Origin of the sequence: Miniimonas arenae, assembly GCF_006351005.1 — a bacterium.
Classification (GTDB): domain Bacteria; phylum Actinomycetota; class Actinomycetes; order Actinomycetales; family Beutenbergiaceae; genus Miniimonas; species Miniimonas arenae.
The window spans coordinates 1-57671 of sequence record NZ_VENP01000009.1 but is presented as its reverse complement, the minus strand read 5'-3'; the positions used below and the strand labels follow the sequence as shown (position 1 = coordinate 57671).

The window sequence follows — 57671 nt, the reverse complement described above, 5'->3', positions numbered from 1 at the left end:
ACCCCGCGATTCCTCCCGCCCCACGACGCGAACCCAGCGATCTGTAGCGACTCCAGGCGCCCAACCGGCACGAAACGCTGGCACCACCAGAGACGGCGCCACAGATCGCTGGCACCACCACGCGTGTGCGGTGGCCATGGCGACGGCGGTGGCCACGTGGCACGCGCCAGGAGCAGCAGTGGCGCGCCTGACGTGGACACGGCGCGCCCCGCGGCCACGTGGAGCGCGCCTGCGGCGCTCGCAGCCGCCTCAGACGAGTGACGTCACCCGCGACGGCGGAGCGAGCGGATCGAGACCTGCGCGCGCAGCCGCTGCCACCGGCTCAGCTGGCCGAGCAGTCCCGTGCGGACCTCGCCCGCGGCGCGCCAGGCCTCGGCGCCCTGCTCGGGCGTCGGCTCGGAGGGCCCGAACTGCGCGGCGTCGGCGCGGGCGGCGACGACGTCGAGCGCATGGGCCGTCGCCGCGGCGCGCGCGGCCGGACCGTCGGCGGGCGGACGCGGGACAGTCCAGGGGTCCGCGGGTGCGGCCCACGGATCCGCTGGTGCGGCCCACGGATCCGCTGGTGCCGCCCAGGGATCCGCGGGTGCCGCGCCCGGTCCCCACGCGGTGCCGACCCCCGGATCGCTGCCAGCACCCGCAGCGGTCCCAGCACCCGCAGCGGTCCCGGCACCCGCAGCGGTCCCGGCACCCGCAGCGGTCCCGGCACCCACGGCACCGGCCGCACCGGCCCTGGCCCCACGACGCACAGAGGCCCCACGACCCGCCCCCGCCTCGACCCACGCCTCCTCCTGCGCGGCAGCAGTGGCGAGCGCGAACGCGCCGAGGTCGGCGGCGGCCTCGCGGCGCGTCGCGGTGGGAGGGGGCGCGCGCCGCACGTCGGTCGCGAGCGCCACCACCTCAGCCCAGGCTCCGGCCGCCCGGCGGCGCGGGTCGGGATCGCTGCGGCGGGCCCGGGCGCGGGCCGCCTTGGCCGCCACGACCACGAGGAACGGCACCGCGAGCAGCAGCAGACCGCCTGCGGTCGCGCCGGCGACCGCCCACACCCAGCCCGCGCCCGCGTCCTCGGGCTCGGGGTCGGGCCGGTCCTGCGGACGCACGTCGTTCGGCTCCGCCGTCGGCGCCTGCGTGGGCGGCGGCTGCGTGGGCCGCGGCTGCGTCACGAGCGGCTGGTTCTCCGGGTCGGTGACCACCTCGGAGGTGTCGGGGGTGCGCGACTTGTCCGGGGTCGGGTAGAAGGGCACCCAGCCCACGCCGTCGAACGCGATCTCGACCCACGCGTCCACGTCCCTGCCGTGCACCGGGTAGGACCCGTCCGGCCCGGCCTCGCCGTCGACGGGCACGTCGAACCCCATGACGACCCGCGCGGGCAGGCCCAGCTCGCGCGCCATGAGCGCCATGGCAGACGCGTACTGCTCGCCGTTGCCGACCATGAGGTCGGACTCCAGGAGCGTGGTCATGCGGTCCGCGCCGTGCCCGGCGGGCGTGCCCTCGGTCAGGCCGTCGGAGTAGTAGCTCGAGCCCGCGAGGCGCTGCTCGAGCGCGCGGGCCATCACGATCGGCGTGTCCGCGGCGCCGACCCACTCGCGCGCCACGAGCCCGACCACCTCGGGCACGCCGGTCACCGGCCCGAGGTCCACGTCCGCCACGCCGACGTCGGCGAGCGCGGCGTCCTCGACCGCCGGCTCGACGGCGGCCTCGATCCGGTAGGTGTCACCCTCGCTGAGGCCGTCGACCAGCACGGCGCTCGTCGTGGCGTCGTTGTAGCGCAGCGCGTCGCGCAGCTCCGGCGTCGCGTCGAAGCTCCGCATCGAACCCACGGTGGGCAGCCACACACCGGTCAGCCCGCGCACGGTGACGTCCAGCGCGACCGGGTCGCCGACCACCGCGCGCTCGCCGGCCACGCGCCGGAAGTCGCCCGAGGACTGCCCGCCGGTGCCGCTGCTCACCGACGTCGTCCACACCACCCCGTCGTAGGAGTCCATCACCGCGGTACGCAGCCGCGTCCCGGCCACGTCGGCGGCGGTGTCGCCGGAGATCTCGAGCTCGACGTCGTCGTCGGCCTTCACGAACTTGCGGAACGTCGCGAGCGGGCTCTCGTAGGTGGCGGGGTCGAACGGCGGGACCACCTGGTCGCGCACCACGAGCCGGTCCAGCGGCGCGAGCGCCCACGGCGTCGCGAGGCCCGCGACGATCGGGATCACCAGCAGCACCGCGAGGGACACCGGCCGCTGCATCCGAGCGCCGCGCAGCAGCCCGGCCGCGACGATCCCGACGGCGCCGATCGCCACCCCGAGCACCGCCGGCAGCACGGCCCGCGCGTCCCCGAGCACGAGCGCGGCCGGGAGCACGACGGGCGGGACGAGCCCTGCCGCGGGCGCCCACGCGCGTCCCCGCAGGCCCAGCACGACGACGAGCGCGGTGCCCGCGAAGCTCAGCAGCCACGGCGCGACGAGCACGCCCGGTACCTCCCCGATCGGCGGGGTCAGCGTCAGCGCGTCCTTCCAGGACGTCACGATCCCGCCGAGCAGCGCCATCAGCGAGGCGCCCAGCGAGCCGCCGGCTCGCCAGGGAGGCGCGACGGCGATCATCCCCCCGCCGAGGTAGCCCACCACGAGCGCGGCGAGGGTGAGCGCCGCGCCCCACCGGCGCCATGTGGTCAGCAGAGCGAACGCCGCCCCGAGCACGGCGCCGATGCCGCCCACCCGGACGAGGACCGGTGGGTCGACGACGGGCAGCAGCGGCAGCAGCGCGGCCGGCACGGCGAGCACGAGCAGCGCCACGGCGACCACCCGGGGCCAGCCGCGCGCCCCGTCCGCGAGCCGCGCGTCCGGGGCGTCCGCGCGCCCATGATCGGCGCGTCCGGCGTCCGCGGGACCGCTACCCGGGCGCCCACCGTCCGGCCGCAGGCCGCCGGGCCGCGGCGCGTCCGGGCCGCCGGGCCGCCCGACCGGGCGCACCGCCCGTGCGCTCCCCGTCCTGCCGACGCGCGCCGTGCCCCCCGTGATCCCCGACGGCCCGGTCATGGCAGCGCCCCGCGGACGAGGCCGGGCAGGGAAGCGAGGTCGCCGCACCGCGCGAGAGTCTGGTGCCCGTCGGTGGCGACCTCGACCTCGGCGCCCACGTCGCACGAGACGGCGACGACGACGGCGTCCACCGGCAGCGCGTTCAGCGCCGCCCGGACCTGCGCGGCGCGCGTGCGCGCCCCCATCACGAGCACGACCATCGACGCGTCCGGGACCTCCCGGGCCACCCACGCCGTGGCGGCCGCGACGTCGAACCCGTCCGACGTCGCCTCGACGGCGGAGAACGCGTCGAGCGCGGCCACGGACGTCGCCACCGGGATCGCACGCCCCGCGTGGGCGATGACGTCGCGCTCCTCGCGGACCGCCTGGACCACCCACGACGCCGCGACGGAGACCGCGAGCTCGAGGTCCTCCTCACCCGCGTACCCGGCCGACCCGGTCGCGAGCACGACGGCGGTGCGGGTGCGCCGCACGTCCTCGTCCTGACGCACCATCACCTGGCCGAGCCGCGCCGTCGAGCGCCAGTGGATGCGCCGGACGTCGTCACCGGGGACGTACTCGCGCAGCGCGTGGAACTCGAGGCTGACCTCCGCGAGCGACGGCGTGGCGCCGCCCTCGAGGTCGCGCAGCAGGCCGCTCGCGGTCTGGCCGAGCGCGATCGTGCGCGGGTGCACGATGACCTCGATCGGGGGTGTCCAGGTCCGTCGGCGACGCACGAGCCCGGCGGCGTCGGAGCGCACCGTCGCGGCCGGCCCCACCGTGAGCACGGCGCGCCGCGTGGTCGGGATCCGGAACACGTTCTCGTCGACCGCACCGGGGCCGAGCGCGGGCACGGGGAACGTCGCCAGGCTGCCGCCGACGGGCAGCTCCAGCTGCGCGGGCAGCAGCCGGCGCCGCGCGGCGTTGCGCACGAGCACCCGGCCCAGCACGCGCTCGCCCTGGGTGACGCGTCGAGCGGCCAGGTCCAGCTCGACGTCGTACGTCGACGCGCCCCACGCCTGGACGCCCGCGACGAGCAGCGCGACGAGCGCGAAGGCGCCGAGCGCCAGCAGCTCGGCCCAGTCCGCGAGCAGCCCGGCGACCAGCGCCGCGACCCCGACGACGAGCACGCTCCAGCCGATCGGCGTGACCGAGCCGCCCCCCGCGCGGATGCGCGCGAGCCGCGCGAGCCACGCGGGCGTCGCCCGGCGTGGTGCGGGCGCGCCCGGTCGACGGTGCGCGCGCCTCCCGCCGGCCATCTCAGAGGCCCGGGTTGGGGGGCGGCTGCGCGGCCAGGACGTCCGCGACGACCTGCTCGGCGTCGGTGCCGGTGAGCTCGGCGTCGGGATCCAGCACGAGGCGGTGGGAGAGCACCGGGAGGGCGAGTTCCTTGACGTCGTCGGGCACCACGTAGTTGCGCCCCTGCGAGGCCGCCCACACCTTGGCGAGCCGCACGAGCGCGAGCCCGCCGCGCACCGAGGAGCCGAGCCGGCAGCGCGGGTCCGCGCGGGTCGCCTCGACGAGGCCGTTGGCGTAGCGCAGCACCGCCCGGTCCACGTAGACGGTCGACGCCGCACGCGACATGGCGGCGACGTCCGCCGTGCCGACCACGGGGGTGAGCCGCGAGGTGCGGTCGCGCTCGGCCGAGCCGGCGAGGATGTCCAGGGCGGCCTCGGTGTCGGGGTAGCCGAGCGAGAGCTTGACGAGGAACCGGTCGAGCTGAGCCTCCGGCAGGCGGTACGTGCCGGCCTGCTCGATGGGGTTCTGGGTCGCGATGACCATGAAGACGTCGGGCACGGGGTGGGTCACGCCGTCGACCGTGATGTGGCCCTCCTCCATCACCTCCAGCAGCGCGGACTGCGTCTTCGGGGACGCGCGGTTGATCTCGTCCGCGAGCACGATCGACGCGAACACCGGACCGCGGTGGAACTCGAACGTGCCGTGCGCCTGGTCGTACACCGACACGCCCGTGACGTCGGAGGGCAGCAGGTCGGGGGTGAACTGGACCCGGCTCGTGCTCCCGTCGACCGACGCCGCGAGCGCCCGTGCGAGGGACGTCTTGCCCGTTCCGGGGGCGTCCTCGAGCAGGACGTGACCCCGCGCGAGGAGCGCGCCGACCACGAGGCGCACCGCGTGCTCCTTGCCCAGGAGGGCGTGGCCGACGTTGAGCACCATCGAGTCGAAGGTCGCCGCGAACGCGGTGGCCTCCTGCTCGGGCATGGGGGGCGTGGTCACCGGGCGTCCTCCTGGACTGTCTGCGCTGCGTGCGCTGCGTGCTCTGAGTGCTCTGAGTGCGGTGCGTGTGCTGCGGGCTGGGTCGGCGGTCGCCGGCCGCGCGTGCTCATGGTGTCGCACTCGCGGTCGGGGTCGCCTCGGGCGTCGGCTCCGGCACGCGCACGGTGACCTCGGCCGGCGCCGAGGCGCCCTGGGCGTTCTCGACGACGACGCGCACCACGTGGTCACCGGGCGTGAGCGGCAGCAGCGAGGTCCACGTGAGGTCCCCGACGCCGACGACGCCGCGGTCGCCGTCGAGGCGCACCTCGGTCCCCGTGATCCCCGACCCGCCGTCGTTGACCCGCCAGGTCGCGGTGACCCGGCCGTTCGAGCCGAGCTCCGCCCGCAGCTCGTAGACCTGCGGCCGGGTCACGGCCGTGACGGGGCCGGCGCTCGCCGCGGGCCCGGTGGCACCGACCGAGCTGATCGCCGTCACCGACGCGGTGACCTGCGTCCCGCCCGCGAGGGAGCCGATCGTGTACGAGGTCCCGGCCACCTCCGTGCTGCGCGCGACGCCCGACTGGACCCAGTCGAGCCGGTAGCGGTCCACCGTGATGCCCTGGCCACCGGCGTCGCCGGGCGGGGTCCACGAGACGGTGACCGACCCCTGGCCGGGCTCGGCGCCGCCGCCGACGTCGAGCCGCACGCCGCCGGGCGCGCCGGGCGCCGTCCACACGCGCGCCGTCGCCGGCGGACCCCACGCCGACCAGCCCACACCGTTCTGGGCGCGCACCCGGATCTGGTAGGTCGCTCCGAGCTGGGCGCCGGCCATCGACCACGACGTCGAGGCCGCCGTCGCGTTCTGCGTGCCCCCGGGTCCGGTGACCTCCACCTCGTAGAGCGTGACCGCGTCGCCGTTGCCGTTCGCGGCCGGCCACGACGCCTGGAGCGCCGTGCTGCCGTCCGGGCGGTACTCGTTCGGCACCGTCGGCAGGCCGGGCGGGAGCGGCACGCCGGCCGGGATCCCGCGAGCGGGCGCGCTCACCGGCCCGGGGCCCTTGGCGTTCACGGCCTGCACGGTGGCGGTGTACTCGGTGCCGTTGGCGAGTCCGTCGATCGTGCGCGAGAGCAGGGTGCCGGCCACCTCGACGCGGATGCCGCCGGGCTCGAGCTGGACCACGTAGGAGCTCACCGGCGACCCGCGCGTGACGGCGGCGGCCCAGCTCACGGTCAGCGCGCCGTCGCCCCGCACCACCTGAACCGACGCGGGCGCGTCCGGGATGACGTCGGGGCGCACCGGGGCGGACGGCGCCCCCGGCGGGGACGCGCCGACCTCGTTGAGCGCGATCACGGTGAAGGTGTAGTCGGTGTTGTTGACGAGCCCGGTGATCTGGCACACCGTGCTGGGGCAGGCGGTGACCGTCCCGCCCGGCTGCGTGGTGACCTGGTACTCGTAGATCGGCGAGCCGTTCATGGCCGGCGGCGACCACGTGAGGTCCACGACCGTGTCGCCGGGCACCGCGCTCGGAGCCGGCGGCGGGTCGGGCGGGCCGACCACCGTGACCGTGAGCGTCCCCTCGGCGATCCGGGCCGCGTCCCCCGTCGCGTCCATCGCCTGGAAGCGGATCGTCATCACCTGCGCGCGGCCGGCCTCGGGGGTCACGACGACGGACTCCCCGCTCGTGGCCACGTCGCCGCTCCCGGCGACGAGGGTCGCGCCGACCAGGCGCAGCGGGGTCTCGGGGAAGGGGTTGTAGGCGCCGGCGAGCACGTCGACCGAGCGCGACTGGCCCGCCCGGGCGTCCGGGACGGACCGGTCCAGGACGCGCGGCAGCGGATGCCGCGTCGGCACCACCCGCAGCTCGACCCGGGCCAGCACGGGCTCGCTGCCGCCGTAGGAGACGGCCAGCCCGACCGAGCCGCGCGTGCCGACCGGCGCGTCGGCGGCGGCCGAGGCGGTGAGGCGCGACCCGGTGAGGGTGACGTCGAAGCCCAGCGGGGTCTCGCCGTCGAGCGCGTAGGAGTAGCGCTGCGGCGTCCCCGTGCCGTCGGCGACGGAGGAGGTCAGGTTGAGCAGGTCGACGGAGACGGCCGCGTCGCCGGCACCCACCTCGAGCGTCGTCGCGGTGAACGTGGGCGGGTAGGCCTCGGCCGCGAGCACCGTGACGGGGAACGTGAGGAGCGAGACGCGGGTGGTGGGATCGTCCAGCGGTCCGTCCGCGACCTCGGCCGACACGGACGCCGGACCCGCGTAGCCCGCCTGGGGCGTGAACGTGAGGGTGTCGGCGTCGACGACCAGCGCCGCGCCCGGCTCGGCGCGGGTGGCCTGCACCGTCGTGGAGTCGGCGACCTGCGGCTCCTTGCCGGGCGCGACGCGGACCTGGTCGGACAGGTCGAACGTCAGCGTCTCCCCCGACACCACCGACAGCGCCGGCGCCCGCGAGCGCAGCACCGGCGGGAAGTCGCCGAGCGCGGGCACCGTGATGAACGCGATGCCGGCGGTGTCCGGAGCGCTCGCGCTGGTGAGCAGGTACGGCACGGTGCGCGTCGTCGGGCCCAGCGTGACGACGACGTCGCCGTTCCCGGCGACCCGCGCGACGCCGTCGTACCCGGCCGGGAGCGACACGGTGAGATCCGAGACGGGGCCGGAGGGGTTGCGGGCCACGCTCAGCACGTCGACGTCCGCCTCGGTGAGGCCGATGGTGTCCGCGGGTCGCACCACGACGTCGGCCGCGACCGGCGGCAGGAGCGCCGCGTCAGCACGGACCTCGACGACGAGCAGCGCCTGCGCGAAGCCACCGGTCGCGGTGGTGACGGTGTACAGGACGTTGACCACCCCCTCGGCCGAGCCGGCGACGACGTCGATCGCCCCGTCCTGGACCGTCGCGGTGATCCCGTCCCCGTCCGGCTCGAGGGCGTCGCCCAGGACGAGCGCCTCGCCCGAGGCGTCGGAGTCGTTCTCGAGCACCGGGACCCGCACGGTCTGGCCCGGGCGGAGCGAGACGAGGTCGTCGACGGCCGTGACGGTGTTCGTCGGGTCGGGCCGCGGCACCACGGCCACCCGGATCTGCGCCCGGGCGCGCTGCCCGGTCCAGTCCTCGACGGCGTACTGGAACGTGTCGGTGCCCGTCTCCCCCGGCAGCGCCTCGTACTCCAGCCAGGTGCTGCCGACGTCGGTAATCCGCCCGAGCGTCGGCGCCGTCGCCGGACCCTGCAGCATCACGCCGTCGCCGTCCTCGTCAATCCCCACGAGCGGCACGTCGATGCGCACGCTCTCGCCCGCGAACACCCGCACCTCGAGGTCGCGCGGACGCGCGGGCGCCTTGGCGTCGGCGTCCGCCCCGTGCACCGAGAGCTGCACGCGCGCACCGACCCGGTTGCCGCTCGCGTCGACGACCTCGACCTTGCCCTGGTAGGTGCCGGGCTCCTCCGGCGCCTGGTAGCGCACGACGTCGCCCGTCACGTAGAGCGTGCCCGCCGCCGGCTGCTCGACGATCTGCGGCACGAGACTGAGCGCCTCCCCGTCGGGGTCGCGGGCGCCGTCGAGCACGCGCAGCGTGACCACGCCGCCGGTGCGCACGTCCGCGGCGGTGTCGTCAACCACGGGCGGCCCGACCTGGGCAGGCGCCGGGAGGGGCACGACGGCGATCGTCCCCGTCGTCGCCGTCACCCCGTCGGTCAGGGTGTAGGTGAGCTCGACCGGCTTGTCGAAGGACCGCATCCGGCGCACCGTGACGAGCTGGTGGTCGTGCACGGAGGCCTCGACCACGCCGTCGGACGGGCCGGTGACGTCGAGGACGAACCCGGGGACGCCGGGTGGCAGCACGTCGTTGGCGAGCGGGTCGAGCGTGCCCTCGCCGGTGGCCGGCAGGTAGAGCACGTCGCGGGTCGCGACGAGGGCCGACGGCGCGTCCTCCTGCGCGACGACGTCGATCCGCGCGAGCCCGCGCGCCTCCTGGCCGGCGGAGACCACGACGAACGGCACGACGTAGCTGCCGGGCGCCTGCGCCGTCACGGTGAACGTGCCCGCGGCGAGGTCGGCGTCGACGGTGAGGCCCGCCGTCGTGCCCACGCTCGCGAGCCGCGCGGGCTCGGCACCGCGCGACAGCACGGCCCCGAGCGGGTCGAGCGTGACTGGGGTGCCCGCCACGGTGGCGGCGTGCACCGGGCCGAGGCGCGGGGGCGCGGACGCGGCGGCGACGACGTCGACGGCGAGCGTCGCCTCGACGGGCGTCGCGCCGTCGCTGACCATCGCGGTCACCGTCTGGCGACCGAGGGCCGAGCCCTGGGGGCGCACCGTGAGCAGACCGTCGGGGTCGATCGAGACGTTCGCGTCGCCGTCGGACGTCGCGCTCAGGAGCTGCAGGTCGTCGCCGTCCGGGTCGAGGAGGTCACCGAGCAGGTCGTAGCGCGCCTCGCCGCCCTGCTCCACGGTGAGCGTCTCGGTGCGCACCTGGACGGGCGCGCCCTGCTCGTCGGGCCCGCGGACGGTCACGGTGACTTCCGCCTCGGCGGGCGTGGTCGTGGCGCGGCCGTCGCTCACGGTGTAGCGGAAGGTCTGCTGCCCGGTCGCGCCGGGCGCGAGGGTGACCTGAAGGGCCCGGCCGTCGTACACGGGCACGACGGTGCCGAAGTCCTCGGGCAGCACCGTGAGGCTCGCGACGGCGAGCACGCCGCACGCGCGCGAGGAGTCGTTGTCCAGCACCGGCAGGATCGCGGTGGCGCCGGCCCGCACGCCGAACTGGTCGGCGGTCGCGAGCGGGTCGGACTCCTCCTCGGTGCAGGCGGTGCGCTCGTTCGTGACGACCTGCTCCTGCTCCTCGTTCACCTGCCCGGAGTCGGAGTCGAGCACGGTGTCCCACGCGGGCTCGCGCCGCTCGGACGACTCCTGCGGGACCCAGAGGAAGCCGCCGGTCGCGTCGTTGAGCACGACGCGACCGCGGTTGACCCGGAACACGGGCGCGACCTGCGGGTCCATCCCGTCCAGGTCGCTCACCGCGGGTCCGTCGCCGCAGTCGACGGCGTAGCTCCCGGTCGCGGACGCCCACGCCGCGTGCAGGCACGCACCCACCCGCACCGGGACGGCGGGCGTGCCGGAGCCGCCGGTCGGGGTCTCGGTGACGTCCCCGCCGGAGAGGTCCACCTGGACGAGGGACGTGCGGGTGGCGAGCGCGACGACGTCGGCCGCGTCGCCGGAGCGCTGGAGCACGCCCGCCGCCGGCACCGGGACGGCGCCGTCCGGCGTGGACAGCACGGCGCCGTCGGTCGCGACGAGGTCCTCCCCCACGACGGTCGCGGTGCTCCACGACCCACCGGGGGCCCGGTCACGGTCCCGGACGTGGCTGGTGACGACCTCCTCGCCGTCGACGTGCGCCTCGACCTCCTCGCCGTCGGCCGTGAGGCCGCGCGCCACGCCGTCGACACCGAGCGCCACGGCGCCGCCGAGCCCGACGGTGAGGTCGGGCTCGTCGGCGTCGACCCGGAGCGTCGCGAGCGTCTCCAGCGGACGCAGCCACGCGTTGCCGGTGGAGGGGTCGGTGACCAGGACCGTGCGGTCCTGCAGGTCGACCTCGGCGTCGGGCGGCACGTCGACGCGCGAGGTGGTCACGACCATCGTGGGGTCCACGACGCTGATCCGACCGGGCTCGAGGAGCAGCACGTCGGTGCCCTGCTGCAGCACGTCCAGGCGCGGGCTGGTGGCGAGCAGGCCGCCGGTGAGGGAGTCGATCGTGACGTTGTACCGGCCGAGGACGAGCCGGCTGCCGTTCGTGACCCACACCCCGCCGTCGTCCACCTGCACCTGGGTGGTCGTGAGGCCGGGGTAGGCGAGCGCGCCGACGGCGAGCAGCACCGGCACCGCCACGGCCGCGGTGCGCCGCGCGGCGCGCGGGTCGACAGGCCCGCTGCCACCGCGGTGCTGACCACGGTTGCCGGCCCGTCCCCGGCCCTGGCCCGCACGGGCGTCGCGCCCCGCGTCGGCCCGGCCGCCCGACCGGCCGCCCCGCGGGCGCACGGCGTCCCACCACCGGGCCAGCGGGCCGCGTCCCGGCGTCCCGTGCGCGGCGTCAGTCCTGGACACAGACGTTCCCCGGGTTCATCGAGGCGGCGCCGTCCGCGCGCACGATCACGACGTCGACGCACACCGGGGCACTCGCCTCGGCGGGCACGAGGGCGCGCGGCTCCGTGACGATCGTGCGCTCGCCGGTGGTGCCGGGGCCGCTGAGCGACCACGCGTAGGTGTCGCCCGTGCGCGGCGAGGGGTTCACCCACGTCACCTCGACGCCGCCGGGCACCCGGGTGGCCGTGAGGTCGGTGGGCGTCGGCGCGGTGGTGCCGAGCGCGAGCGTGGACGTCGCCTGGGCCGTGGGCGTGGGGTCGGCTCTGGAGCCCAGCCGGGAGAGCAGCCACACCGCGGCCACGGTGCCGACCAGCACGAGCACGACGGCGAGCATCACCCGGGCGCTTCGGCCCTCCCCCGCGCCGCGTCCGTCGCCGTGGCCTCCGCGCGGGTCCGCCTCCGGGACGTCCGCGATCTCGATCGGCCGGACCCGGGTGGGGTCCCAGGGCTGCAGCGGCCCGGCCTGCCGGGCCGCCTCGCCGGGGTTGATCGAGGTGCCGGTCTGGTCGACCCAGGCGGCGCCGCGCTGGGGGACCTCGGGCAGGTCGAGCTCGGTCACGGGCAGCGACAGCTCGAGCTCGACCTGCTGCAGCGCACGACCGAGGTCCGCGGCCGAGCGGTAGCGCGCGGCCGCGGGGCCGAGCGCGCGGTGCAGCACCGACTCGAGGCTCTGCGGCACGTCGGGTCGGCCGACCGGCGGCGGGTTGCCGCGCTCGATGCGCGCCATGAGCTCGTACGGGTCGTTGTCCGCGCCGGGCACCTCGAACGGCGAGCGCTGCGCGAGCAGGGCGTAGAGCGTCGCGCCGAGGGAGTAGATGTCCGAGCGCTCGTCGGCGGTGCCGCGCACGAGCACCTCGGGCGCCGCCCAGGGCACGGAGACGCCCGCGGCCGAGCCCGCCCCGACGGCGCCGGCGATCCCGAAGTCCGCGAGCGCGGGCCAGCCGAAGTCGGTCACGAGCACGTTGGCGGGCTTGATGTCGCGGTGCAGCACGCCCGCGCGGTGCGCGGTCTCCACGGCCGACGCGAGCCGGATGCCGATCCGCAGCACCTCGGGCACGCCGAGTCGCTGGCGGCGGTACACCGAGCCGAGGCCCGGCCGCGCGCAGTACTCCATGACGATGTAGGGCCGCCCGTCGGCGGAGACCCCGGCCGAGTGCACGGTGACGATCGAGGGGTGGCGCGAGAGCTCGGCGAGGTAGTCGGCCTCGGCCTCGAGCGCGGCGGAGAGCGCCTCGGTGTCGGCCCCGCCCTCGGGTGCGGCGAGGACCTTGACGGCGACGACGCGGCGGGGCGAGCGCTGCTGGTAGGTGTAGACGTCGGCGTGCCCGCCGTGGCCCACGAGCGCCATCGGGGTGTACCCGTCGATCGCCGGCGGGCCCGACGTGCGGGCCGTCATGCCTGCACCTCGACGGTCAGGTGCACCCCGTCCCCGAGGTCGATCACGCTGCCGACGTCCACGGTGGTCGGGACGCCGGGGCGCGGGCGCACGGGCGGGCGGTAGCGGTGCTTGACCTGCAGGCCGTTCGTCGACTCCAGGTCGGTCACGAGGACGTTCCCGTCGACGACCTCGACCCGGGCGTGGGTGCGCGAGATGTCGCCGTTCGGGCTGGGCACGACGAGCAGGCGCGGCGGGGTCCGGCCAGGACCGGTCGCGGCGTGGTGAGGCGCCCGGCCCACGAGCACCGACCGGTCCAGCGGGACGCGCTCGCCGGTCACCAGGCGCAGTGCGAACTGGCGGGGCGCGAGCGAGGCCGGGTCGTAGGCGAGCGCGGGCAGGCCGGCGGCGAGCAGCGTGTCGTCGTCGGGGCCCTCCTCGGCGCCGGGCGCCGGCGCCGCGAAGGGCGAGGCGGGGTGCCCAGCCTGCCCTGACTGCCCGATCTGCTCGGGCTGCCCGGACTGCTCGGCTCGGGTCACCGCCGTCGCGACCCGGGTCCCCGGCATGGCGCCCGCGGCGTCGGCGGCGCCTGCCGCACCCTGGGCGGTGAGGACCAGGGGGAGCCCGTCGGTGCTCGGGGCCCGCTGCGACCGTCGGCCCTCGGGGCCCGTCACGGGGCCGGCCTCAGCGCCGGCTCCAGAGCCCGTCGCCGCACCGTCCAGCGCGCCGGCCCGCTTGCTGCGCCACGAGCCGGCGATCCGGCCGTCCGGTCGCGGGACCGGCGGACGCCCGCCTGTGCGGTCGGGCCGACCGTGCTGGTCACGGTCGACGAGGTCGCCGTCGCCGGTCGCGGCAGGGGCGACGGCGGGTGACGGGTCGGTCGCCGCCTCCGGCGTGACCTGCGGCTCCCGGCGACGGCTCGCATCGAGCTCGGAATCGGACGCGGCGGCCGGCGCGTGCGGCACGCGGACCGGCGCGGGCGTGGACAGCGGTGCGGGCCCCGGCGCGAAGACCGACGGCGAGCCGTGCCCCGGCGCGAGGGACGCCACCTCGGCGGCCTCCCGCCCCGCCGCGGACGGAGTCGGGCCGTCACCGGCAGCCGGTCCGAGCATCGCGCCCTGGGCGCGGACGACGCCCGCCACGAGCGGCAGGCCGGCCCCCGCGGCCGGCGCCGAACCGCCGTACAACGTCACCGTCGCGTGCACGGGGACCTGCCGCTCGAGCCAGGTGTCGGTCCCGCGACCGGTCAGCGTGACCATGTCCTCGCCGTCGCCCACGACGGCGCCGACGTCGCCGCGCAGGACGAGCGTGCGCTGGTCACCGTGCGCGACAGCGACGGCGAAGTCACCGACCGCGACGAAGCCGCGGGCGAGAATCGCGCCGAGGACGCCGGTGTGACGGGTGGCGGAGGCCGCGAGGTCCCAGATCTCGGCGACGAGCTCCTCGGGGGCGCGCGGAGTCAGGAGGGCGACCACGCCCCCCCGCGCGACCACGAAGCCGCTCCCCTGCAGGTACCGCACGGTGAATCGTAACCCGCGCCATCCCGGGCCCGAGGTCGGGCCTTCGCCGCGACACGGGCCGTCGCGAGGACGTGTCGGAGCCGGGCACGGGCGACGCCCGGGGACGGTCAGCCGGGCAGATCCGCGGTCGGGCCGCCGGGCAGGAGAGTGGCCAGGTCGTACCCGACGACCTCCTCCAGCTGGGCGTAGGTGCACGAGGACGGCTCCCGGTCGGGCCGCCAGCGCAGCAGCTGGGTGGTGTGCCGGAACCGGCTGCCCTCCATGTGGTCGTAGGACACCTCGAGCACGCGCTCCGGGCGCAGCGGGATGAACGACAGGTCCTTCGTGCCGGACCAGCGCGACTGCGCGCCCGGCCTGCGGCCCTCGGCCTGCGCGGCGGGGTCGGCCCAGTCGCCCCAGGGGTGCGCCGCGAGACCGGCCTCGTCGTCGGCGTGGACCACGAGGGGGGCGAGCTCCTCGACGAGCGCCGCACGTCGCGCCATCGGGAACGACGCCGACACCCCGACGAAGCACAGGGGGCCGCCCGCGTCGCCGTCGGACCGACTGCCGCCGCCGTCGTGCTCACCGCTGTGCTCGCCGTCGTACAGCCCGAGCAGCAGCGAGCCCACGAGCGGGCGCTCGGGGGTGGAGTCCTTGTGCTCGCGGTAGCCCGCGAGCACGACGTCGGCGGTGCGCGCGTGCTTGATCTTGAGCATCGTGCGCTTGCCCGGGGCGTAGGGCTCCCCGAGCGGCTTGGCGACCACGCCGTCCAGGCCCGCGCCCTCGAACTCGGCGAACCAGCGCCGCGCGACGTCGGCGTCGGTGGTGCGCGGCGTCGCGTGCACCCGCGGCCCGGTGAGGCGCAGGCCGTCGAGCACGTCGAGCCGCTCGCGCAGCGGACGGTCCACGAGCGCCTCGTCGCCCAGCGCGAGCACGTCGAAGACGACGAGCATCGCCGGGGCGTGCTCCGCGAGCATCCGGACGCGTGACGCGGCCGGGTGGATGCGCTGCCCGAGCAGCTCGAAGTCCAGGCGCGAACCGCGCGCGAGCACGATCTCGCCGTCGACCACGACGCGTGCCGGGAGCTCGGCGCGGACGGCGGCGACGACGTCGGGGAAGTACCGCGTCATGGAGCGGCCGCTGCGGGAGAGGATCTCCACGCCGTCGGACGCCGCGTCGGATCCCTCGGACCCGCCGTCGGCGCCGCTGGACGCGGCGTCCACGAGCACGATCGCGCGGAACCCGTCCCACTTCGGCTCGTAGGACCAGGGCCCGCCCGCGGCGTCGGCGTCGGGCACCTCGGGGACGGACCGCGCGAGCATCGGCGCGATCGGCGGGGACAGCGGCAGCACCATGTCAGTCCGACTCCACGCCGGCGTCCGGGTCATCGGTCAGCGCGACGCCGAGCTGCTCGGCCGCGGAGCCGAGCACCCGGGCCACGGCGAGCGTGTCGGCGAGCGGCATGACCGCGGACTCGGTGCGTCCCGCGCGCACGCAGCGCGCGACCTCGTCGAACTCGTAGGAGTAGCCCGCGCCCCGGTGCGGCGCGCCGATCTCCTCGGCGTCCTGCCCGTACCGGTGCAGCACGAGGCGGTCGGGGTGGTGGAACCGCGGCGGCAGGTCGAGCCAGCCGTCCGTGCCGTAGATCCGGGCGTCGCCGGGCGTGGGCGCGCGGAACGACGTCTGCAGCGTGGCGGTGCGGCCCTCGCCGAAGTCGACGAGCAGGCCGGCCTCGGCGTCGACCCCGGTGGGCAGCAGCGATCCCCGCGCGACCACCTCCTGCGGCTCCCCGAGCACCATCTGCGCGACGTTGACCACGTAGACGCCGAGGTCGAGCAGCGTCCCGCCGCCGAGTGCGAGGTCGAACAGCCGGTCGTCGGGGTGGAACTCGCGGCGCACGCCGAGGTCGGCGGCGACGGCGCGGACCTCGCCGATCGCGCCGTCGGCGATGAGCTCGCGGGCACGCACGACGGCGGGCAGGAACCTCGTCCACACGGCCTCCATCGCGAACACCTCGCTCGCGCGGGCCTCGGCGACCACCCGCTCGGCGCCCGGGAACGTGGCCGTGAACGCCTTCTCGACGAGCACCGCCTTGCGCGCCCGGATCGTCGCGATCGCCTGTGCGGCGTGCTGCGCGTGCGGGGTGGCGAGGTAGACGGCGTCGACGTCCGGGTCGGCGAGCAGCTCGCCGTAGGAGCCGTACGCCGTCGCGTCGGGGGCGTGCTCGGCGGTGAAGGACTGCGCCCGCTCGAGGCTGCGGCTCGCGACGGCGGCGAGCACGCCGTCGGCCACGTGCCGGAAGTCCTTCGCCACGTTGGTCGCGATCCGCCCCGGCCCGAGGATGCCCCAGCGCAGGGGCTGCTGTGCGCTCATGCGCCCATCCTGCCCCTGCCCCCCGACGCCGCGCCGGTGCGGTCCTGCTCAGGCGGCGAGGACCGCCGCGACGCGCGGGTGCACGACGACCTCGACCGGCCACGAGAGCGCCACCGTCGCGGACCACGCGTCGCCGCCGAACCGGCTCGGCAGCGCGACGGGGCCGCGCGCCACGAGGCGCCGCACCGCCGCACGCAGCGCAGCGCGCGCGCTCGGGTCGCGCACGAGCACGTGGGCGCGTCCCCCGGCCACCCCCGCAAGCACGACGGCGTCGCTCGCCGCCTCCGCCAGGCCCACCTCCGCGGGGTCCAGCTCCGCGCCGACCCGCACGTCGCGGACCAGCCGCAGCACGCGTGCGGCGACCGGAGCGGCGCCGTGACCCGTCAGCCAGACGGACGCGACGCCGTCGCGCACGGCCTCCTGGACGGCGGCGACGACGCGGTGGAAGGGCTCGGAGGCGTCGATCTCGACGGTCGACGGATCCGGCGACAGAGCGGGCACGGGCGCAGGGGCGGCGAGCGCCGCGGGACGCGGCGCGGAGGACGGAAGGGTACTGACGAGGGTCACGGGAGGCTCCGGCGAGGGGACGAGTCGGGGGTCGCGGCGCCCGGACTCGCTTCGCCGGAACTACCGCACGAACGCGAGGCCGGGCCGGGGCATACACCCCGGCATCGGCGGGCAGCACGCGGCGGGCGGCATCGCCGCTGCGCTCGGGTGCTGGGTGCTCGTCACGGGAAGGACGCTAGCGGCCAGCGGGAGGGGCGATCGGGACCTTCGGGGTCGTCTCACATGTCGGACGCGTCGCCGTCGCAGACAGGTCGCCGTCCGAAGACAGCACGAGGCCCCCGGACCGATCGGTCCGGGGGCCTCGCAGCTGTCGTCCTCCCAGCGGCGCAGGAGGGGACGGTGGTGCAGCCGCGCGCTGCCGCGCGGGGTCTCTGTGCCTTGCTCGGCCTCGCTCCGGGACTCAGGCCTTGGCGTAGGTGAGGCAGTTGGCGGTGCCGCCGCCGGGGCCGATGCGCACGGCCTCCGCGGTGCACTCCAGGTTCGCGTTGTGGATGCAGTCTGTGCGCTGGCAGGCGCCGACCTGGGCGACGACGCGGTCGAGGCCGCCGCGGGTGCCGATGTCGATGAACGTGGCGCAGTCGGCGTCGCGGTCGACGGTGACGGCGAAGGCGGTACAGCCGTCGTGGTTGTAGGAGCAGCCGGCCACGGCGCACTCGACGACGTGGGGCATCTCGTTGATCGTGGACATGGTGTTCCTCTTCCGTCCGACGCGTGTCGGAATTGGCATGACCATAAACCCGGCATCCGCAATATCGCAACGTTGGTAAGGCATGCCTTTGCGCAGGTCAGAGGTCTAATGGAGGTACTCGGCTGGCTATTTACGGCACGGCATCCGCACCGATTCCGATGCGTCACTCACGTGTGTCGTAATTCGATCGCAGCTGGCCGTGCGGGGTGAGCGACCGGGCGAAGGTTGCGGACCGCCGCGTCCGGTGCACCCACGCCGCAGCACCCTGCGCGCTGCCGCCGCGCCCCACGTGGACACCGCGAGCGCCGCGTCCACCCACGCCGCGCCCCACCACCCCCCAGCCGCGCGACGCCTACGCTGCGGCCGTGGAAGGACAGCTGCCGGACCGCGCCGGCGTCACGGAGTCGGCGGGCGTGGCCGGCTGGGCCCCCACCGGCCGCGCCGTGATCGCGGGCGTCACCGTGGTGTGGGCGCCGACCGCCGCCGTCGACCCGGTCCGCTCGAGCGCATACTCCTGGCTCACCGCGTCCGAGCGAGCCAGACTCGAGGGGATCTCCGACGTCGCGGCCGACGAGACGCTGCTCGGTCGCTACCTGGTCCGGGTGCTCGCCGCCGAGGCGATGGAGTGCGCAGCGGACGCCGTCGTCATCACGGCGACGTGCCCGGCCTGCGGTCGCGAGCACGGCCGGCCGCAGGTCGTGGTGCCGCTCGCCGGCCTGCGGGCGCACCCGACCTTCCCCGCGCCCGAGGTGAGCGTGGCGCACGCCGGTGGGCTCGTCGTCGCCGCCTGCTCCCCCACCGCGCGCGGCCCCGTCGACGGCAACACCACCGACAGCTCGCGGCCGCGGGCGATCGGTGTCGACACCGAACCCGCCCCGCCCGACGCCACCCGCCACGAGGTCGCGACGCTGCGCGCCTGGACGCAGCGCGAGGCGGTCGCCAAGGCCGAGGGCACGGGGATCGTCGTCGAGCACGGGCCCGGCGTCGTCGCCCGCTACGTGCTGCACGACGTGCCGACGCCCGGCGCGGTGACGAGCCTCGCCGTCGCCGGCGCGGGGTCGACCAGCCCAGCGTGATGCCGACTGCGGGGCAGCCGTGGCCAGGTCGCGCCGGCATGGTCCGTGACGCCACAGCGACTGTCCGTCACGCCGCAGCGACTCACTCGGTTCGCACGGCCGCGCCGCATGGCGTCATCGCAGGTCAGCGCGATGGGACGCGCGGCCAATCGGGACTCAGTCGCTGTCGCGTGACGCAGAGTCGCTGTGGCGGAAGACGTCGGCGCTGGCCCCGCAGCTAGGGCAGCTGCGGCAGCGCGGGCGTCCGCAGCCAGGCGTCGAACAGCCCGCCGAGGTCGCGCCCGGTCTCCCGCGCCACGTACGCCTCGAAGTCCTCGGTGGTCGCCGTCCCGTGCCGGTGCGCCTGCGTCCACGAGCGCACGACGGCGAAGAACACCTCCTCGCCGAGGGTGCGCCGCAGCGCGTGCACGGTGAGCGCGCCGCGCTTGTACACGCGGTCGTCGAACATCCGGGCCGCACCCGGGTCGGCGACGAGGAGGTCCTGCGGCTGGGCCTTGACCTTCGCGTAGTAGGCGAGGGCACGCGCGTGGGCGGTCGGACCGCCCGACGCCTCGGACCAGATCCACTCGGCGTAGCAGGCGAACCCCTCGTTGAGCCAGATGTCCTGCCACCGCGCGACGCCGACCGAGTTGCCGAACCACTGGTGGGCGAGCTCGTGTGCGATGAGGCGGTCCGAGCCGCCGTTGCCGTCGGCGTGGTTGGCGCCGAAGGTCGCCATGCCCTGGGCCTCGATCGGGATCTCCAGGACGTCGTCCGTCACGACGACCACGTACTTGGCCAGCGGGTAGGGCCCGAAGGCGTCGACGAACGTCCGCATCATCGAGGGCACCCGCTGCGCGATGTCGTGCCGCACGCGGGAGCGCAGTCGCTGCGGGTAGTAGAGCGACCCCGGCACGCCGTCGAGGTCGAGGTGCTCCTCGTCGTAGCGGCCGATCTGCACGGTGGCGAGATAGGGCGCGGCGGGGATGTCCTGGTAGTAGCGCCAGGTCCGCCGGCCGGCGCGCTCGGTGTGCCCGCCCGGCACACCGTTCGTGACGACCCGGTACTCGCGCTCGCACGACACGGAGATCCGGTAGCGGGACTTCTGCGCCGGGTGATCGTTGCACGGGAACCACGTGGGAGCACCGGTCGGCTGCGAGGCGACGAGGGCGCCGTCGGTGAGCTCCTCCCAGCCGATCCGGCCCCAGCGCGTGCGTCGCGGAACCGGCTTGCCGCCGTAGTCGACCTCGACCGTGAACCGGGTACCGGCCGGGATCGCTTCCGGAAGCACCAGCTTGACCTTGGTCGCCGTCTCGAGGTGCCGCACACGCTTGCCGTTGACCCGGACCTCGCTCGCCTTGAGCCCCACGAGATCGAGCTCGAGCCGCACGAGGTGCTCGGTCGCCACGACCGAGAGCACGGCGACGCCGACGAGCCGGTTCGTCCGGACGCGGTAGTCCAGCTCGAGGTCGTAGAGCTCGACGTGGTAGCCGGGGTTGCCGCTGTCGGGGGCGTACGCGTCGGCGACGATCCCCGCGGGGTGCGAGGCGGGGTCGTGCGGACCGGTGTGGAACTCGTTCTTGCGGGCGACGCGTGACTTCGGCATCGGTACGTCTGGTCCGTTCGGCTGGCGGTCGGGCTGGAGCGGTCAGGAGGTCGGGTGGTGCGGGACTCGCCGAGCCTAAGCGGTGCGTGTGACGGCCGCGTGTCACCAGCCGCGTCGGTGGCCGCCTGACGCAGCCTGACGCAGCCCGACGCAGCCGAGCCCCTCACACCTCCTGGTACGCCCGCACGCGCACCGAGCGCCACGGCCCGATCGGGTTCCCGCTCCATCGGCTCCCGACCGGCACGGTCTCCCCGCGCATGACGAGCGAGGCGGGCCCGACGGTCGCGTGGGCCCCGATCGACGCCGCCGGCAGGATCACGCTGTGCGGCCCGAGCGTCGCGCCCTCGCCGAGCGTCACGGTGTCGACGCTCATGACGCGGTCGTGGAAGAGGTGCGTCTGCACCACGCAGCCGCGGTTCACGGTCGCGCCGTCGCCGAGCACCACGAGGTCCGGCTCGGGGAACCAGTAGGACTCGCACCACACGCCGCGTCCGATCCGCACCCCGAGCGAGCGCAGCCAGAGCGCGAGCGCCGGCGTCCCGCTGGCCGAGTTCGCGAACCACGGCGCGGCGAGCATCTCGGTGAACGTGTCGGCCACCTCGGTACGCCAGACGAACGAGGACCACAGCGGGTGCTCACCGGACCGGATCGGGCCGACGAGGAGCCACTTCGCCGCCGTCGTGACGAGCGCGGCTACCACGGCCGCGAGCGTGAGGACCACGCCCGAGGCCAGGGCGGCCCACCAGAACCCCCACCAGCCGGACAGCGCGGCGAGGGTCAGCAGCACCGCGAGGCCCAGCCCGCACGTGAGCAGGACCGGGACGACGCGGCACGCCTCCCACAGCGCACGCCGCACGCGCAGCGAGGGGTCGGGGGCGTACGTGAGGCGCTCGTCGACGGCGGCTGCCACCCGGCGCAACCGGACCGGCGGCGACCCGAGCCACGACGAGCCCGCCTTGGCCTTCGCGGGCGCGATCGACAGCACGGCAACCAGGCCGTCCTTCGGCACCGTGTGGCCCGCACCCGCCATCCCGGAGTTGCCGAGGAACGCGCGCTTGCCGATCCGCGCGGGGGCGATGCGCAGCCAGCCGCGGCGCAGCTCGTAGGAGGCGACCATGGTGTCGTCGGCGAGGAACGCGCCGTCGGCGACGGTGGTCATCGAGGGGATGAGCAGCACGGTCGACGCCTCGACGTGTCGGCCCACCTTGGCGCCGAGCAGGCGCAGCCACAGGGGCGTCGCGAGGCTGGAGTAGATCGGGAACAGGATCGTGCGCGCGAGGTCGAGCAGCCGCTCGGTCGTCCACGCCTGCCAGGCGACGCGCGAGTGCACCGGGTGGTCGCCCGCCACCAGCCCGATCGCGAGCAGTCGCACCGCCCCGACGACGAGCACCGCGAACACCGCGCCCGCGAGCAGCGTGGCGGGCACGAGCCACCGCACGGCGGCGACGGCGAGCTCGCCCCACGTCTGCGCCTCCCGCGCGCCGTGGACGACGAGGAGTCCCCCCGAGCCGAGCGAGACCAGCGGCAGGAGCGCGAGCCCGACGGCGGACACCGCGTACGCCCAGCGCCAGCCCTGGTGCGAGGGCGGGGAGTGCCGCGGCCAGTCGTCGCCGGTGTCGGCGAGCCGCATCGCGGGCGACCCGCCCCACGTCGTCCCCGCGCGCACCTTGCCGAAGACGGCCGACCCGGGCGCCACGTGGGCGCCCTTGCCGATCCGGGCGCCGGGCGCGAGCGTGCTGCGGGCGCCGACGGTCGCGCCGCGGCCCACCTCGATGCTCCCGATCCGGACGGTCTCGCCGTCGACCCAGTAGCCGGCGAGGTCGACCTCGGGCTCGATCGACGCGCCGTCGCCCACCTCGAGCATGCCCGTGACCGGCGGAAGCGTGTGCAGCACGACGTGCCTGCCGACCTTCGCGCCCAACGCTCGCGCGTACATCACCACCCAGGGCGCGCCGGCGAGGCTCACGGCGTCGACCTGGTGGGCGATCTGCTCGGCGAGCCAGAGCCGCATGTGCACCTGCCCCCCGCGTGGGTGGTCCCCCGCACGCACCCCGGCGAGCAGCAGCCGCGCCGACACCGCGGCCACCGCCATCCGGCCCCACGGCGTGCCGAGCACGAGCAGCGCGGGCACGAGCACCCACCACGACGTGACCGGCAGCAGGTCGGGGCCCAGCGCGTCCGGCCCGGCGAGCACCACGAGGTTGCTCGCGAGCAGGACCCACATGAGCCACCGCACGCCCTGGAGCACGAGCAGCGGGACGGCCGTCAGCGTCTGCAGGACCTGGGTGCGCCGCGGCGTGGGCGCGGGCCGGGTGAACGAGGCGGGCTCGCCGTCGTGCTCCGCGTCGAGCTCGCCGACCATGGCGGCCATCGCGCCGAACCGCGGCCGGTCGTACAGGTCGGCCACGGTGACCTCGGGCAGCCGGGTGCGCAGGCGCGAGACGAGCTGCGCCGCCGCGAGCGAGCCGCCGCCGAGGTCGAAGAAGTCGGCGTCCACGCTCGGCACGGGCAGGCCGAGCACCGCCTCCCACTGCTCGGCGAGCCACGCGTGCTCCGCGGGCACACCTGCGGCGCCGCCCTCTGCGCCGGCGCCGACGCCGGGCAGCGGCCAGGGCAGCGCGTCCTTGTCGACCTTGCCGGAGGTGCGCGTCGGGAGATCGGGAACGACGGCGAGCAGCGGCACGAGCGCGGAGGGGAGCTCCGCGGCAAGCGCGGCCCGCGCGGCCTGCCGCTCGAACGCGTCGGTGACGGCGAGGTAGCCCACGAGCAGCGGGGTCCCGGCCGCCGAGCGCCGCACGGCCGCGGCGGCGCCCGTCACCCCGGGCAGACGCTGAAGCGCGTTCTCGACCTCACCGAGCTCGATGCGCCGACCGCCGATCTTCACCTGATCGTCGGCGCGGCCGACGAAGAGCAGCCCCTCGGGCTCGTAACGCACGAGGTCGCCCGAGCGGTAGGCGCGCTCCCAGCCCAGCGCCGGCAGCGGCGCGTACTTCTCGGCGTCCTTCGCGGGGTCGAGGTAGCGCGCGAGCCCGACGCCGCCGATCACCAGCTCGCCGACCTCGCCGTCGCCGACGAGCGCGCCCTCGCGGTTCACGACGGCGAGCGACCAGCCCGCGAGCGGCAGCCCGATCCGTACGGGGCCGGCTCCGTCGAGCGGCGCGGCGCACGCGACGACGGTCGCCTCGGTGGGCCCGTAGGTGTTCCAGACCTCACGGCCCTCCCCGACCAGACGCGCGGCGAGCTCGGGCGGGCACGCCTCGCCGCCGAAGATGAGCAGGCGCACGTTCTCGATGGACTCGGCGGGCCACAGCGCCGCGAGGGTGGGCACCGTGGAGACGGCGGTGATGCCGCGCCGCTCGAGCCACGGCCCGAGGTCCTCGCCGGACCGGACGAGCGCGCGCGGGGCGGGCACGAGGCACGCGCCGCTGCGCCACGCGAGCCACATCTCCTCGCAGCTCGCGTCGAACGCCACCGAGAGACCGGCCAGCACCCGGTCGCCCGGTCCGAGCGGGTCGCCCGCGAGGAAGAGGTCGGCCTCGGCGTCCACGAACGCGGCCGCGCTGCGGTGGCTCACCGCGACGCCCTTGGGCGTGCCGGTCGAGCCGGAGGTGAAGATGATCCACGCGTCGTCGTCGACGGTGGGCTCGCCGTCGTCCGCGCGCGCTGCGTGCTGGATCGCGCCCGCGCTCGTCCCCGCGACGGCGCCGGTCAGCGCGTGCGTGCCGCGCACCAGGCGCAGGGTGCCGGGCCGCTCGACGACGCCCACGACGTCGGCCTCGCGGAACACGAGCGTCGCGCGCTCCTCCGGGTCGTCGGCGTCGACGGGCACGTAGGCCGCACCCGCCGCGATCACGGCGAGGATCTCGACGTACAGCGAACGGTCCCCCGAGGGCAGCCGGACACCGACGCGGTCGCCGCGCCGCACCCCCGCCGCGCGCAGCTCCTGCGCCCGGGCGAGCACGACGTCGAGCAGCTCGGTGTAGGTGAGATAGGAGGCGCGCGCATCCTCGGTGGCCGGCTCGCCGACCTCGCCCGACATCCCCGGCGGGAGCACGGCCGGGACGCCGTCCGGGCCGGTACGGCCCGCGGCAGCGCCACTCCCGGCGCCGACGAACCCCCCGCCGTCGTCGAGTGCGGGGGCGTCGGGGTGCTCCGCCGCGGTCGCGCGGAGCACGTCGAGCAGGGTTCGCGGGGCGGGCGCGAGCGGTGTCGCGTCGAGCAGCGCCGTTCCGGCCGTGGCCGGGGGTTCCTGGGTCACCGTTCTCCTCGTGTCGGGGCGATTGTGCCGGAGCCAGGTGAACGAACGGCGTCGCGACCGGCCGTCGGACCGCACGCGGCGCGACGCCCCGGCCGGTCGTCGGTACCCTCGCTGTCCATGGCGCTCCCTCCGGCGACGACCTACGGACCCGACCTGCTCGGCGGCGACTTCCGCAGCGCGAGCCTCCCCCTGCGCCCCGACGCCCGCGGCGCACAGGACCTCGAGGCGACCCTCGTCCGGCTCGGCGACCCCACGCACCGCCGCGCCGTGCTGTACGTGCACGGGTTCTCGGACTACTTCTTCCAGGCCGAGCACGCCCGACGGATCGCCGAGGGCGGCGCGCTGGACTTCTACGCGCTCGACCTGCGCCGGTACGGCCGGTCGCTGCGCCCGGGCCATTTGCCCGGCGACGTGCGCGACCTCGCCGAGTACGACGAGGAGCTGCTCGCCGCCCTCGCCGTGATCCGCGCGGAGGGGCACGAGCAGGTGGTCCTCCTCGGGCACTCCACCGGCGGCCTCGTGACGTCCCTGTTCGTCCAGCGGAACGCGGGCGCCGTCGACGCGCTCGTCCTCAACAGCCCCTGGTTCGACGTCAACGACACCGCGCTGCGCCGCCTCACGAGCACGCCGCTGGCCGCCGCGGTCTCCAGCCGAGCACCCGAGCGGGTCGTCGCCAGCCTCGGCAGCGACTACGGCCGGTCGATCCACGCGAGCACGGGCGGGGCGTGGGACTTCGACCTCACGCTCAAGCCCGTCGAGGGGTTCCCCGTGCGGGCCGGCTGGCTCCTCGCGATCCGCCGCGCCCACCACGAGGTCGCGCGCGGACTCCGCCTCGACCTCCCGGTGCTCCTGTGCACGTCGAGCCGCAGCGGCGGCGTCGCCGGGCGACGGCCGAGCCCCGCGGAGCTGCGCTCCACGGACACGGTGCTCGACGTGCGCCACATGTGGCGCGTGGTGCCGCACCTCGCTCGCGACGTCACGCTGCGCACGGTGCCGGGCGGCCTGCACGACCTCGCCCTCTCCGCACCCCGACCCCGTGCCGAGTACGAGGACACCGTGCTGCGCTGGATCGCGTCGCGCCTCGACGACGGTCCGGGCACCACGTGAGCGACCCCGTGGTCCCGCCGCGGCCGGACGCTCGCCAGGTTCCAGCGCCCGACGGCGAGCCCGCCCCTCCCGTCGTCCCACCTCGGCCGGACGCCCCACACAGCACCGCGCCCGACGGCGAGCCCGCCCCTCCCGTCGTCCCACCTCGGCCGGACGCCCCGCACAGCACCGCGCCCGACGGCGAGCCCGACGCCTCGGACCTCGGGCCCGGGCCCGCCGCGCCCCCGCGCGGAGCAGTCGCGACCGCCGCCGCGGAGGCGCGCGCGCTCGTCTCGACGGCCGGCCGGATCCTGCTGCACTACGGACTGCCCCTGCTCGCCGTCGCGACCGTGGGGCTCGCGCTGCGCGAGCGGATCGCGATCTACCTCGCGCCGACCCTCGCGGGCGTGGACGCCGTGCTGGGCATCCTCGTCTTCGCGCTCGCCCCGGCCGTCGCGTTCGGCACGGTCGCCGCGATGCTGCTGCTGGTGGGCCGACGGGCCGACCGCACGGCGTCCGCGGGCGGCCTCGGTGTGCTCGGCAGCGCCCTCCTCATCTACCTGCTCATCTACGAGCAGGACGGTTCGCTGCGTGCGCAGCGACTGGAGTACCTCGACCAGGCGTTCAGCACGGCCCTGTGGAGCCTGGACGACCCCGGTGACGCCGGTGACAGAATCCCGGACAGTCTGTCGGTCACGGTCCTGGTGATCGTGGCCGTCGCGTTCCTGCTCCGGGTCGGCGGTGCGTGGCTGCTCGATCGCTGGAAGAACGCGCGCGAGTCGAGCGGGCAGCCGGCCGGGCTCCCGGCCCGCGTGCTGGCCGGCGTGCTGCGGGTCCTCGTGGCGTACGCCGAGATCGTCTGGATCGTGCTCGCCGTCGTCTCGCTCTCGGCGATCCAGGACGAGTTCGGCACCTGGTGGTCCGAGCGCGCCGTCGTGCACGCCGTGTCGGCGTGGTGGACCGGGCTGGGCCTGCCCGACGTCACGGGTGTGGTCGGCGCGCTCGCCACCGCGGGCGGGGTGCTCGTCGGCGCCGTCGTCGCCGGGCTGGTCGTGCCCCTCGTGTGGCTCGCGCTCGCCGCGATCGTCTACGGCTCCCGCTTCGGCGACGTCGCCGGCGTCGCCGAGCGCGCCGCGCGACTGACGTCCGCCGCGCAGCAGCGCGTCACGAGCGTGGTCCGCCTGCGCCGCGGTACCGGACGCGGCACGGACCTCGCGCGTCTGGAGCGCTCATGGGCCCGCTTGACCGAGCCCGAGGGCCGCTGGGACGCGCTCGGCGGAGCGGGCGGACTCGTCCTCGCCCTCGGACCTGTCCCGGTGCTCGTGTACTGCGTCGCGTTCCTGCTGGTGCAGCAGGTCCAGTACCCGATCTGGTGGCTCGCGGAGCTCCTGCCGCTGACACGCCGCTCCGACTGGGGGCCGGTCTCGGTGCTGGTCGAGGCGTGCATCACGGTCGTGACCCTGACGCTCACGGTGGCGGTCGTCGCCGCGGCGGCGGACCGAGCCCTTCGGCTCGCGGGGCTCGGGACGGCGCTCCAGCGAGGCCTCACCCAGGGGCGGCCACCGAGCCTCGGCCAGACGCTCGAGAACGCGCAGGTCGAGGTCGTCCAGCCGATCGGTGTCCCGCCGGCTCAGCTCTCCGGGACGGGGAACGACCAGTAGGGGTTCGAGGGATACCGCGGGACCACGTCGACCGTGACCGGACGCACGCCGTCAGCCATCACGACGATCTGCTCGAACGAACCCAGCTCGCTCGGCAGGTACATGAGGGAACCCTCGGAGGTGAGTCCCGAGGGGAGGTAGGACGGCTGGGAGTAGGCGTTGCCGTCGTCGGCGTGCACGAGGAGGTCGGCCGAGCCGCTGATCTCGCCCTCGGGGTAGGACCCGTCGTCCTCCTCGGGTGGCAGACCGACGATGGCGATCGTGACGATCCACGCGGTGAAGCCGTCCGGGACCGTCCACTCGTCGTAGGGGCCGACCACCGTCTGGGCGGGCGCCACCGAGTCCAGCCGCAGGCCGAACGACCCGATCCAGCCGACGCCGTCGTCGCCGATCGGCGTGCGACGCACGCCGTTGGTGTTGAGCCAGCTCTCCACCGGCGTCCAGGCGATGCTCACCGCGCCCGCGACGATGCCGAGGATCGACAGGAAAGCGACGAGCGCGGTGCGGCCGCGGCCAGGGGAACGCCGCGCCGCAGCCCCCGGCGGGGTCAGGGTCTCGGTCACTCCTCCTCCTCGAGGACCCACTGCGGCTCGATCACGTCGACCGGGCCGTCCTCGCGGACGATGTCGGCGTCGGTCACGGGCACCACCGCCACCTCGAGCGGCAGGCCCGTGGTCGGACTCTCCGGCATGACGACGACGAGGCCGTCGCCGACGGCGTCGGCCGGCAGCTCGAGCACGACCTCCGTGAACCACCACTGGCCCACCTGCGCGTCGAGGATCCAGGGCGTCGGCTGACGGTCGTCGGGGTAGAAGACGCGCCCGTCGGCGGCCTGGAACGCGACCCTCTTCATCCCGACGGGTCGGCTGACCCCCTGGTACGCCACTCGCACGAGCAGGAACGTGCCCGGCGTGGTGAGCTCGGTCGTCGTGTCGAAGTCGTTCGTGACGCGCACGACGTCCGCCTGGTGCGGTGCGCCGACCACGATGCGGGCGCCGGCGGCGTCGACCGGCTCGTCGAGGACGCCGGGCACCTCCCGGGTGCCGACCGCGTCCGGCCGGTTGCCCTGGAACCAGCCGAGGCCGAGCACGAGCGCCGCCAGCACGGCGACGACGGCGACCCTCGCCCCGGCGGGACGGCGCGAGCTGGCGCCGGGCTGGGACTCGGGCTGGGCCTCGGGCTGGGTCGCGGTGGTCATCCGTCGCTCCCGGCTGCGTCGTCCGCGTCGGTGCCGGCGTCGTCGCCGGCGAGCTCGCGCGCCAGGGCCGCGGTCATCGTCTCCGCCACGGCGTCGTCGCGTGGCAGCGCCACGGTGCCGACCGCCTGCACGGGCCACCAGCCCTCCTCGCCGTTGAGCGCGTGCGGGTGGTAGTCGTACTCGACGAGCACCAGCTCGAGCGGGTCGTCCCCGCTCGGCGGCTGCGCGCCGTCGAGCATCTCGTAGAGCACGACGACGTCGAGCGTGACGTCGGGCGCGAGCGTCCAGGTCGCGTCCAGCTCGCCGGACCGGTGCGTCTCGCCCGTGGCGGTGTCGACCGCGACGCCGGGCAGCTCGAACATCGACAGGGGCAGGCTGGCCGTGTACCCGCCGGTGTTCGTCACCGTGAGGCCGAGCGCGAGCATCGGCGTCACCTCGTCCGGATCCCAGGTGTCGACGTGCTCGTAGACCGTCCAGCCCGTCGCCGCGATCCGGAACTGGCCGAGGTCGACCTCCTCGCCCGGTGCGACCTCGGGCAGCCCCTCGGGCGCGACCCGGCGCCAGCCGCCGAGCAGGCCGATCACGAGAACCACGAGCACGACGGCGGCGATCGTGACCCACGTCCAGCGCGACCGCAGCACGCGCCGCACGAGCGAGCGCACGCCGTCGGGCGCGGGTTCGACCGGCGGCAACGGCGCGGGCGCCTCGGGCAGGGTGACGTGGGACATCGCAGCGAAGCCTAACGGCGGCGCATCGAGCGAGCTCGGCGCGCCGCCGAAGACGGGGGCGCGCCACCCTTCCGGGTGAGGTATGGTTTCCGCCAGCTGGCCCGTCGACCGCCCCCTGCCGACGGGCCAGCCCTTCTTTGCCCGGACGCCGCAGCCCGAGCCGGTCACCCCGCCTGTGCGGTGGACACCTCGTAGCCGGCCGGCTCGGTCACCATCTCCCCACGCCCGTGCGTCATGGCGCGCAGGTCGAGCAGGTAGCGGTCGAGCTCGCTCGCAGGCACCCGCGCCGTGACCACGACGTCCCCGCCGTCCTCGCTCATCGACGTGCCGGTCACCTGGCCGCGGCGCGCCGCGATGTCGCCCATCACGTCGCCCTGCACGTCCAGCGGCGCACGCACGGTGAGCGCGACCATCGGCTCGAGCAGCACGCTGCCGCCCTGCTCGAGCGCCGCACGCACCCCGCTCGCCGCCGCGGTGCGAAACGCCATCTCGGAGGAGTCCACCGAGTGCGCCTTGCCGTCCAGCAGCTCGACCTGGAGGTCGACCACGCGGTGGCCGCGCGGACCGCCGCCGGCCATCGCGTCCTGCACGCCACGCTCGACGGCCGGGATGAACTGCCGGGGCACGGACCCACCGACCACCCGGTCGACGAACCGCAGACCCTCGCCGCGGGCGAGCGGCGAGACGCGCAGCTGGACGACGGCGAACTGCCCGTGGCCGCCGGACTGCTTCTTCAGCCGCCCCTCGACCTCGACCTCACGCGCGATGGTCTCCGTGTAGGCCACCTGGACCGGCTCGGTGCGCACCTGCACGCCGAGCAGGCGCGCCATCCGCTCGACCGCCACGGCCACGTGCTGGTCGCCGAGCCCGCGCAGCACCGTCTGCCCGTCGGGGCGGTCGACGACGAGCGTCGGGTCCGCCGCGACGAGCCGCGCCAGCGCGGTCGGCAGGCGCTCCTCGTCGCCCGGCCGCTCGGGCACGAGCGCGACGGCGTAGCCCGGTGTGGGCGGCGTCGGCAGCAGGGGCCGGGCGGTGCCGGGGTTGGCCGCCAGCAGGCTGCCGGTCGGGGAGTCGGTGAGCTTGGCGACCCCGACGATCTGCCCGGCCACGACGGCGTCGGTCGGCAGGTGCTCGGCCCCGCGCAGGCGGAAGGGCGCGTGCACGCGCTCGGTCGCCCCGGTCGCGGCGTTGACGAGGTGCGCGCTCCCCCGCACCGACCCCGAGAGCACCTTGACGAACGAGACGAGCCCGACGAACGGGTCCGTGAGGGTGCGGAAGACCTGGAGCACGAGCTCGCCGTCGGGGTCCGCGACGACCTCCTGCAGCACGGCGTCCTCGCCGCGGCCGAGCACGACCCGTGCGGGCCGGTCGGCCGGGCTGGGTGCGAGCTCGCAGACGTAGGCGAGCAGCTCGGCCACCCCCACCCCGGTCTGCGCCGAGACGAGCAGCACCGGGAGCGCCTCCCGTGCGGCGACCTCGCGGCGCAGCGTCGCCTCGAGCTCGGCGGCCGCGGGCTCGTCGCCGTCGAGGTAGCGCTCGAGCTGCGCGTCGTCGTGGGACACGATCTCCTCGGCGACCTCCTCGTGCAGGGCGCGCTCCTCCTGCTCCACGTCGGCCGGGACGGCCACGGTGTGGTGACCTGCGCCGTCGTACTCCACGCCGGTGTCGGTGAGGACGTCCGCGAGGCCGTGCAGCGCGGACTCCTCCCCCAGCGGCAGCTCGAGCGGCACCACGGCCATCCCGCTGCCGGCCGCGAGCTCGCGCAGCTGCACGAGCACGGTGTGGAAGTCGGCCCGCTGCTTGTCCTCCTTCGTGATCACCGCGATCACGGGCAGGTCCAGCTCCGCCGCCCGCCGCCATGCGGCGAGGGTGCCCGGCTGCACGCCGTCGACGGCGGACACGGCCAGCAGCGCGAGGTCGGCGACGGCGAGCGCGGCGTCGGCCGCACCCGCGAAGTCCGGGCTGCCGGGCGTGTCCAGCAGGGTGACGTGGTGCGGCTCGCCCCCGGGCGGGGTCCACGCGAGATCGGCGACGGCGAGGGTCACCGAGGAGCCGCGCGCGATCTCCTCCGCGTCGTGGTCGCAGACGGTGGTGCCGTCCTCGACCCGACCCGCTCTCGTGCGGGCGCCCGAGGCGACGAGCATCGCCTCGGCCAGCGTGGTGGTGCCGCTCCCTGCGTGCCCCACGAGGGCGACGTTGCGGACACGGTCTGTTCTGACGGGCATCGTTGCCTCGCTCATGGCGACCTCCGGGGATCCGAGTGCGACCCAGGCTAGGTGGCACGCACCACATTCGGGAGGGGACCTTCGGCCCCCTCACCGGCCGCATCCTGCGTGAGCGCTCCCAACCTCGGTGTGAACATCCTGTGGGTTCAACCGTCCGGGGTGATCGACGGGTGCGGCGGCGGGTCGCGACCTGTCAGACTCGACGCATGGACGTCGAGCTGTTCATCCTCGGCCTGACCGTGCTCACGGCGCTGGCCTTCGACTTCACCAACGGGTTCCACGACACCGGCAACGCGATGGCCACCTCCATCGCCACCGGGGCGCTGCGCCCGAAGGTAGCCGTCGGCCTCTCCGCGGTGCTGAACCTCGTCGGCGCGTTCCTCTCGGTGGAGGTCGCGCTCACGATCACCAAGGACGTCCTGACGATCCAGGGCGACGACGGCTCGCTGGTGGCGGGCCTGAGCTCGGAGACCGCGGTGATGATCATCTTCGCCGGCCTGGTGGGCGGCATCCTGTGGAACCTCACGACGTGGCTGCTCGGCCTGCCGTCGTCCTCGTCCCACGCCCTCTTCGGCGGCCTCATCGGGTCCGGCATCGTGGCGCTCGGCATGAGCGGCGTGAACTGGGCCGGCGTGACGGCCAAGATCATCCTGCCGGCGTTCCTCGCGCCGGTGATCGCGTGCGTCGTCGCCGCGGTCGGCACACGGCTCGTCTACCTCATCACGTCCTCGGTGGCCGCCGCGCGCAAGGAGCAGGGCTTCCGCTGGGGCCAGATCGGCACCGCCTCGCTCGTCTCGCTCGCCCACGGCACGGGCGACGCGCAGAAGACGATGGGCGTGATCGCGCTCGCGCTCATCGCGCACGGCACGCTCACCACGACGGGCATCGAGCAGAACGGCCTGCCGGTCTGGATCATCGTCACCTGCGCGCTGGCGATCGCGGCCGGCACGTACCTCGGGGGCTGGCGGATCATCCGCACCCTCGGCAAGGGCCTCGTCGAGCTCGAGTCACCGCAGGGCATGGCCGCCGAGGCCTCCTCCGCGGCGATCATCCTCACCTCCAGCCACTTCGGCATGGCGCTGTCCACCACGCACGTGGCGACCGGCTCGATCCTCGGCACCGGCGTGGGCCGCAAGGGCGCCTCGGTGCGCTGGCGCGTCGCCGGCCGGATGGCCGTGGCCTGGCTCATCACGCTGCCCGCCGCCGCGTTCGTCGGCGCGGTCTGCTTCCTCATCGCGAACGCGCTGCCGCACCTCGCGGGCGGCCTCGTGGTCTTCGGCATCCTCGTCACCGGCGCGGTGTGGATGTGGCTGCGCAGCCGCCGTCAGGCGGTCACGGCGAGCAACGTCAACGAGGAGTGGGCCAGCGACGAGGTCGCCGCCGACTCCCCCACCCCGTCCCCGGTCGCCTGAGCTCAGGGAGAGCCGCCATGAACGTCGCAGACACCGCCCTCGCCGTCCTGCGGGTGCTCGCCGCCGGACTGGTGTTCGGCGCCGGCCTCCCGGCGCTCTTCTCCTTCGGCATCGTGCTGTGGTCCCGCGGCACCGACGAGGCCCTCGCCGACGGCTCCGTGCGCCACGGCAGCTCCGGCGCCCGTGCCGGGGCGATGGCGGTGTTCGCCGTCGTGATCGTGGCCGTGCTGATCGGCGTCCTGTGGATCACGCGCAAGAGCCTGGACCACTACCTCGGCATCTCGCTCTTCTAGACCGCAGCTCGCCCTCGGCAAGGACGCCCCATGAACACGCCAGACCCGCTCCGCTCCGTCCTGCGCTGGCTCATGGCCGGGTATCCCGACGGCGTCCCGCCGAAGGACTACTCGCCGGTGCTCGCCCTGCTGCGGCGCGAGCAGCTCACGACGGCGGAGATCGCCTCGATCGTCGAGGACCTGCAGCGCGCGCACCCGGCGGACTCGCCGGTCCCGGCCCACGAGCCGCTCCCGCGCGCGGAGCTCGTCACGCTCATCGAGGCCCGCCTGCTCGAGGAGCCGAGCGAGGACGAGGTCGCCCGGGTCGCGGCCATCCTGGCCAGGCACGGCTGGCCGTCGACCGTGGCGCCCGCCGAGGGCGACGCGCCCGCGCAGGCAGCGGACGGCGCTGCACCGGCCGAGGTCGCGCAGGACTCCGAGCCGTCCGGCGCCGCCTCGACGGCCTCACCGCAGGTCGTGGCTGCCTCGAGCGCGCCCTCGGGGTCGGCCTCGGGCGCGGCCCCGGGCGCGGGCGACTGGCCCGGCGCCCCGGCGTAGGCCGCACCCCGCCGCCCGGACGACCGGCGGCAATGGTCCGTTGACGTGACCCCGAACCCGCCGGGCAACACTCCGTTGACGCCCCACCCTGGCCTACCAGCACTTCTCCCGGTACCCTGGACATCCTGACCCACCCACAGGAGACCTCAGGGAGGACCGATGAGCTTCACTGACAGCACGCGCTCGGTGCTCGCGTGGCTTCGCGCGGAGGGCGCAGGGGGATGCGCCAGTCACGACCTGCCGGTCGTCGTCCAGGCGCTCGAGAGGACCCGGCTGACCGACGGCGAGATCGCCCTCGTCGTGCGCGAGCTGAGCCCCGGCGACTCGCACACCTGCACCCGCGTCGACGCGGCGGTCGCGATCACGCACCTGATCGACGCACTGCCCCACCCGGACGACCTCGCTCGCGTCTCGTACGAGGTCGCCGCGCTCGGCCACCCGCTCTCGGACGCCGCCTGACGGCACCCGAGCAGCCACAGCACGACCCACAGCACTAGTCAGGGCCCCCGGTACACCAGTACCGGGGGCCCTGACTCATTGCAGCCCCCCGACTGACATCCCCCACCAGGGTCGGAGCGAGCGGCCGTGCCTGCCGGACTGAGTGGCGGGACGAGCGGCGAAGCCGCGAGGCACGGTGCGCGCGGCGGCGAAGCCGTCAAGCCGTAGCGGAGCGAGCGAGGAACGAGCGAGCGTGAGCGAGGCGAGCCGCCGCGCCCACCGGGCCTCGCGGCCCCGGGCCCAGAGCCCCGGGCCCGCGCGCACCGGGCCTCACGCCCCCGGCCTCGATCGGGCTTCAAGACACCGACGCACCGAACCCGGACCGAGCCCGCACCCGCCACACCACGAGCACGACCGCCCCGATCGCGAGCGTCCCGAGGATCGTGACGATCCGCCAGACGATGGTCGCCGCGACGAGCGAGGGTTCCACGAGCACGCCCGCGGTGAGCGTCCAGGCGGCGATGAGGATCGCCTCGATGACGCCGAACCCGAACAGCGGCAGCGTGGTGAGCGGGTAGGTCAGCAGCACCATCCCGAGGATCTCGGTCACGGGAAGCGTGTCGGGCCCCACCCCCACCGAGCGCAGGGCGAGCAGCAGGATGGTCGCGTCAGCGAGGGTCATCCCGACGAGCGCCACGAGCGAGGGCGCGAGGCCGCGGCGCAGGCTGTCGGCCGCCTGGTGGCGCAGCTCGACGGCCCGGTCGCCGATCGCATCGGGGTCGGTGCTCCGACGGAACGTCCGCAGCAGCCGGCCGGCCCAGTACCCCGCCCGACGCGCGAGCGACTGCGAGGACAGGATCGCGACGAGCATCCCGAGGATGGCCGCGGCCACGAGCAGGCTGGCCAGCGCCAGCACGTACTGGCGCTGCGAGAGCTCGTACCCGGTGAGCAGCAGCAGGCCGAGACCGGGCACCAGGAACCGCACGGCGTAGAACTTGAACGAGTTGAGCGTCACGCCGGTCATCCCGCGCACGGGGTCCAGCCCCCAGGACCGGAACATCGCGATCCGCAGCACGATGTCGCCCGGCGGCGGCGCGAAGGTCGCCACGACGTTCGCGGCGAGGTCGTTCTGCACCGAGCGGCCCCAGCTGAGCCCGGGGACGTAGTAGACGAGCGGGACGGCGTTGAGCACCTGCCGCACGAGCAGCATCGCGAGGAGCGGCAGAGCCATCCACGGTTCGACGCGGCCGAGCGCGTTGCCCACCGCGGTCCAGTCGATGCGTCCGATGAGGCGGTCCAGGGCGACCCAGGCGAACACCGCCACGACCAGCCAGATCGCGGCGCGCAGGACGCGACGCCGAACAGAGGGGGTGCTGGTCGTCGTCGCCGGCGGGGGCAGCACGGGTGCGGTGTCGCTCACGCCCGCAATCCTCCCACCGCGACGTCGGCTGCGGGCCGCTGTGCTCGCCGGTCAGGGCGAGGGCCGCCGTCGTGTCGGCGAGGGCGCCCGCCGCGGACGTGCCGTCGATCAGCGCCATGAGATCGCCTCCGAAGGGAGGTTGTCGCCGGACGTGTGGCCTGCCTACGGTGGAACGGCCGGCGGCGCCCGTGCGCGGACCACCCGAGCACCCTCGTGCGGGACGCCGCCGCACACGGCTGCGACGCAGCGCCGCAGCGCCGCAGCCGCTGACCGCCGTTACTCACCCGCGGAGCGCACGCGCTCCGCACTCTGGAGGAACCGTGTCCGACACCCCCGACCGACCCACCCACGTCTCCGCACAGCAGCAGGAGTGGCCCGGCCGCACCGACGAGATGGACCCGGTGCCCGACCACGGCGAGACGTCGTGGACCCCGCGCGAGCGCCTCGTCGGCAAGCGCGCCCTCATCACGGGCGGCGACTCCGGCATCGGCCGCGCCGTCGCGCTCACCTTCGCCAAGGAGGGCGCCGACGTCGCCATCGCCTACCTGCCCGACGAGCAGCACGACGCCGAGCAGGTCGCCTCCGCGGTCGAGGCGGAGGGCCGCCGGTGCCTCCTCCTGCCCACCGACCAGCGGACCGAGGAGGCGAACCAGCGCCTCGTCGAGCTCGCCGTCGAGGGCCTGGGCGGGCTCGACGTCGTGGTCTCCAACGCGGCGTTTCAGAACGGCACGCCGGGCGGGATCGAGAACTTCTCGACGCCGCAGCTCGAGCAGGTCTACGAGACGAACGTGTTCGCGACGTTCTGGCTCGTCAAGGCGGCCGTCTCACACCTCGACGCCGGCGCGAGCATCATCATCACGACGTCGATCCAGGCGTACGAGCCGAGCGGACCGCTGCTGGACTACGCCTCGACCAAGGCCGCGCTCAACAACCTCATGGTCAACCTCGCGACCGAGCTCGGCCCGAAGGGCGTCCGCGTGAACGCCGTCGCGCCCGGGCCGATCTGGACCCCGCTCATCCCCTCCACGTTCGGAGAGGAGAAGGTCGACGGGTTCGGCGAGGACACGCCGCTCGGCCGCCCGGGTCAGCCGGTCGAGGTGGCCGCCGCGTACGTGTTCCTCGCCTCGGACGAGGCGTCGTACGTCAGCGGCACCGTGCTCGGAGTCACCGGGGGCCGGGCCGTGTTCTGACAGGCGCCGTGGATCGGCACTGCCGATCGGTGCTCCCGATCAGCGCTGCCGGGCGTCGCTGGGCACTCAGCCCAGCACGTCCGGCAGCGCGCGTGTCTGGCCCAGCACGTGCTCGGCGAGGAACGCCTCGACCACCTCGTACCAGACCTTCGCGTGCTGCGGGGTGAGGATCCAGTGGTTCTCGTCCGGGAAGTAGAGGAACCGGTGCGGCGTGGTCCCGTCGGGACCCGCCGGCAGGCCGGAGGACGCCAGCAGCTCGTACCAGAGCCGCAGCCCCTCGCCGATCGGCACCCGGTAGTCCTTGTCGCCGTGGATCACGAGCATCGGCGTGCGGATGTCGGCAACGAACCGGTGCGGTGAGTTCTTCTCGGCCATCTCCGGCGTCATCTCGCCCAGCCAGTAGAACGCCGCGTCGGTGGTCGGCCCGAACTGGTCGAGCGCCCACAGGCTCGCGTGCGTGACGATCGCGGCGAACCGGTCGGTGTGCCCGGCGACCCAGTTGGCCATGTAGCCGCCGAACGAGCCGCCCATCGCCGCGGTCCGGGTCTCGTCGACGTCGGCCCGCCGCTCCACGGCGTCCGTGATCGCCATGAGGTCGGTGTACGGCGCCTCGCCCCACGCACCCCAGCCGCGCTGGACGAAGTCACGGCCGTACCCGGTGGACAGCGCCGGGTCCGGCAGCAGCACCGCGTACCCCTGCGCGACGAGCAGCCACGGGTTCCACCGCCAGCTCCAGGCGTTCCACGAGCCGAGCGGTCCGCCGTGGATCCACAGCAGCAAGGGCGCAGGCGCGTCCGACGAGGCGCTCTCGGGCAGCGCGAGGTACCCGCGGACCGTCACCTCGGTCCCGGCTGGATCGGTCGGGTCACTCACGGTGGTCGCGACGTCCTCGAGCCGCCCCGGCAGCGTCGGCCGCTCGACGGGGCCGCGCAGCGGCGTCACCGCAGCGTCGGCCTCCGCGTCGGCACCGCCGTCGGAGCCGTTCCCGACGGAGCCGAGGTCGACCCGGACCACCTCGGCGGGGAAGCGGTAGGAGGCCCGCAGCGCGAGGGCGGCCTCGCCGTCGGGCGTCACGACGACCGAGGAGTAGGCGCCCTCACCCGTCAGGCGCACCACGTCCGCCGCGCTCGCGCCCTCGCGGAGCGGGACGCGGAACAGCGGCGCGTGGCCGGTCTCGTCCGCGACGACGAGCAGCGCCGAGGAGTCCGGCAGCCACGCCGCCGGGGTGGCCCAGCGATCCCAGTCCGGCACGAGCGTGCGGCCGCCGGTCCCGTTCTCGCCGTCGCTGGCGACGACCCGCAGCGTGACGCGCGGCGCCTCGGTGGGCGTGGTCCGCGTGTCGTGCACGTAGGCGACCCACGCGCCGTCGGGGCTGATCAGCGGGTGCCCGGCGTCGCCGCCGCCCACGCCGTCGTCCACCAGCACCGTGCGCTCGCCGGTGGCGACGTCGATCCGGACGAGGGTCGAGCGCGACGCACCGCGCTCCTCGGGCACCGTCCACTGCGCGACGGCGAAGCTCCCGTCCGCGGCGAGGTCGACGTCCCCGAGGGCGCGGCCCGCGTCGGGCGTGAGGTCGCGGGTGCCCCGCTCGTCGTCCGGGCCTGGGACGGTGACGTCCGCGGGGGCCGGCGCCTCGCCGTCGGGCGCGGGCTGCTCGCCCTTCGGCGGGAGCGGGGCGCCCTCGACGGCGAAGAGGCGCGGCGCGCCGGGGCCGAGGTCGTGGTCCCAGTAGCGGACCGGGTAGCCGCTGTGCAGGATCGCGGCGACCTTGGCGTCCTTGCGACTCGTGCGCAGGTCGCGCTCGCTCGCCTCGTCGGTGGCGCTCGGAAGGGTGTCCGCGACGGCGAGCACGGTCTCCGCGGCGCTGGCCGCGAGCACGCCGGAGACGCCGGCCGGGCGCCGCACGAGCACGTGGGCCTCGCCCCCGCCCGCCGGCAGGCGCCACACGCACGCCTTGGCGTCGGCCTCGCTCGTGCCCGGCTCGGCGCGGCGCGCGACGAACAGCAGGTCGCCCGTGGCCGTGAAGGCCGCGCCGCTCTCGCCCTTCGCGCCGCGCGTGAGGCGCCGGGCGGGCTGCTCGCCGTCGAGCGCGATCTCCCACAGGGAGGTCACGTAGCCGGTGCGCTTCGCGTCGAGCGCCTGCTGGGTCGCCACGAGGCGGGACCCGTCGGGCGCGAGCGCGAGCGAGGTGAGGCGGGGGATCGCGATGTAGTCGTCGAGGTCGTGGAAGGGCGTCGCCATGCCTCCCGGTCTACCACGGCGGACCGACGGGGGGCGTGCGCGGGCTCTCGCGCCGCCCACCTGCGGCTCCGGTGCCGCCCGTCGACGACCGCGCGTGACGCCACAGCGACTCTCCGTTCCGCCACAGCGACTCGCCGCGTCCACACCGACACCCGCAGCCCCGCGACCTGCGGCGATGCTCGGGCCGCATCCGCCGGCGCCCGGACGAGTCGCTCTGGCGTGACGCAGAGTCGCTCTCCCGTCGCGAACCCCAGCCCGCACCCCCGCACCAGCCCCGCACCGGTCCTCGCTCGACCACCGCGCAGACCCGCTGGCTACACTCGCGCCGACCCCCGCGCGTGGCGCCCGCCCGCGCGCTCCTCCCGAGAGGCGGTGCCCGGCGTGGCCCAGCGTTCCCGCAGGCGGCCTCGCCGCTACGGCCGCCGGGTGGTCGACCCGGACCTCCCCGACGGCCTCGAGCTGCGGGTCGACCGCTACCGGTTCGACGACCTCTGCCTGCGCGCCTGGCGCATGTCCCTCGCGGAGTCCGCGGGCGGACCCGGGCCGCAGGACGCGCCGCGCAACCTCGTGCTGCTGCACGGCCTCGGGGTGAGCTCGGCGTACTACGGACGCGTCGCTCTCGCGCTCGCGCGGGTCGGCACGGTGCACCTGCTGGACCTGCCGGGCTTCGCGGCGGTCCCGCCACCGCGCGACGCGGCCGGGATCGAGGAGTTCGCCGGGCTCGTCGACCGGTGGCTGCGGCGTCAGAGGCTCGCGAACGTGGTGCTCGTGGGCCACTCGATGGGGTCGCAGATCGTCACGGAGGTGCTCGCGCGCGACCCGGGCGTCGCGACGCACGGCGTCCTCATCGGGCCGCCCGTCAACGCGCAGGAGCGGTCGGTGGGTCAGCAGATGGTGCGCCTGGCGCAGAGCTCGGTGCGGGAGTCACGCGGCACGCGCGCGATGGCGCTGGCCGGCTACCGCCGCACCACGGTGCGCTGGTTCCGCCAGGTGCTGCCCGGGATGCTGCGGTTCCCCGTCGAGCAGCGCATCGCCGACGTCGACACCCCCCTCCTCGTCGTGCGCGGCGAGTACGACCGCGTCGCGCCCCGCGAGTGGACCGCGATGCTCACCGAGCGCGCGCCCGACGCCTGGTCGGCCGAGATCCCCGGCGCCTCGCACGCCGTCATCTACGAGCACGGCCGCGAGGTCGCCGCGCTCATCGCCGAGCACGCGGCGCGGCCGGCGCGTGGTAAGCGCACCGAGCAAGCGCCCGACGGCGAGGCGCCCGCCTCGGCGGACGCCCACGTCGCGCAGGGGGAACCACACGCGCCGGGCGCGCGGGACGCCCAGGACTCCAGCGCCCGGGACTCCAGCGCCCAGGACTCGGACGCCCGGGACTCCGGCGACGCCGCCCGCGTCCCGCACGGCAGCGACGCATGAGACGACCGCGGCTCCCCCGGATCCCGGGCGCCGGCGACCTCGGTTCGGTCGTGCACAAGGGCGCCGCGTGGGCCGCGGACTACGCCTGGATCGGCCTGGCTCAGACGGCGGCCCTCCGACCCGGCGACCGCGCCTCCACGCTCATCACGGGCCGCGCCGCGCCCGTCCTCCTGCTGCCCGGCATCTACGAGACGTGGGAGGTCATGGCGCCTCTGGCGCGCGCGCTGCACGACGCCGGCCACCCCGTCCACACCGTGCCCGGCCTCGGCTACAACGGCGCCACGCTGCCGCAGTCGGTCACCACCGTCGAGGCCCGCCTGCGCGCGCTCGACCTGCGCGACGCCGTCCTCGTCGCCCACAGCAAGGGCGGCCTCATCGGCAAGAGCGTGCTCACGGCTGCGTGGTCGACCGGCCGCGTCGCCGGGCTCGTCGCCGTGAACACGCCGTTCGGCGGCTCGCGCCTGGCGCGCTGGTTCCCGGCCCGTGCCGTGCGCGCCCTGTCCCCGCTCGACACGGACATCGTCGCGCTCGGCCGCACGGTCGACACCCACGACCGCATCCACTCGATCTACGCGCGCTTCGACCCGCACGTCCCGGACGGCAGCGTCCTCGTCGGCGCGACCAACGTCGAGCTGCCGATCGACGGCCACTTCAGGGTGCTCGCTTCCCGCACGTTGCACCGCGCGGTCGTCGAGGCCGTCGCCACCGTCAGCGCGTCGGCGCAGCGCGAACGCGAGCGCGGTGAGCCCCGCGAAACCTGACCTCAGGCCGAGACGAGCGCGTCCGCGCGGCGCAGGAACGCCGGCCGCAGCGGATCCTGCGGCCCCCACAGCGTGGTGCTCACCTCGCGCCGGACGAGCGGCACGACCTCCTCGGCGAACTGCCGCAGCACGTCCTCCTGCTGCGTGGCCGGGAGCGCCGGGCTGATCGAGACCGACTGGATGTCGTGGCCGAACGTGCCGTGGTAGTCGAGGATCTTCTCCGCGACGCGTTCGGACGAGCCCACGAGCGCCGGCCCCCGCTCGACGGCCTCGGCGAGCGTGCGGAACGACGTCCCGACGCCGAGCACGTCGCGGTGCCCGCGGGCGTCGGACTGCGCGACCTGGCCCTCGTAGAGCGGCCGGTACTGCTCGACGGCCTCCTCCGTGGTGCCTGCGAGGAACAGCCCGCCCGAGCCCGACCCGACGTACGCGAGCGCCGGGTCGTGCCCCGCGGCCGCGTACTCCTCGCGGTAGTGCACGAGGTGGCGCAGGTAGTTCTCGCGCGGCTGCAGCGCGTTGGCAGTGAAGACCGGGTCGCCCCAGCGCGCGGCGAGCTCGACCGCCCTCGAGGACGTCGCGGTGCCGTGCCAGATCCGGAACGGGCCGTCGAACGGTCGCGGCAGGGTGGTCACGCCGTCGAGCGCGGCCCGGAATCGGCCCGACCAGGTGACGTCCTCCTCGGCCAGCAGCCGTCGCAGCAGCTCGTAGTTCTCGGTGAGGTAGTCGTACTGCAGGGCGATGTCCTTGCCGAGCAGCGGGTACTGCGCGACCTCGTTGCCCTTGCCGATCGTGATCTCCAGCCGCCCGCGGCTGAGCTGGTCGACCGTGGCGAGGTCCTCGGCGGCGCGCACCGGGTCGAGCGGCGACAGCACGGTGACGCCTGTGTTGAGCAGGATCCGGTGCGTGGCCTGCGCGATCGCGCCGAGGATCACGGTCGGCGCGGACGACAGCACCGGCCCGGCGTGCCGCTCCCCCACCGAGAACGCGTCCAGCCCCAGCTCCTCGGCGAGCACCGCGTGCTCCACCACGCGCTGCAGCCGCACGTCGGCCGGCACCGTCTCGCCGGTCACGGGGTTGGGCGGGTTGAACACGATGTCGAGGACCTGGAACCGCACGGCGGGCCGCCTTTCAGGGGACGAGAAGCACAGGAGCAGACGGAACAGAGACAGACAGAGCGAGGGACGGAGACAGGCCGCGCGGTCAGCGCCCCGCAGGCGGAGCGACACCCGCGTGCCCGACGGCGGAGCGCGCCACCTCGGCGCGCAGCAGCGCCCCGAGGTGGTCGGCGATGGCGCCGGGACCCGACCGCGGCGCCACCGCCTCCACCTCGGCGTTGTAGTTGGTGTTGGTGTTGACGTCGTAGGTGAGCACCCGACCGTCGGCGGCGCGCAGATGCTCGACGCCCGCGATCTCGACGCCGAGCTCGGCCAGCACGGCGCGGTACCCCGCGAGCAGCGCGTCCTCGCCGGGCCGGGTGCCGAACTCCGCGTCGAGGGAGAACAGCGACTGCCCCGGCACCGGCGCCAGCTGCGCCCCCGGCGGCAGCAGCGGTGCCCCGGTGAGCGGGTCGAGCGCGCACGCGTCCGCCGGGCAGAGCTGGAAGCCACCGTGCACCGTGTCGGCGCGGATGGCGTAGACGAGCTCGCCGGCCACGAGCTCCACGCGCGTGATCGTGCCGTCGGCCGGCGGGACGTACTCCTGCAGCAGCGTCACGCCGTCCACGGGCGTGGGCACGTCGCCCGCCGCGAGCGCCGCGGCGAACGCGCCCACGTCGTCGAACCGCGCGACGCCGAGACCCTTGCCGCCCTGGTTGTGCTTGGTGAGGAACGGTCCCCCGGTCCGCGCGACGAGCCCACGGGCTGCGGCGAGGAGGTCCGCGGTGCCGACGACCGCCGTCGTGCGCGGGACCTCGAGGCCGTGCCGGCGCAGGGTGGCGAGCTGCACCACCTTGCTCACCTCGGCCTCGAGCGCGCTGCGCCCGTTGACCACGCGGCGGCCGGCGGCCGCGGCCCAGGCGAGGACCGCGCGGGTGTGCTCCTTCGCGAGCGCGTGCCCGCGGGTGTGCGAGGACGCCGAGAACCGCGACCAGTACACGCCGGGCGGCGGCGGCTCGTCGAGGTCGACGGCGCCGCCGTCGGTGAGCAGCCACTCGCGGTAGGGGATGCCGCGCTCGCGGAACGCGTCGGCGGAGGGCCCGAACCAGTCGGGGTTCTCGTGGATCGCGTGCACCACGGGCTGCGCGTCGGACGGGGAGGCGCTCACGCGAAGTACCCCTCGACGTCGACCACGCCGCCCGCCGCCTCGAAGTCGGCGACGGCCGCGGCGCGCAGCTCGCCGTCGTGCAGCCAGTCCAGCGCCGTGAGCGCGAGGCCCACCGCGACGTCCTCGAGCCGCCGGGACAGGTCCCGCAAGGTCTCCGGGTGCGCCGAGCGCACGTAGTACTCCAGGCGCGCGAGCTCCGGCACGATCGACGGCCGGTCGCCGCCCTCGCGGACCACGCCGTGCACGCGGTCGCTCGGCGGCAGGTGCTGGCGCAGCAGGCCGACGGCCTGGTAGTTCAGCGCGGCGGCGTCGAGCGCGTTGCGGCCCATGAACGGCTGCGCGGACGCGTGCGCGGCCACGCCGCGGTAGGTCACCACGAGCTGGCGCCGCCCGAGGAACGGGTGGTCCACCACGTCGTAGGAGAACGGGTGCAGCATGACCGCCGCGTCCACGCCGTCGAAGAAGCCCTCGCGCCAGAGCAGCTCCTTGCCCGAGCCGCCCTCCTCGGCGGGCGTCCCGAGCAGCACGACCTCGCCCGGCAGGTCGCGCGCCTGCGCCGCGAGCGCGAGGAACGCGCCGGTCGCCGAGGCGGCGATGAGGTGGTGGCCGCACGCGTGCCCGATGCCGGGCAGCGCGTCGTACTCCGCGACGATCGCGATCGTGCCCGTGCCGCCGTCGCCCGGCGCGAGCCCGACGCGGGCGCTCAGCGACGTCGCGAGGCTGTGCGTGCCGGTCTCGACCTCGATGCCGTGCCGCGTGAGCAGGTCGGCGATCGCGGCGACCGAGGCGTGCTCCTCGAACGCGACCTCGGCGAGGTCGTGCACCACGCCCGCCAGGGTCGCGACGTCGTCCCGCCCCTCGGCCGCCGCGCGGCGCACGGCCGCCGCGGCCGCCTCGGGAGCGCCCGTGTGCGTCGACGTGAGCGGCTCGAACGCGAGCGCCCGACGGCGCGTGGTCGCCTCGAGGAGGTCGAGGTACGCGCGCGAGGGGGCGGAGCCGGTCGCGGTAGTCGCGGTGCTCATCGCTACGGGACCAGGGCGTCCGCGCGGTCGGCGGCGCGCTCGTCGTGTTGTGCGCAGCCGGCGGTCTCGTCGCCGTCGCACTCAACGTCCAGCGCCCGACGGCGAGCCCACGCCTGCGCGACGAGGCGGAAGGACTCGGTGCGCGCCTCGACGTCGTGGGCGATCGTCGTGAGCAGCAGCTCGTCGGCGCCGGTGGCGCGCACGAGCGCCTCGAGGCCGTCGGCCACCACCTCGCCCGTGCCGACGAACCGCGTGCGCACGCGGTCCGCGACCAGGGCGCGCTCCCCCGTCGTCCACGAGCGCTCGGGTGCGTCGGGGCGCGGGTAGGGGATCGAGCCGGACTCCGACCGGATCGCGAGCACCCACGCGTCGAACCCGCGGCCGAGGGCCTCGGCCCGCTCCGCCGTCGCGGCGGCGAGCACGTCGACCGACACGAGGACGTAGGGCGCGGGCAGCACGCCGGGTCGGAACGCGTCGCGGTAGGCGGCGACCGTCTCGAGCACGCTGGAGGGGCTCACGTGGTAGTTCGCGGCGAGCGGGAGGCCGAGCTCGCCGGCCACCCGGGCGCTCTCGCCGGGGCTGCTCGCGAGCGCCCAGACCTGCACGTCCGCGCCGCTCGCGACGCCGCTCACGACGCGCTCGCCGGTGCGGGCCGGCCGTCCGGCGCCGAGCAGGTCCAGCGCCACCGCGAGCTCGTCGCGGTAGTCGCCGATCTCGGCGCGCCGGCCCACGACGTCGGCGCGTGCGGCGAACCGCTCGCGGATCCCGGGGTCGGTGAGGGAGAACGGCGGCGGGGGCGGCACGAGCAGGCCCTCGACCCAGCGGTCCTGCGCGGGGGGCGCCGGTACGGCGGGGGCCGCGGGCTGCGCCGCGGGCGCCGGCGCACCGGCGCCGGCGTCGCGGCTCCCGGGCGCGGCACCTCCGCTGGGGATGCCGGCGCGACCCAGGCCGAGGTCGACCCGGCCCGGGTGCAGGCGCGCGACCGTCGCGAACTGCTCGACGGCGACCGCCGGCGGCGTGTGCGCGAGGAGCACCGCGCCGGAGCCGACGCGGATGCGGTGGGTGCGCTCCGCGGCGACGGCCGCGAGCACGGCGGGCGACGTCGAGACGACGCCCGGCGTGGTGTGGTGCTCGGCGAACCAGATCCGCTCGTAGCCCTCGGCCTCGACGGTCGCGACGACGTCGAGCGCCGCCGCCAGCGCCTCGCCGGGTCCGGAGCCCTCGCTCACCGGGGCGAGCTCGAGCACGGACAGCGGCACGTGCCGGACGGCCCGGCCGGGCTGCTCGCGCGTCTCGTCGGTCATCAGATCCCCTCGCTCAGCGGGGGCAGCGCGAACAACCCGTGGTAGCCGCGGTCGAAGAACACGAGCGGCGTCTCGTCGCCCACGGCCCCCTGCACGACGCGCGCGACGACGAGCGCCGAGTCCGCCGTCGGGTGCCGGTCCGCGACGCGTGCGTGCACCCAGGTGGTGCCGGCGAGCACGGGCTCGCCCGAGTCGAGCGGACGCCACGCGACGCCCTCGAACCGGTCGATGCCGTGCGTGGCGAAGCGCTGCGACAGCGCGGTGTGGCCCGAGGGCAGGAAGTTCACGACGATGCCGTCGGCCTGGCTCAGCGCGGGCCAGGACGACGAGCCGCGCGAGATCGAGAACGCGAGCGTGGGCGGGTCGGCCGACACCGAGATGACCGACGTCGCGGTGAACCCGACCGGCCGGCCGAACACCGGGTCCAGCAGGGTCACGACCGCCACGCCCGCGGGGTGGCGCCGGAAGACCTCGCGGAACAGGGCCTGGTCCCGCACGACCCCGTCGCCCTCACCGCGTGCGCCGTCCGGCCGCAGCGCGCTCACGGGCTGCGCACTCATGCGGGCACCGCGGCGGGTGCGAGCAGGTGGCCGTACCGCGCCACCCACCCGGGCAGCAGCTCGTCGAGGTCGCCGAGCCGCCCCTGCGCGATCGCGAACGTCGGCGCCGGGACCTGTGCCCCGAGCTCGAGCAGCACCGGGCGCAGGTGGGTCTCCCCCGCGTGCAGGTGCCCGGGCTGGCCGGCCACGACCACGGCGAGCGCCGTCACCGAGGCGAGCTCTCCGCCGTCGTAGGTGTCGAGGAACGCCTTGAGCAGGCCGGTGTAGGCGCCCTTGTACACGGGCGTCGCGACGACGAGCAGGCGCGCGGCGCGCACCGTGTCGCGCGCGGCCTCCAGGCCGGCGCCGCCGACGAGCACCTCGCCGGCGATGTCGGCCAGCTCGACCGTCTCGATCGACGCGTCGGCGCCGTCGGCCGCGCCCGCCACGACCACCGCGCGGGCGACGGCGAGCGCCGTCGCGCTGGTCCGCGAGCCCGGGCGGGGGTTGCCCGAGAGGACGACGACGCTCATGCGCCGACCGCCGTGCGCTCGGTGCCGTTCGCCTGCCGGCGGGTGAGCGGTGCGCGCAGGCCGAGGTGCTCGCGCAGCGTGGTGCCCTCGTACGCGGTGCGGTAGGCGCCGCGCTCCTGGAGGGCCGGGACGAGCCTGTCGACGATGTCGTCGAGGCCGTCGGGCACGAGCCAGGGCGAGATGTTGAAGCCGTCGGCCGCGCCGGTCCGCACGAACCGGATGAGCCGCTCGGCCACGGAGTCCGGCGTGCCGACGAAGCCGTTGTGGCCGCGGTCCGTGGCGATGACGACCTCGCGGATCGACAGGCCCTCCTGCTCGGCGCGCGTGCGCAGGGCGCGCGCGATCGCCGTCGGGTCCGCGCCCTGGCGGGCCGCACCGCGCGTGCCGTCGATCGGTCGCGCGACCGGGTCGTGGTCGGGCAGCGGGCCGTCGGGGTCGAGGTGGGACAGGTCCTCGCCCCAGATCTGCCCGATGAGCGAGAGCGACGTGGCGGGCGTGACCTGCTCGCGCACGAGCCAGCGCTGCTTCTCGCGCGCCTCGGCCTCGGTGTCGGCGAGGACGAAGGACGTGCCGGGGAAGATCTTCACGTCGTCGGCTGGCCGGCCGGCGGCCACCACGCGGCGGCGCACGTCGCGGGCGAACGCGAGGGCGTCGTCGAGGTCGGAGCCGTGCGCCGAGAAGATCACGTCGACGTTGTTCGCGGCGAAGGTGCGCCCGGCCGGGGAGTCGCCGGCCTGGAAGAGCACCGGATGGCCCTGCGGGCTGCGCGGCACGGTCGGGGTGACGTGCGTGCGCAGCGTGCGGCCCTCGCGCGCCACCGGCGCGACCGAGCCGGGCTGCGCCCAGCTGGCCGCATCCCGCGAGGTGGCCACGGCGTCGTCGGCGAAGGAGTCCCAGATCGCCTGCGCGGCGCGCACGATCTCCTCGGCCCGCACGTACCGGTCCTCGTGGTCGAGGTAGCCGCCGCGGCGGAAGTTCGCCCCGGTCCACGCGTTGTCGGTGGTCACGACGTTCCAGGCGGCGCGACCGCCGGAGAGCACGTCGAGGCTCGCGAGCCGGCGCGCGAGATCGGCCGGGTCGTTGTACGTGGTGTTCTGCGTCGCGACGAGGCCGATCCGGCTCGTCAGCGCGGCGAGCGCCGAGAGCTGGGTGATCGCGTCGGGCCGGCCCACGACGTCGAGGTCGTGCAGGCGCCCGTGGCTCTCCCGCAGGCGCAGGCCCTCGCCGAGGAAGAACGCGTCGAAGAGGCCGCGCTCGGCGGTCCGAGAGACGTGCACGAACGAGGCGAAGTCGGTCTGCGAGCCCGAGCGCGGGTCCGACCACACGGTGTGGTGGTTGACGCCCTGGAAGAAGACGCCGAAGTGCACCTGGGCGTCGGGGCGGGTGATCGGCGCCGGGGCGGCGCCCGCGGTGGCTGCCGCGTGGGCGGGGTTGGCGGTGGTCATGCGACGTCCTTCCGGGAGAACACGTTCTCGGGGCGGTCGAGGCCGAGCACGTCGCGCAGGCTCTGGCCGAGACGGGGGGCGCGCGCGAGCCGCGTGGCGTGCAGGCGCGGGAGCACCTGCCGGGTGAGCACGCGCAGGTCGGAGGTGAGCACCGCGGGGTGCAGCCGCACACCGTCGACCGCGGGGGCGAGCTGCTCGAGCAGCGCCACCAGCCCGAAGCTCGAGCCGACGAACCGGAGTGCGTCCGGCTGCCACGGCACGTGCGCGTCGAGCGCCGCGAGGCGCTGGGCGGCCGAGCCGCGGTTCCCCTGACCGCCTGCGCCCGGGGCGGTGTCGTCGTCGAGCACGACGGCGATCTCGGCCAGGACGCGCGTCGCGCCCTGGCGGCGGGCGCGCTCGGCGCGGAAGGCGACCTCCTCGGCGTCGGGCCCGGCGACGAGCGTGACGTCGGCGAGCGACGGGTCGAGCACGTCCTCCGGCGCGATGACGACGGGGTGGCCCTGCGGCGGACGCGGCGTGATGCTCGCACCGTGCACCGAGAACGTCGCGGTGGTGACCTCGACGTTGTGCACCCGGTCGGCGTCGATGTAGCGGCCGGTGGTGACGTCCTTGATGACGGCGTCGTCCTCCCACGAGTCCCACAGCCGGCGGACGGTCGTGACGACGTCGCGCACCTCCTGCCGGCGGGCCTCGGGCGTCTCGGGGACCACGCGGTCGAGCGCGTCGGCGAGGCCCGGCTGGTCGTCGTCGCCCACGACCCAGCCCGCGCGGCCCAGCGTGGCGATGTCGAGCGACGCGAGCTGCGCGGCGAGGTGGAAGGGCTCGACGCTGCGCGGCTGGACGCGCGGGGCGAGGCCGAGCCGGGTCGTGAGCGGGCCGGCGAAGGACGCACGGACGATCGCGTCGAGCCGGGCGGCGACCTCGGCGGGGTGCGCGGTCGCGTCGGTCGTGGTGAGGGCGTCGTCGAACGTCGCGAAGGCGAAGCCGGCGTTCTCGGCGGCGAGCACGGTGCGACGCAGCGCGGCGGGGTCGAGCACGGCGTCGGGACGCTCGGTGCTCGCCCGCCACGCGGCGGGGTGGGCGCCGAAGCCGTCGAGCTCGACGGCGACGACGAGGGGCTGGTGCGCCATGGGGCACCTCCTGGCAGTGGGGGACCGGGGGCGGTCGTGGGTGAGGGCGGGGCTGGGCTGTTCGGGCGGTGCTGGTTCGGGGGGCTGTGCTGGTTCGGGACGCTAACCACCTGCCGGAAGGCGGCTCGGGCGGCCTCGGCGCGTCTCAGGGGCTGAGACGGGGCACTCGGAGGCCGCTGTAGCGCCGGGCTCGAGGTGGGACGGTCGGTCCGGATGGCGAGACGTCGCGGGCTCCGGCGTGACGCGGCGTCGGGCGTGCTTACCGTCCGCGGAACCGGTCGAGCCACCGGCCCCACCCGGCTCGCCACTGCTTCGCATCCCGTCACGTCAGCTCGCTCTCACCTGAACCGAGGAGTCCCCCGATGTCCATCGACACCCGCGCACCCGGCGTCGTCTCAGCCGACGTCGACGTCCAGGACTGGCTCGCCTTTCGCGCACGCCGCGAGGCCGACCTCGCCCGCCCGCACGACTGGCTCAGCGTGGTCGGCTTCGTCTGGCTCGGCGACGAGCCCGCCGCGGTGCCCGGCGTCCCGGGGTCGTGGTGGGTGGCTGACGGCGAGGCTCACGTCGCCGCGCGCACCGCGGACGGGCTGCGCCTCCTCGGGTCGAGTGACGCTGCGTCCGGCGCTGCCGATGCCGCCTCACTGGGCCGCGCGACCGGCGTGCTCGACGGCGAGGCCTCCGTCGCCGTCGGCGAGGCCGGCGCCGTGCCGTTCGCGGCGTTCCGGTCCGGCGCTGGTGACGCCGCCGACGACGCTGCTAGCGCAGACGACGACGAGACCGAGGTCCGCGTCGAGGTGCTACGCCGCGGCGGCTACTACGCGCTGCGGCTGCGCGACCCGCAGGCGCCCGCCCGCACGTCCTTCGACGGCGTGCCGACCTGGGACTACGACCCCGCCTGGCGCCTCACGGCCCGGCTCGAGCCGTACGCCGCGCCCCGCTCGGTCGTCGTCGGCGCGGCCGCGCCGGGCCTCACGCAGCGCGCGAACGCCGTCGGCGAGGTCGTCCTCGAGCGCGACGGCGAGGAGGTCCGTCTCGTGGCGACCGGCTCGCCGTCGTCGTGGTCCGTCGCGTTCACGGACGCGACGTCGGGCGTCACCTCCTCGGCCTGGCGCGCCGTCGCCGTGCTCGGCGACCCGGCCGACGGCGACGGCGAGGTCGACCTCAACCGCACCGTCAACTTCCCCTACGCGTTCTCCGACTTCGGCACCTGCCCGCGCCCGATCGAGGGCAACGCGCTGCCGTGGGCCGTCGAGGCGGGCGAGCGCTCGCCGTCGGGCCGCACCGGCGTGCCGCCCACCGAGGGCGGGCCGACCGCGCTGCCGGGACCCCAGCTGCTGGGTGGCGCGGTGCAGGACGGCTGAGCGCTCGCCGTCGGGCTCCGCGCGGGCGTGCTGCGCTCAGGCGCCGCCGTCCTCGTCGAGCCAGCGCCAGAGGGCCTGGTCGACGGTGTCGCCACCGAGGGTGGGCTCGAGGGTGTCGAGCGCGTCCTCGGTGAGCGACCGCGTGGTGCTGAGAAGCTCCTCGGCGCTGCCGGCGCGGAGCAGCCGGTAGCGGTCCAGCGGACCGATCGGCGCGATAGCGGCGAGCTGCCAGGCGGCCTCGACGGGGTCCTCGGACAGCCCGACGTCGGGGTCCCAGTCGGTCTCGGCGAACTCCGCGGCGCGCGCAAGGACGCCGCGGACCAGGTGCTCGGTCTGCTCGCGCAGCGGCTCGAGGTCGTCGTCCCAGGCGAGCTCGGGCAGCGCGCGTACGGTCGCGACCGGGTACGGGTCGTCCTCGCCCCAGGCGAGCACCTCGACGCGGTGCGTGCCCTGCGCGACGACGAGCACGTCGTCGTCCTGCGCCGCCATCTGCACGATGTGCGCCATGGTCGCGACGCCGAAGCGCACCTCGCCGCCGCCGGCCTCCGTCCCGCGCTCGATGAGCACGACGCCGAACTCCGGCCGGCCGGACGCGAGGATGCGGCCGAGCATCACGCGGTAGCGCGGCTCGAAGATCCGCAGCCGGATCGGCACGTGCGGCAGGAGCACGGACGCGAGCGGGAACATCGCGGTGCCGGGGCGCGCGCCGGGGACGCTCGTGATGTCCTCGGGCGCAGCGCCTTTGTCGGGCGCCTCGCCGTCGGGCGTTGCGCCGTCCGGCGCCTCGCCGTCGGGCGTTGCGCCGTCCGGCGCCTCGCCGTCGGGCGTTGCGCCGTCCGGCGCCTCGCCGTCGCCGTCGCGCGCCCGCTCGTGCAACTCGTCACTCGGCAGACCTGCCTCCATCGCCCCAGTCAACACCGCCCTCGGGCGTCGGCGCCCCCTCCTCGCGCTCGCCGTCAGCGCGCTCGCCGGCCGCCCGCGCGCGCCACCGCCTCCGCAGCACCCACGCCGCCGCCTTCGGTCGCCGGTCGCGCGTGAGCACGCCCTTGCGGTTGCCGTCGGCGCGGATGAGGCCGGGCGCCGTCGCGAAGTCGGCGAACGCCCAGACGTGCTCGCCGACCACGGCGGACTCGCCGTCGAACACCCGACCGCTCATCTCGAGCACCGCGGCCTGGTACTCCTCCGACCACGGCTCGGGGTCGGCGTGGTGCGTGCCCGGCAGCGCGTCCGCGCCGTACTCGCTCACCACGATCGGCTTGCCGAGCGCCGCCCACGTCGCGAGCTCGGCGCGCAGGTGCTGCTCCGCGGACTCCAGGTCGGCATAGTCCTCGTACCAGCCGTAGTAGCGGTTCAGCAGGAGCAGGTCGGCCATCGGCGTGACCCGGCAGGTCTCGGGGCGGTGGCGGCCCTCGTTCGCGAAGGTCACCGGCCGGGTCGGGTCGAGGGTGCGCGCCAGCGCGAAGAGCGGTCCGAAGTACTCCCCCGCGAGCGGCGCGGACGACGTCGGCTCGTTCGCGACGCTCCACGCCACCACGCTCGGGTGGTTGCGGTCGCGCGCGACGAGCTCGCGCAGCAGCCGCGCGTGCGCCTCCTGTGCGGCGGCGCCGATGAAGCCGGGGCCCTCGCCGAACGTCGCGGGTGCGAGCCGCCCGCCCGAGAACGCCTCGTTCTGCCCGACCGCGGGCGCCTCGTCGATGACGAGCAGGCCGTCCTCGTCCGCGAGGTCGAGCACCTCCTCCGCGTGCGGGTAGTGCGCGGTGCGGAAGGAGTTCGCCCCGAACCACGCGAGCAGGGCGTGGTCGTGCACCGCGAGCACCGGGTCGTGCCCCTTGCCGTGCACGAGCTGGTCCTCGTGCCGCCCGAAGCCGCGCAGGTGGACCGGCTCGTCGTTGACGAGCAGCCGCGCGCCGGCGACCCGCACCGTGCGCATCCCGACCTTGAGGTCGTAGCGGTCGAGCACGCAGCCCTCGCCGTCGGGCACCTCGAGCGCGAGGTCGTACCGGTAGCCGTCACCTGGCGCCCACGCGTGCACGTCGGGGATGGTGAGCCGGCCCGCGACGGTGGGCTCGCCGTCGGGAGCGTCGCGATCGGGGGTGTCGAGCGTCCCGCCCGCCACGAGGTGCCCGACGGCGTCGCGCACCTCCGCGCGCAGGGCCACCCCGCCCGGGGTGTCGGTGAGGGCGACGGCGAGGCCGAGCTCGCCGTCGCGCGTCCCGTCCGTGCGGACCCCCGGCACCTCGTGACGGAGCCCGGCATGGGCTACCGGTTCGTACGCGAGGGCCGGTGAGGGGCGGGGCGGGCGGCTTCGGAGAGGTCGCGGTGGTCGGGCGTGTCCTCAGCCGTCAGGAGACGACGGCGAACCCACCGGTCCAGGAGATCTTCTCGCCCGCGGCGAGGGTGAGCTGGAGGAAGCCGAGCGCCTCGAGCTCGTGGGCCCGCGCGAGCGAGCCGGCGTCGATCGCCTGCAGGCCGCCGGCCTTCACGGCCTCGACGAGCGTGGCCTTGGCGTCCGCGTGGTCGCCCGCGACGAGCACCGTCGTCGTGTTCGCGCCGACCTGGCCGCTCGCGAGGGTCGCGGCGAACGTCGTGTTGAACGCCTTGACCACGCGCGCGCCCGGGAGGGCCGCCTGGAGCTCGGCCGCAGCGGAACTTCCCGCCGGCACGACGAGCGAGTCGAACGTCGAGAAGTCCAGCGGGTTGGTGATGTCGACGACGACCTTGCCCGCGAGCTGGTCGCGGTAGGCCTCGGCCAGACCGGCGAGGGCGGGGTAGGGCACGGCGAGCACAACGACGTCGCCCGTCACCGGCGCAGTCCCCGCCTCCTCGCGGCTCACGTAGCCCACCGAGGCGCCGCCCTTGGCGAGCACGCCGCCGATCGCGTTGGCCATGTTGCCGGTTCCGATGATGGTGACGCTGGTCATCTCTCTCACTCCTCTGATTAGTTGTTGCTACAAGTAGATAGTAACCCACGATGGTTGAGGCGTCAACCAATGCGTTCGCCGGCGTGTTCCGACGGGCGCAACCGAGTGGGGCGCTGTGCCACGATCGACGCGATGTCCACGACCTCGGCCGGCGGCCCTGCGCCCTTCCCCGAGCCGGGCCCGCTCCCCCGCACCGCGGGCGTCCCGCCGCAGCACGCCCGGCCGCAGCCCGTGCCGCGCAGCGTCTCACCCCGCGTGACGGCGTTCGCCGAGGCCGCGCGGAGCGCGACGACGGTGGCCGCCCGCGAGGCCCAGTGGCGCGACCTCGTCGGCGCGGGCACCCCGCTGGTGGAGACGCTGGACTCCCACGACTGCCTCGTGACGTTCCTCTGGCGCGGCCCGGCCCGACGCGTCGCCGCGCTCGTCAACAAGCTCTCCGACGCCTCGACGCTCGAGAGCGCGCTCCTCGAGCCGGTGCCGGACACCGACGTCTGGGCACTCACGCTCGGCCTGGGGCGAGCGTTCCTCGGGAGCTACGCGCTCGCCGTCGTGCCCGTGGACGCGGGCGAGGCGACGGCCGGCACACGCGGGCGGGCCGAGCACGGCGGGCTCGAGACGCGCCGCGCGCGGGCGCTGGCCGTGTCGCTGCCCGAGCGCCACGAGGCGATCGCGGCGTGGTTCAACCTGCTCGCGCACGCCGCGCCCGATCCGCTCGCGCGCGAGCACGGCGGCGGAGCATCCGTCGCGCGGGGACCGGACGCCCCGCGTGCGCCGGTGGTCGCGGGGCCGGTGTCGCCCGGCCGGCTCGTCCCAGCGGCACTGCCGGGCGGTCGGCGCGGATGGTGGCACGTGCCGGCCGGTCCGCCGCCGGCGGAATGGGACGTGCGGGTGCTGCTCGACGGCGAGCACTGGCTCGAGCCTGCGGCTCCCGGCTCCGTCTCGGCGGCCCCGCGGCTGGACGCGCTCCCCGCGCAGGGCGCACCGCGGCGCGTGACGCTGCTCGTCGAGGGCGGGGACATGGCCGCGCGCGGTCGCGACCTCACGTGCTCGCCGCACATGGTGGACGCGCTGCGTGGTGCGCTCGACGGCGCGGACCCCGCGCTCCTCGGAGCCCCGCTCACCGCCGACCCCGCGCGCACGAGCATCGTCGGGCGCAGCCTCGGCGGCCTGCTCGCGGTGTACGCGCAGTGCCGGGCGCCGGAGCGGTTCGGGGTGAGCGTGAGCCAGTCGGGATCGTTCTGGTGGCCGAACACGGGCGGCACAGCCGGTTCAGCCGGGCAGTGGCTCACGACGGCGATCGAGAGCTCCGCCGTTCACCTCGGCCGGGTGCACCTAGAGGTCGGCACGCGCGAGTGGGTGCTGCTCGAGCCCACGCGGCGGCTGCGCGAGGTGCTGCGCGGGCGCGCCACCGTCACGTGGCGCGAGTTCGACGGCGGACACGACCAGGTCTGCTGGGACGCGCTGCTGCCTGACGCGCTGCGGGGCGCAGGCGCCTGAGCCCGCGGGCGTGGGTTTGGACTGCCGTGCGCTGTGACTGGTCGCCCGAGCGCATTGACTGGTCAGATCGAAACCGCACGGACCGCCAACCCTCTGACCTGCGGCGATGCTGCGCCCGCCACGCCGGACGGGATCTGGCCAGTCAATCCGTCGGTGCCACCAGTCAATGCGTCGGGCTACCCCGGGGTCGGTGCGGCCGTCGGCTACGCCTGGGCGCCCTCGCCGGCCAGGGTGAGCTCGCCCGGCTCCGCGTCAGCCGCGTCGACCGCGGCGCTGCGGTCGGCCGCATCAGCGTCACCCACGTCCGCACGACTCCGACTCCCGACGGCGTGGAGCACGCCGCTCCCGATCGCGATGGCGCCCGCCACGGCCATGACGAGCACCATCGGCGTGACGGACACGCCGCCGCCGAGCCCGACCAGCGGCGACACCAGGCCCGCGGCGGCGAACTGGGCGGCGCCGAGTGCGGCCGACGCGAAACCCGCGGGCCCCCGCACGGCATCGAGGGCGAGCGCGGTGGCGGTCCCGAGGATGAAGCCGAGCGACGCCACCGTGAGCAGGATCGGGACGGGCAGGAAGGCCACCGGAAGCCACGCGGCCGTCGCAGCGAGCAGCACGATCCCGACGCCGAGCCCCGCGAGGCCCATCGCCATGACGCGCCGGGAACCGAGGCTCGAAAGCAGCTTGGACGCGACCGCGCTGGTCGCCATGAGCGCGAGGGCGTTGGCACCGAAGACGAGCCCGTAGGTCACCGCGCTCAGGCCGATCAGCTCCTGGTACACGAACGGGGAGGCCGAGATGTACGCCATCATCACGGCGAACGACGCCACGAACACGGCCGTGCACAGGAGGTAGGTGCGGTTGCGCCACAGCGGCAGGGTCGGCTCGACCGCGGGACCATTCACGATCGCGCCCGACGCGGGCGACCCCCACGCCGGCACGTCGGCGACGTCCGCCGCGAGGGCGAGCGACGCCGTCGTGCGCCGACCTCGACGCGCGTGCGCCGGCAGCGTCTCCGGCACGGCCGCGAGCACGGCGAGCAGCATGAGCACGGCAATGCCGGTGAGCACCCCGAGCGTGCCGCGCCAGCCGAGCGCCTCGGTGAGCAGGCTGCCCGCGACCGGCGCCACGACCGGCGCGACCCCTCCCACGATCATCATGAGCGTGAAGGCGCGCGCCGCGACCTCACCGCGGGCGAGGTCGGAGATGATCGCGCGGCCGAGCACCATCCCGGCCGAGCCGGCGAGCCCCTGGACGAGCCGCGCGGGGACGAGCACGCCGATCGTCGGCGCGAACGCGACGACGAGGCTCGAGAGCACGAACACCACGGCCCCGATCACGAGCGGGAGCCGGCGCCCGAGGCGGTCCGAGAGCGGGCCGAAGATCAGCTGACCCGCTGCCATGCCGACGAGGAATGCGGTGAGCGTGAGCTGGATCGCGGTCGGGTCGGTGCCGAGGTCCGTGGCCATCGCGGGGAACGCGGGCAGGTAGAGGTCGGTCGCGAACGGCGCGACGGCGGAGAGCAGCGCGAGCGCGAGCAGCAGGCGCGTGGTGAGCAGGTGGGGGCGAGACGTCACAACTGTCCTTACTTATATTTCCATAATGATCGACGCATCACCATATAGGCTGGGTCGCATGGCCGACAACGCCCTGCTTGCCGAGACCCGCCCGGATGTGGCCGAGGACACGCTGGCCGACGACACGCTCGCCGACCTCGCCGAGCTCGCGCACGCCGTCGCGCGCGACGTCGGGCGGCCCGACGGCGACGGCGTCGTCCCCCTCACGCACACCGAGGTGATGGTGCTCAAGGCGATCGAGGACCGGCCGGACGCGACGCCGGGTGCGGTCGCCGAGGCGACCTCCCTGCAGCGCAGCAACGTGAGCGCGGCTCTCGCCGCGCTCGTGCGCAAGGGTTTCGTGGAGCGCAGGCCCGACGGCGTGGACGGCCGGGTCGTGCACCTGCACCTCACCGCGCTGGCGCACGCGAGCCGGACCACGATCCGGGGGCGGTGGGCCGCGCGCGTGCGGCTCGGCGTCGAGGCGGGTTCGCTGACGGCGGCCGACGTCGAGGCGACCGTCCGCGTCCTCGGCGCCCTCGCGGACGGGCTGGCCGCGACGCGGGACTGAAGCGCGGCGCGCGGCGCTGGCCGCTCAGGCCTGCGCCGCTCAGGCCTGCGGCGCCCGCACGCCGAGGCTGCGGAACTCAGCCCGGATCCGCCGGTGTCGTTTCGTGGGGGTCGTTGATCGGGGCTTGATCGTCGTCGGGAGTGTGGGGCGTGTGGGGTTC

The 57671-nt window shown here is 75.6% G+C and carries 43 protein-coding genes; 13 read left to right on the top strand and 30 right to left on the bottom strand.

Annotated features, from left to right (window positions below; translation table 11 throughout):
• Positions 1-263: 263 nt before the first annotated feature.
• The 10 genes from FH969_RS04100 to FH969_RS04055 all read right to left on the bottom strand — a co-directional run bounded on the left by FH969_RS04100 (position 264) and on the right by FH969_RS04055 (position 17836).
• Positions 264-2780, bottom strand: a complete 2517-nt coding sequence (locus FH969_RS04100; RefSeq protein WP_139986238.1) for a transglutaminase-like domain-containing protein — start codon at positions 2778-2780, stop codon at positions 264-266.
• A 239-nt stretch (positions 2781-3019) separates the two neighbouring features.
• Positions 3020-4261: a DUF58 domain-containing protein gene (locus FH969_RS04095; protein WP_139986237.1), complete on the bottom strand. Its 1242-nt coding sequence runs from the start codon at positions 4259-4261 to the stop codon at positions 3020-3022.
• Between the two features lies 1 nt (position 4262).
• A complete protein-coding gene (locus FH969_RS04090) occupies positions 4263-5222 on the bottom strand; it encodes an AAA family ATPase (protein WP_108718428.1) in 960 nt (319 codons plus the stop codon).
• 121 nt (positions 5223-5343) lie between these two features.
• Entirely contained in the window at positions 5344-11295 is a 5952-nt protein-coding gene (locus tag FH969_RS04085) for a fibronectin type III domain-containing protein (RefSeq protein WP_139986236.1), read from the bottom strand.
• Positions 11282-12730 (bottom strand): serine/threonine-protein kinase, encoded by a 1449-nt coding sequence (locus tag FH969_RS04080; protein ID WP_139986235.1) that lies wholly within the window; start codon positions 12728-12730, stop codon positions 11282-11284. Before FH969_RS04080 ends, FH969_RS04085 begins: the two co-directional genes overlap by 14 nt.
• The gene (locus FH969_RS04075) at positions 12727-14229 is read right to left on the bottom strand and encodes an FHA domain-containing protein (protein ID WP_139986234.1); all 1503 of its coding nucleotides are present in this window, start codon (positions 14227-14229) and stop codon (positions 12727-12729) included. Before FH969_RS04075 ends, FH969_RS04080 begins: the two co-directional genes overlap by 4 nt.
• 107 nt (positions 14230-14336) lie before the next feature.
• Entirely contained in the window at positions 14337-15563 is a 1227-nt protein-coding gene (locus FH969_RS04070) for an ATP-dependent DNA ligase (RefSeq protein WP_139986233.1), read from the bottom strand.
• A 1-nt stretch (position 15564) separates the two neighbouring features.
• On the bottom strand, positions 15565-16581 hold the full coding sequence (locus FH969_RS04065) for a Gfo/Idh/MocA family protein (protein WP_139986232.1): 1017 nt from the start codon (positions 16579-16581) through the stop codon (positions 15565-15567).
• A gap of 48 nt (positions 16582-16629) precedes the next feature.
• A complete protein-coding gene (locus FH969_RS04060) occupies positions 16630-17148 on the bottom strand; it encodes a hypothetical protein (RefSeq protein ID WP_108718434.1) in 519 nt (172 codons plus the stop codon).
• Between the two features lie 400 nt (positions 17149-17548).
• Positions 17549-17836, bottom strand: a complete 288-nt coding sequence (locus FH969_RS04055; RefSeq protein WP_108718435.1) for a DUF1540 domain-containing protein — start codon at positions 17834-17836, stop codon at positions 17549-17551.
• A 365-nt stretch (positions 17837-18201) separates the two neighbouring features.
• Between FH969_RS04055 and FH969_RS04050 the strand changes: the two genes are divergently transcribed.
• On the top strand, positions 18202-18912 hold the full coding sequence (locus FH969_RS04050) for a 4'-phosphopantetheinyl transferase family protein (RefSeq protein ID WP_139986231.1): 711 nt from the start codon (positions 18202-18204) through the stop codon (positions 18910-18912).
• A gap of 217 nt (positions 18913-19129) precedes the next feature.
• Here the strand turns inward: FH969_RS04050 and FH969_RS04045 are convergent, their stop codons facing one another.
• Both FH969_RS04045 and FH969_RS04040 read right to left on the bottom strand, forming a co-directional pair.
• Complete coding sequence (locus tag FH969_RS04045; RefSeq protein WP_108718437.1) at positions 19130-20497, bottom strand: M1 family metallopeptidase; 1368 nt, start codon at positions 20495-20497, stop codon at positions 19130-19132.
• 163 nt (positions 20498-20660) lie between these two features.
• Complete coding sequence (locus tag FH969_RS04040; RefSeq protein WP_234417875.1) at positions 20661-24755, bottom strand: Pls/PosA family non-ribosomal peptide synthetase; 4095 nt, start codon at positions 24753-24755, stop codon at positions 20661-20663.
• A gap of 117 nt (positions 24756-24872) precedes the next feature.
• Between FH969_RS04040 and FH969_RS04035 the strand changes: the two genes are divergently transcribed.
• Positions 24873-25862: an alpha/beta hydrolase gene (locus tag FH969_RS04035; protein ID WP_139986230.1), complete on the top strand. Its 990-nt coding sequence runs from the start codon at positions 24873-24875 to the stop codon at positions 25860-25862.
• Positions 25859-27502: a hypothetical protein gene (locus tag FH969_RS04030; protein WP_180359658.1), complete on the top strand. Its 1644-nt coding sequence runs from the start codon at positions 25859-25861 to the stop codon at positions 27500-27502. The genes FH969_RS04035 and FH969_RS04030 overlap by 4 nt, the downstream gene beginning before the upstream one ends.
• Here the strand turns inward: FH969_RS04030 and FH969_RS04025 are convergent.
• The 4 genes from FH969_RS04025 to FH969_RS04010 form a co-directional block, all read right to left on the bottom strand.
• Entirely contained in the window at positions 27472-28065 is a 594-nt protein-coding gene (locus FH969_RS04025; RefSeq protein WP_139986228.1) for a hypothetical protein, read from the bottom strand. The two genes, FH969_RS04030 and FH969_RS04025, sit on opposite strands and share 31 nt — an antisense overlap.
• Positions 28062-28700, bottom strand: coding sequence for a hypothetical protein (locus FH969_RS04020; RefSeq protein ID WP_108718441.1), 639 nt, complete (start codon positions 28698-28700; stop codon positions 28062-28064). Before FH969_RS04020 ends, FH969_RS04025 begins: the two co-directional genes overlap by 4 nt.
• Positions 28697-29428 carry a hypothetical protein gene (locus FH969_RS04015; RefSeq protein ID WP_139986227.1) on the bottom strand — a complete coding sequence of 244 codons (732 nt, stop codon included), beginning with the start codon at positions 29426-29428 and terminating at the stop codon, positions 28697-28699. Before FH969_RS04015 ends, FH969_RS04020 begins: the two co-directional genes overlap by 4 nt.
• A 164-nt stretch (positions 29429-29592) precedes the next feature.
• Positions 29593-31668 carry an elongation factor G gene (locus FH969_RS04010; RefSeq protein ID WP_139986226.1) on the bottom strand — a complete coding sequence of 692 codons (2076 nt, stop codon included), beginning with the start codon at positions 31666-31668 and terminating at the stop codon, positions 29593-29595.
• A 191-nt stretch (positions 31669-31859) separates the two neighbouring features.
• Here FH969_RS04010 and FH969_RS04005 point away from each other — a divergent pair, with 191 nt between their 5' ends.
• The 4 genes from FH969_RS04005 to FH969_RS03990 all read left to right on the top strand — a co-directional run bounded on the left by FH969_RS04005 (position 31860) and on the right by FH969_RS03990 (position 34354).
• On the top strand, positions 31860-33065 hold the full coding sequence (locus tag FH969_RS04005; protein WP_108718444.1) for an inorganic phosphate transporter: 1206 nt from the start codon (positions 31860-31862) through the stop codon (positions 33063-33065).
• Between the two features lie 17 nt (positions 33066-33082).
• Complete coding sequence (locus FH969_RS04000; RefSeq protein WP_108718445.1) at positions 33083-33358, top strand: hypothetical protein; 276 nt, start codon at positions 33083-33085, stop codon at positions 33356-33358.
• A 30-nt stretch (positions 33359-33388) separates the two neighbouring features.
• Positions 33389-33895, top strand: a complete 507-nt coding sequence (locus FH969_RS15930; RefSeq protein ID WP_139986225.1) for a DUF3349 domain-containing protein — start codon at positions 33389-33391, stop codon at positions 33893-33895.
• Between the two features lie 159 nt (positions 33896-34054).
• Positions 34055-34354, top strand: coding sequence for a DUF3349 domain-containing protein (locus tag FH969_RS03990; protein ID WP_108718447.1), 300 nt, complete (start codon positions 34055-34057; stop codon positions 34352-34354).
• A gap of 334 nt (positions 34355-34688) precedes the next feature.
• Here FH969_RS03990 and FH969_RS03985 read toward each other — a convergent pair whose 3' ends face one another.
• Positions 34689-35753 carry a lysylphosphatidylglycerol synthase domain-containing protein gene (locus FH969_RS03985; protein WP_159096431.1) on the bottom strand — a complete coding sequence of 355 codons (1065 nt, stop codon included), beginning with the start codon at positions 35751-35753 and terminating at the stop codon, positions 34689-34691.
• A gap of 392 nt (positions 35754-36145) precedes the next feature.
• Between FH969_RS03985 and FH969_RS03980 the strand changes: the two genes are divergently transcribed.
• Positions 36146-36943, top strand: a complete 798-nt coding sequence (locus FH969_RS03980; RefSeq protein ID WP_108720060.1) for an SDR family oxidoreductase — start codon at positions 36146-36148, stop codon at positions 36941-36943.
• Positions 36944-37009: 66 nt separating this feature from the next.
• Here FH969_RS03980 and FH969_RS03975 read toward each other — a convergent pair whose 3' ends face one another.
• On the bottom strand, positions 37010-39184 hold the full coding sequence (locus FH969_RS03975) for a S9 family peptidase (protein WP_139986224.1): 2175 nt from the start codon (positions 39182-39184) through the stop codon (positions 37010-37012).
• A 426-nt stretch (positions 39185-39610) separates the two neighbouring features.
• Between FH969_RS03975 and FH969_RS03970 the strand changes: the two genes are divergently transcribed.
• Positions 39611-40606: an alpha/beta fold hydrolase gene (locus FH969_RS03970; RefSeq protein ID WP_180359657.1), complete on the top strand. Its 996-nt coding sequence runs from the start codon at positions 39611-39613 to the stop codon at positions 40604-40606.
• On the top strand, positions 40603-41367 hold the full coding sequence (locus FH969_RS03965; protein WP_139986222.1) for an esterase/lipase family protein: 765 nt from the start codon (positions 40603-40605) through the stop codon (positions 41365-41367). The genes FH969_RS03970 and FH969_RS03965 overlap by 4 nt, the downstream gene beginning before the upstream one ends.
• A 2-nt stretch (positions 41368-41369) precedes the next feature.
• On the opposite strand, the gene FH969_RS03960 is transcribed toward FH969_RS03965, so the two are convergent.
• The 8 genes from FH969_RS03960 to FH969_RS03925 all read right to left on the bottom strand — a co-directional run bounded on the left by FH969_RS03960 (position 41370) and on the right by FH969_RS03925 (position 49602).
• The gene (locus tag FH969_RS03960; RefSeq protein WP_139986221.1) at positions 41370-42482 is read right to left on the bottom strand and encodes an LLM class flavin-dependent oxidoreductase; all 1113 of its coding nucleotides are present in this window, start codon (positions 42480-42482) and stop codon (positions 41370-41372) included.
• Positions 42483-42567: 85 nt separating this feature from the next.
• The gene (locus FH969_RS03955) at positions 42568-43629 is read right to left on the bottom strand and encodes an ATP-grasp domain-containing protein (protein ID WP_139986220.1); all 1062 of its coding nucleotides are present in this window, start codon (positions 43627-43629) and stop codon (positions 42568-42570) included.
• Entirely contained in the window at positions 43626-44651 is a 1026-nt protein-coding gene (locus tag FH969_RS03950) for an amidohydrolase (protein ID WP_139986219.1), read from the bottom strand. Before FH969_RS03950 ends, FH969_RS03955 begins: the two co-directional genes overlap by 4 nt.
• A 2-nt stretch (positions 44652-44653) precedes the next feature.
• Entirely contained in the window at positions 44654-45955 is a 1302-nt protein-coding gene (locus FH969_RS03945) for an LLM class flavin-dependent oxidoreductase (protein WP_139986218.1), read from the bottom strand.
• Positions 45955-46515 (bottom strand): flavin reductase family protein, encoded by a 561-nt coding sequence (locus tag FH969_RS03940; protein WP_139986217.1) that lies wholly within the window; start codon positions 46513-46515, stop codon positions 45955-45957. Before FH969_RS03940 ends, FH969_RS03945 begins: the two co-directional genes overlap by 1 nt.
• Positions 46512-47027, bottom strand: a complete 516-nt coding sequence (locus FH969_RS03935; protein ID WP_139986216.1) for an NADPH-dependent FMN reductase — start codon at positions 47025-47027, stop codon at positions 46512-46514. The genes FH969_RS03940 and FH969_RS03935 overlap by 4 nt, the downstream gene beginning before the upstream one ends.
• Positions 47024-48472 carry an NtaA/DmoA family FMN-dependent monooxygenase gene (locus tag FH969_RS03930; RefSeq protein ID WP_139986215.1) on the bottom strand — a complete coding sequence of 483 codons (1449 nt, stop codon included), beginning with the start codon at positions 48470-48472 and terminating at the stop codon, positions 47024-47026. The genes FH969_RS03935 and FH969_RS03930 overlap by 4 nt, the downstream gene beginning before the upstream one ends.
• Positions 48469-49602, bottom strand: a complete 1134-nt coding sequence (locus FH969_RS03925) for an LLM class flavin-dependent oxidoreductase (protein ID WP_139986214.1) — start codon at positions 49600-49602, stop codon at positions 48469-48471. Before FH969_RS03925 ends, FH969_RS03930 begins: the two co-directional genes overlap by 4 nt.
• Positions 49603-49964: 362 nt before the next feature.
• On the opposite strand from FH969_RS03925, the gene FH969_RS03920 reads away from it, so the two are divergent.
• Positions 49965-50966: a DUF1684 domain-containing protein gene (locus FH969_RS03920; protein WP_139986213.1), complete on the top strand. Its 1002-nt coding sequence runs from the start codon at positions 49965-49967 to the stop codon at positions 50964-50966.
• A 36-nt stretch (positions 50967-51002) separates the two neighbouring features.
• Here FH969_RS03920 and FH969_RS03915 read toward each other — a convergent pair whose 3' ends face one another.
• From FH969_RS03915 to FH969_RS03905, 3 genes are all read right to left on the bottom strand, one after another.
• On the bottom strand, positions 51003-51869 hold the full coding sequence (locus tag FH969_RS03915) for an LON peptidase substrate-binding domain-containing protein (protein ID WP_246071693.1): 867 nt from the start codon (positions 51867-51869) through the stop codon (positions 51003-51005).
• Complete coding sequence (locus FH969_RS03910) at positions 51847-53202, bottom strand: glycoside hydrolase family 2 TIM barrel-domain containing protein (RefSeq protein ID WP_139986212.1); 1356 nt, start codon at positions 53200-53202, stop codon at positions 51847-51849. Before FH969_RS03910 ends, FH969_RS03915 begins: the two co-directional genes overlap by 23 nt.
• A gap of 106 nt (positions 53203-53308) precedes the next feature.
• Positions 53309-53887 carry an NADPH-dependent F420 reductase gene (locus tag FH969_RS03905; RefSeq protein ID WP_139986211.1) on the bottom strand — a complete coding sequence of 193 codons (579 nt, stop codon included), beginning with the start codon at positions 53885-53887 and terminating at the stop codon, positions 53309-53311.
• 132 nt (positions 53888-54019) lie between these two features.
• On the opposite strand from FH969_RS03905, the gene FH969_RS03900 reads away from it, so the two are divergent.
• Positions 54020-55384, top strand: a complete 1365-nt coding sequence (locus FH969_RS03900; protein WP_180359656.1) for an enterochelin esterase domain-containing protein — start codon at positions 54020-54022, stop codon at positions 55382-55384.
• Positions 55385-55587: 203 nt separating this feature from the next.
• Here the strand turns inward: FH969_RS03900 and FH969_RS03895 are convergent, their stop codons facing one another.
• Positions 55588-56961: a multidrug effflux MFS transporter gene (locus FH969_RS03895; protein WP_108718464.1), complete on the bottom strand. Its 1374-nt coding sequence runs from the start codon at positions 56959-56961 to the stop codon at positions 55588-55590.
• Between the two features lie 58 nt (positions 56962-57019).
• Here FH969_RS03895 and FH969_RS03890 point away from each other — a divergent pair, with 58 nt between their 5' ends.
• Positions 57020-57511 (top strand): MarR family winged helix-turn-helix transcriptional regulator, encoded by a 492-nt coding sequence (locus tag FH969_RS03890; RefSeq protein ID WP_159096434.1) that lies wholly within the window; start codon positions 57020-57022, stop codon positions 57509-57511.
• Positions 57512-57671: the final 160 nt, after the last annotated feature.

Bases quoted from the DNA above. Each gene is read 5' to 3' on its own strand.
- FH969_RS04090 (WP_108718428.1), bottom strand. From the start codon at position 5,222: ATGCCCGAGCAGGAGGCCACCGCGTTCGCGGCGACCTTCGACTCGATG.
- FH969_RS04045 (WP_108718437.1), bottom strand. From the start codon at position 20,497: ATGCCGAAGTCACGCGTCGCCCGCAAGAACGAGTTCCACACCGGTCCG.
- FH969_RS04055 (WP_108718435.1), bottom strand. From the start codon at position 17,836: ATGTCCACGATCAACGAGATGCCCCACGTCGTCGAGTGCGCCGTGGCC.
- FH969_RS04080 (WP_139986235.1), bottom strand. From the start codon at position 12,730: ATGACGGCCCGCACGTCGGGCCCGCCGGCGATCGACGGGTACACCCCG.
- FH969_RS03965 (WP_139986222.1), top strand. From the start codon at position 40,603: ATGAGACGACCGCGGCTCCCCCGGATCCCGGGCGCCGGCGACCTCGGT.
- FH969_RS03890 (WP_159096434.1), top strand. From the start codon at position 57,020: ATGGCCGACAACGCCCTGCTTGCCGAGACCCGCCCGGATGTGGCCGAG.
- FH969_RS15930 (WP_139986225.1), top strand. From the start codon at position 33,389: ATGAACACGCCAGACCCGCTCCGCTCCGTCCTGCGCTGGCTCATGGCC.
- FH969_RS03940 (WP_139986217.1), bottom strand. From the start codon at position 46,515: ATGAGTGCGCAGCCCGTGAGCGCGCTGCGGCCGGACGGCGCACGCGGT.
- FH969_RS04020 (WP_108718441.1), bottom strand. From the start codon at position 28,700: ATGACCACCGCGACCCAGCCCGAGGCCCAGCCCGAGTCCCAGCCCGGC.
- FH969_RS04065 (WP_139986232.1), bottom strand. From the start codon at position 16,581: ATGAGCGCACAGCAGCCCCTGCGCTGGGGCATCCTCGGGCCGGGGCGG.
- FH969_RS04005 (WP_108718444.1), top strand. From the start codon at position 31,860: ATGGACGTCGAGCTGTTCATCCTCGGCCTGACCGTGCTCACGGCGCTG.
- FH969_RS03920 (WP_139986213.1), top strand. From the start codon at position 49,965: ATGTCCATCGACACCCGCGCACCCGGCGTCGTCTCAGCCGACGTCGAC.
- FH969_RS04015 (WP_139986227.1), bottom strand. From the start codon at position 29,428: ATGTCCCACGTCACCCTGCCCGAGGCGCCCGCGCCGTTGCCGCCGGTC.
- FH969_RS04035 (WP_139986230.1), top strand. From the start codon at position 24,873: ATGGCGCTCCCTCCGGCGACGACCTACGGACCCGACCTGCTCGGCGGC.
- FH969_RS03990 (WP_108718447.1), top strand. From the start codon at position 34,055: ATGAGCTTCACTGACAGCACGCGCTCGGTGCTCGCGTGGCTTCGCGCG.
- FH969_RS03930 (WP_139986215.1), bottom strand. From the start codon at position 48,472: ATGACCACCGCCAACCCCGCCCACGCGGCAGCCACCGCGGGCGCCGCC.
- FH969_RS03980 (WP_108720060.1), top strand. From the start codon at position 36,146: ATGGACCCGGTGCCCGACCACGGCGAGACGTCGTGGACCCCGCGCGAG.
- FH969_RS04095 (WP_139986237.1), bottom strand. From the start codon at position 4,261: ATGGCCGGCGGGAGGCGCGCGCACCGTCGACCGGGCGCGCCCGCACCA.
- FH969_RS03915 (WP_246071693.1), bottom strand. From the start codon at position 51,869: ATGGAGGCAGGTCTGCCGAGTGACGAGTTGCACGAGCGGGCGCGCGAC.
- FH969_RS03935 (WP_139986216.1), bottom strand. From the start codon at position 47,027: ATGAGCGTCGTCGTCCTCTCGGGCAACCCCCGCCCGGGCTCGCGGACC.
- FH969_RS03905 (WP_139986211.1), bottom strand. From the start codon at position 53,887: ATGACCAGCGTCACCATCATCGGAACCGGCAACATGGCCAACGCGATC.
- FH969_RS04010 (WP_139986226.1), bottom strand. From the start codon at position 31,668: ATGAGCGAGGCAACGATGCCCGTCAGAACAGACCGTGTCCGCAACGTC.
- FH969_RS04070 (WP_139986233.1), bottom strand. From the start codon at position 15,563: ATGGTGCTGCCGCTGTCCCCGCCGATCGCGCCGATGCTCGCGCGGTCC.
- FH969_RS03950 (WP_139986219.1), bottom strand. From the start codon at position 44,651: ATGAGCACCGCGACTACCGCGACCGGCTCCGCCCCCTCGCGCGCGTAC.
- FH969_RS04000 (WP_108718445.1), top strand. From the start codon at position 33,083: ATGAACGTCGCAGACACCGCCCTCGCCGTCCTGCGGGTGCTCGCCGCC.
- FH969_RS03900 (WP_180359656.1), top strand. From the start codon at position 54,020: ATGTCCACGACCTCGGCCGGCGGCCCTGCGCCCTTCCCCGAGCCGGGC.
- FH969_RS03925 (WP_139986214.1), bottom strand. From the start codon at position 49,602: ATGGCGCACCAGCCCCTCGTCGTCGCCGTCGAGCTCGACGGCTTCGGC.
- FH969_RS03975 (WP_139986224.1), bottom strand. From the start codon at position 39,184: ATGGCGACGCCCTTCCACGACCTCGACGACTACATCGCGATCCCCCGC.
- FH969_RS03945 (WP_139986218.1), bottom strand. From the start codon at position 45,955: ATGACCGACGAGACGCGCGAGCAGCCCGGCCGGGCCGTCCGGCACGTG.